Annotated in this window: 57 protein-coding genes (2 of these 57 cut by a window edge); 31 read left to right on the forward strand and 26 right to left on the reverse strand. The window is 68.3% G+C overall.

The features are described from left to right. Positions 1-355, reverse strand: the 5' end (the start) of a protein-coding gene (locus tag AB0F86_RS28370) for an MFS transporter (RefSeq protein WP_356987051.1). It extends 872 nt beyond the left edge of the window; only the first 355 of its 1,227 coding nucleotides appear in the window; the start codon lies at positions 353-355; its stop codon lies beyond the left edge, outside the window. A 482-nt stretch (positions 356-837) separates the two neighbouring features. Between AB0F86_RS28370 and AB0F86_RS28375 the strand changes: the two genes are divergently transcribed. Beyond that, the gene (locus AB0F86_RS28375; protein ID WP_356987053.1) at positions 838-1,269 is read left to right on the forward strand and encodes a MarR family transcriptional regulator; all 432 of its coding nucleotides are present in this window, start codon (positions 838-840) and stop codon (positions 1,267-1,269) included. Between the two features lie 78 nt (positions 1,270-1,347). Continuing rightward, entirely contained in the window at positions 1,348-2,943 is a 1,596-nt protein-coding gene (locus tag AB0F86_RS28380) for a carboxylesterase family protein (RefSeq protein ID WP_356987055.1), read from the forward strand. Here AB0F86_RS28380 and AB0F86_RS28385 read toward each other — a convergent pair whose 3' ends face one another. Together AB0F86_RS28385 and AB0F86_RS28390 are read right to left on the reverse strand one after the other, a co-directional pair. Then, positions 2,944-3,537: a hypothetical protein gene (locus tag AB0F86_RS28385; RefSeq protein ID WP_356987057.1), complete on the reverse strand. Its 594-nt coding sequence runs from the start codon at positions 3,535-3,537 to the stop codon at positions 2,944-2,946. A gap of 102 nt (positions 3,538-3,639) precedes the next feature. Continuing rightward, positions 3,640-3,819: a hypothetical protein gene (locus AB0F86_RS28390; RefSeq protein WP_067497001.1), complete on the reverse strand. Its 180-nt coding sequence runs from the start codon at positions 3,817-3,819 to the stop codon at positions 3,640-3,642. A gap of 106 nt (positions 3,820-3,925) precedes the next feature. Between AB0F86_RS28390 and AB0F86_RS28395 the strand changes: the two genes are divergently transcribed. Then, a complete protein-coding gene (locus tag AB0F86_RS28395; protein WP_225280923.1) occupies positions 3,926-4,195 on the forward strand; it encodes a hypothetical protein in 270 nt (89 codons plus the stop codon). A gap of 10 nt (positions 4,196-4,205) precedes the next feature. Then, the gene (glmS, locus tag AB0F86_RS28400; protein WP_356987059.1) at positions 4,206-6,038 is read left to right on the forward strand and encodes a glutamine--fructose-6-phosphate transaminase (isomerizing); all 1,833 of its coding nucleotides are present in this window, start codon (positions 4,206-4,208) and stop codon (positions 6,036-6,038) included. A 1-nt stretch (position 6,039) separates the two neighbouring features. Here the strand turns inward: glmS and AB0F86_RS28405 are convergent, their stop codons facing one another. Continuing rightward, on the reverse strand, positions 6,040-6,849 hold the full coding sequence (locus tag AB0F86_RS28405; RefSeq protein ID WP_225280920.1) for an ABC transporter permease: 810 nt from the start codon (positions 6,847-6,849) through the stop codon (positions 6,040-6,042). After that, positions 6,846-7,778: an ATP-binding cassette domain-containing protein gene (locus AB0F86_RS28410; RefSeq protein WP_356987060.1), complete on the reverse strand. Its 933-nt coding sequence runs from the start codon at positions 7,776-7,778 to the stop codon at positions 6,846-6,848. The genes AB0F86_RS28405 and AB0F86_RS28410 overlap by 4 nt, the downstream gene beginning before the upstream one ends. A 142-nt stretch (positions 7,779-7,920) precedes the next feature. Between AB0F86_RS28410 and AB0F86_RS28415 the strand changes: the two genes are divergently transcribed. After that, entirely contained in the window at positions 7,921-8,559 is a 639-nt protein-coding gene (locus AB0F86_RS28415) for a PadR family transcriptional regulator (protein ID WP_356987062.1), read from the forward strand. A 71-nt stretch (positions 8,560-8,630) separates the two neighbouring features. Further along, positions 8,631-9,026 (forward strand): Rid family hydrolase, encoded by a 396-nt coding sequence (locus AB0F86_RS28420; protein WP_356987064.1) that lies wholly within the window; start codon positions 8,631-8,633, stop codon positions 9,024-9,026. A gap of 3 nt (positions 9,027-9,029) precedes the next feature. Here the strand turns inward: AB0F86_RS28420 and AB0F86_RS28425 are convergent, their stop codons facing one another. Further along, positions 9,030-9,497 (reverse strand): hypothetical protein, encoded by a 468-nt coding sequence (locus tag AB0F86_RS28425; protein WP_181697803.1) that lies wholly within the window; start codon positions 9,495-9,497, stop codon positions 9,030-9,032. Beyond that, positions 9,494-9,883, reverse strand: coding sequence for a hypothetical protein (locus AB0F86_RS28430; RefSeq protein ID WP_356987066.1), 390 nt, complete (start codon positions 9,881-9,883; stop codon positions 9,494-9,496). Before AB0F86_RS28430 ends, AB0F86_RS28425 begins: the two co-directional genes overlap by 4 nt. A 222-nt stretch (positions 9,884-10,105) precedes the next feature. Between AB0F86_RS28430 and AB0F86_RS28435 the strand changes: the two genes are divergently transcribed. Next, the gene (locus tag AB0F86_RS28435; protein ID WP_181697801.1) at positions 10,106-10,378 is read left to right on the forward strand and encodes a hypothetical protein; all 273 of its coding nucleotides are present in this window, start codon (positions 10,106-10,108) and stop codon (positions 10,376-10,378) included. Here AB0F86_RS28435 and AB0F86_RS28440 read toward each other — a convergent pair. The 4 genes from AB0F86_RS28440 to AB0F86_RS28455 all read right to left on the reverse strand — a co-directional run bounded on the left by AB0F86_RS28440 (position 10,375) and on the right by AB0F86_RS28455 (position 20,452). Continuing rightward, positions 10,375-12,375, reverse strand: coding sequence for a hypothetical protein (locus AB0F86_RS28440; protein ID WP_356987067.1), 2,001 nt, complete (start codon positions 12,373-12,375; stop codon positions 10,375-10,377). The genes AB0F86_RS28435 and AB0F86_RS28440 overlap by 4 nt on opposite strands. A gap of 12 nt (positions 12,376-12,387) precedes the next feature. After that, positions 12,388-13,428 (reverse strand): carboxylate--amine ligase, encoded by a 1,041-nt coding sequence (locus tag AB0F86_RS28445; protein WP_225280910.1) that lies wholly within the window; start codon positions 13,426-13,428, stop codon positions 12,388-12,390. A 331-nt stretch (positions 13,429-13,759) separates the two neighbouring features. Further along, positions 13,760-19,216 carry a carboxyl transferase domain-containing protein gene (locus AB0F86_RS28450; protein ID WP_356987069.1) on the reverse strand — a complete coding sequence of 1,819 codons (5,457 nt, stop codon included), beginning with the start codon at positions 19,214-19,216 and terminating at the stop codon, positions 13,760-13,762. A gap of 291 nt (positions 19,217-19,507) precedes the next feature. Further along, positions 19,508-20,452 (reverse strand): hypothetical protein, encoded by a 945-nt coding sequence (locus AB0F86_RS28455; protein WP_356987071.1) that lies wholly within the window; start codon positions 20,450-20,452, stop codon positions 19,508-19,510. Positions 20,453-20,837: 385 nt separating this feature from the next. On the opposite strand from AB0F86_RS28455, the gene AB0F86_RS28460 reads away from it, so the two are divergent. Next, a complete protein-coding gene (locus AB0F86_RS28460; RefSeq protein WP_356987073.1) occupies positions 20,838-22,355 on the forward strand; it encodes a SulP family inorganic anion transporter in 1,518 nt (505 codons plus the stop codon). A gap of 1 nt (position 22,356) precedes the next feature. Beyond that, complete coding sequence (locus tag AB0F86_RS28465) at positions 22,357-22,725, forward strand: MerR family transcriptional regulator (protein WP_225280904.1); 369 nt, start codon at positions 22,357-22,359, stop codon at positions 22,723-22,725. Here the strand turns inward: AB0F86_RS28465 and AB0F86_RS28470 are convergent, their stop codons facing one another. Then, positions 22,726-23,757 (reverse strand): hypothetical protein, encoded by a 1,032-nt coding sequence (locus AB0F86_RS28470; RefSeq protein WP_356987074.1) that lies wholly within the window; start codon positions 23,755-23,757, stop codon positions 22,726-22,728. Positions 23,758-23,926: 169 nt separating this feature from the next. On the opposite strand from AB0F86_RS28470, the gene AB0F86_RS28475 reads away from it, so the two are divergent. From AB0F86_RS28475 to AB0F86_RS28500, 6 genes are all read left to right on the forward strand, one after another. Continuing rightward, complete coding sequence (locus AB0F86_RS28475) at positions 23,927-25,999, forward strand: acyltransferase family protein (RefSeq protein WP_356987076.1); 2,073 nt, start codon at positions 23,927-23,929, stop codon at positions 25,997-25,999. A gap of 56 nt (positions 26,000-26,055) precedes the next feature. Then, positions 26,056-26,637 carry a TerD family protein gene (locus AB0F86_RS28480; protein WP_067496979.1) on the forward strand — a complete coding sequence of 194 codons (582 nt, stop codon included), beginning with the start codon at positions 26,056-26,058 and terminating at the stop codon, positions 26,635-26,637. A 157-nt stretch (positions 26,638-26,794) separates the two neighbouring features. Next, positions 26,795-28,084 carry a Na+/H+ antiporter NhaA gene (gene nhaA, locus AB0F86_RS28485; protein ID WP_356987143.1) on the forward strand — a complete coding sequence of 430 codons (1,290 nt, stop codon included), beginning with the start codon at positions 26,795-26,797 and terminating at the stop codon, positions 28,082-28,084. A gap of 15 nt (positions 28,085-28,099) precedes the next feature. Beyond that, positions 28,100-28,627 carry a TerD family protein gene (locus AB0F86_RS28490; protein ID WP_356987078.1) on the forward strand — a complete coding sequence of 176 codons (528 nt, stop codon included), beginning with the start codon at positions 28,100-28,102 and terminating at the stop codon, positions 28,625-28,627. Beyond that, positions 28,624-29,325 carry a response regulator transcription factor gene (locus AB0F86_RS28495; RefSeq protein WP_181700143.1) on the forward strand — a complete coding sequence of 234 codons (702 nt, stop codon included), beginning with the start codon at positions 28,624-28,626 and terminating at the stop codon, positions 29,323-29,325. Before AB0F86_RS28490 ends, AB0F86_RS28495 begins: the two co-directional genes overlap by 4 nt. Continuing rightward, positions 29,312-30,694, forward strand: coding sequence for a HAMP domain-containing sensor histidine kinase (locus AB0F86_RS28500; RefSeq protein WP_356987080.1), 1,383 nt, complete (start codon positions 29,312-29,314; stop codon positions 30,692-30,694). Before AB0F86_RS28495 ends, AB0F86_RS28500 begins: the two co-directional genes overlap by 14 nt. A 196-nt stretch (positions 30,695-30,890) precedes the next feature. Here AB0F86_RS28500 and AB0F86_RS28505 read toward each other — a convergent pair whose 3' ends face one another. After that, positions 30,891-31,556 carry an MspA family porin gene (locus AB0F86_RS28505; RefSeq protein WP_067496968.1) on the reverse strand — a complete coding sequence of 222 codons (666 nt, stop codon included), beginning with the start codon at positions 31,554-31,556 and terminating at the stop codon, positions 30,891-30,893. A gap of 34 nt (positions 31,557-31,590) precedes the next feature. After that, a complete protein-coding gene (locus tag AB0F86_RS28510; protein WP_225280896.1) occupies positions 31,591-32,235 on the reverse strand; it encodes an MspA family porin in 645 nt (214 codons plus the stop codon). A gap of 285 nt (positions 32,236-32,520) precedes the next feature. Here AB0F86_RS28510 and AB0F86_RS28515 point away from each other — a divergent pair, with 285 nt between their 5' ends. Both AB0F86_RS28515 and AB0F86_RS28520 read left to right on the forward strand, forming a co-directional pair. Further along, positions 32,521-32,892, forward strand: a complete 372-nt coding sequence (locus tag AB0F86_RS28515) for a hypothetical protein (RefSeq protein ID WP_157105087.1) — start codon at positions 32,521-32,523, stop codon at positions 32,890-32,892. Then, the gene (locus AB0F86_RS28520; RefSeq protein WP_245655491.1) at positions 32,889-33,305 is read left to right on the forward strand and encodes a CinA family protein; all 417 of its coding nucleotides are present in this window, start codon (positions 32,889-32,891) and stop codon (positions 33,303-33,305) included. The genes AB0F86_RS28515 and AB0F86_RS28520 overlap by 4 nt, the downstream gene beginning before the upstream one ends. On the opposite strand, the gene AB0F86_RS28525 is transcribed toward AB0F86_RS28520, so the two are convergent. Further along, entirely contained in the window at positions 33,302-34,339 is a 1,038-nt protein-coding gene (locus AB0F86_RS28525) for a beta-ketoacyl-ACP synthase 3 (RefSeq protein WP_181700137.1), read from the reverse strand. The genes AB0F86_RS28520 and AB0F86_RS28525 overlap by 4 nt on opposite strands. 93 nt (positions 34,340-34,432) lie before the next feature. Here AB0F86_RS28525 and AB0F86_RS28530 point away from each other — a divergent pair, with 93 nt between their 5' ends. Next, complete coding sequence (locus AB0F86_RS28530) at positions 34,433-35,014, forward strand: TetR/AcrR family transcriptional regulator (protein ID WP_067642643.1); 582 nt, start codon at positions 34,433-34,435, stop codon at positions 35,012-35,014. On the opposite strand, the gene AB0F86_RS28535 is transcribed toward AB0F86_RS28530, so the two are convergent. The 7 genes from AB0F86_RS28535 to AB0F86_RS28565 form a co-directional block, all read right to left on the reverse strand. Then, positions 35,005-35,928 carry an alpha/beta hydrolase gene (locus AB0F86_RS28535; RefSeq protein WP_356987083.1) on the reverse strand — a complete coding sequence of 308 codons (924 nt, stop codon included), beginning with the start codon at positions 35,926-35,928 and terminating at the stop codon, positions 35,005-35,007. The two genes, AB0F86_RS28530 and AB0F86_RS28535, sit on opposite strands and share 10 nt — an antisense overlap. A gap of 40 nt (positions 35,929-35,968) precedes the next feature. Then, complete coding sequence (locus tag AB0F86_RS28540) at positions 35,969-36,544, reverse strand: YaeQ family protein (protein WP_356987084.1); 576 nt, start codon at positions 36,542-36,544, stop codon at positions 35,969-35,971. Next, positions 36,525-36,875 (reverse strand): MmcQ/YjbR family DNA-binding protein, encoded by a 351-nt coding sequence (locus tag AB0F86_RS28545; RefSeq protein ID WP_356987086.1) that lies wholly within the window; start codon positions 36,873-36,875, stop codon positions 36,525-36,527. Before AB0F86_RS28545 ends, AB0F86_RS28540 begins: the two co-directional genes overlap by 20 nt. A 31-nt stretch (positions 36,876-36,906) precedes the next feature. Next, complete coding sequence (locus AB0F86_RS28550) at positions 36,907-37,779, reverse strand: metal ABC transporter permease (protein ID WP_181700129.1); 873 nt, start codon at positions 37,777-37,779, stop codon at positions 36,907-36,909. Then, positions 37,776-38,504 carry a metal ABC transporter ATP-binding protein gene (locus AB0F86_RS28555; protein WP_356987088.1) on the reverse strand — a complete coding sequence of 243 codons (729 nt, stop codon included), beginning with the start codon at positions 38,502-38,504 and terminating at the stop codon, positions 37,776-37,778. The genes AB0F86_RS28550 and AB0F86_RS28555 overlap by 4 nt, the downstream gene beginning before the upstream one ends. After that, on the reverse strand, positions 38,501-39,430 hold the full coding sequence (locus AB0F86_RS28560) for a metal ABC transporter substrate-binding protein (protein WP_356987090.1): 930 nt from the start codon (positions 39,428-39,430) through the stop codon (positions 38,501-38,503). The genes AB0F86_RS28555 and AB0F86_RS28560 overlap by 4 nt, the downstream gene beginning before the upstream one ends. Before the next feature lie 67 nt (positions 39,431-39,497). After that, positions 39,498-39,872 carry a cupin domain-containing protein gene (locus tag AB0F86_RS28565; protein WP_356987092.1) on the reverse strand — a complete coding sequence of 125 codons (375 nt, stop codon included), beginning with the start codon at positions 39,870-39,872 and terminating at the stop codon, positions 39,498-39,500. 70 nt (positions 39,873-39,942) lie between these two features. Between AB0F86_RS28565 and AB0F86_RS28570 the strand changes: the two genes are divergently transcribed. Further along, positions 39,943-40,392 (forward strand): MarR family transcriptional regulator, encoded by a 450-nt coding sequence (locus AB0F86_RS28570; protein ID WP_356987094.1) that lies wholly within the window; start codon positions 39,943-39,945, stop codon positions 40,390-40,392. Positions 40,393-40,591: 199 nt separating this feature from the next. Then, positions 40,592-40,816 carry a hypothetical protein gene (locus AB0F86_RS28575; RefSeq protein WP_181700119.1) on the forward strand — a complete coding sequence of 75 codons (225 nt, stop codon included), beginning with the start codon at positions 40,592-40,594 and terminating at the stop codon, positions 40,814-40,816. Positions 40,817-40,820: 4 nt separating this feature from the next. On the opposite strand, the gene AB0F86_RS28580 is transcribed toward AB0F86_RS28575, so the two are convergent. Then, on the reverse strand, positions 40,821-42,245 hold the full coding sequence (locus tag AB0F86_RS28580; protein WP_067642664.1) for an amidase: 1,425 nt from the start codon (positions 42,243-42,245) through the stop codon (positions 40,821-40,823). Between the two features lie 93 nt (positions 42,246-42,338). Continuing rightward, entirely contained in the window at positions 42,339-43,031 is a 693-nt protein-coding gene (locus AB0F86_RS28585; protein ID WP_356987096.1) for a hypothetical protein, read from the reverse strand. A gap of 100 nt (positions 43,032-43,131) precedes the next feature. Here AB0F86_RS28585 and AB0F86_RS28590 point away from each other — a divergent pair, with 100 nt between their 5' ends. The 10 genes from AB0F86_RS28590 (at position 43,132) to AB0F86_RS28635 (ending at position 53,716) form a co-directional block, all read left to right on the forward strand. Next, positions 43,132-44,391, forward strand: a complete 1,260-nt coding sequence (locus AB0F86_RS28590; RefSeq protein ID WP_356987098.1) for an ATP-grasp domain-containing protein — start codon at positions 43,132-43,134, stop codon at positions 44,389-44,391. Continuing rightward, a complete protein-coding gene (locus AB0F86_RS28595; RefSeq protein ID WP_356987100.1) occupies positions 44,388-45,209 on the forward strand; it encodes a hypothetical protein in 822 nt (273 codons plus the stop codon). The genes AB0F86_RS28590 and AB0F86_RS28595 overlap by 4 nt, the downstream gene beginning before the upstream one ends. After that, on the forward strand, positions 45,206-46,288 hold the full coding sequence (locus AB0F86_RS28600; protein ID WP_356987102.1) for a cysteine synthase family protein: 1,083 nt from the start codon (positions 45,206-45,208) through the stop codon (positions 46,286-46,288). The genes AB0F86_RS28595 and AB0F86_RS28600 overlap by 4 nt, the downstream gene beginning before the upstream one ends. Beyond that, on the forward strand, positions 46,285-47,550 hold the full coding sequence (locus AB0F86_RS28605; RefSeq protein WP_356987103.1) for an MFS transporter: 1,266 nt from the start codon (positions 46,285-46,287) through the stop codon (positions 47,548-47,550). Before AB0F86_RS28600 ends, AB0F86_RS28605 begins: the two co-directional genes overlap by 4 nt. Then, the gene (locus AB0F86_RS28610; RefSeq protein ID WP_356987105.1) at positions 47,547-48,524 is read left to right on the forward strand and encodes a hypothetical protein; all 978 of its coding nucleotides are present in this window, start codon (positions 47,547-47,549) and stop codon (positions 48,522-48,524) included. The genes AB0F86_RS28605 and AB0F86_RS28610 overlap by 4 nt, the downstream gene beginning before the upstream one ends. Further along, positions 48,521-49,432, forward strand: coding sequence for an ABC transporter ATP-binding protein (locus tag AB0F86_RS28615; protein ID WP_356987107.1), 912 nt, complete (start codon positions 48,521-48,523; stop codon positions 49,430-49,432). Before AB0F86_RS28610 ends, AB0F86_RS28615 begins: the two co-directional genes overlap by 4 nt. Further along, positions 49,429-50,508: an iron ABC transporter permease gene (locus AB0F86_RS28620; protein WP_356987109.1), complete on the forward strand. Its 1,080-nt coding sequence runs from the start codon at positions 49,429-49,431 to the stop codon at positions 50,506-50,508. Before AB0F86_RS28615 ends, AB0F86_RS28620 begins: the two co-directional genes overlap by 4 nt. Positions 50,509-50,540: 32 nt before the next feature. Then, complete coding sequence (locus tag AB0F86_RS28625; protein WP_356987111.1) at positions 50,541-51,515, forward strand: ABC transporter substrate-binding protein; 975 nt, start codon at positions 50,541-50,543, stop codon at positions 51,513-51,515. Then, complete coding sequence (locus AB0F86_RS28630) at positions 51,512-52,072, forward strand: GNAT family N-acetyltransferase (RefSeq protein WP_356987112.1); 561 nt, start codon at positions 51,512-51,514, stop codon at positions 52,070-52,072. Before AB0F86_RS28625 ends, AB0F86_RS28630 begins: the two co-directional genes overlap by 4 nt. A gap of 66 nt (positions 52,073-52,138) precedes the next feature. Next, entirely contained in the window at positions 52,139-53,716 is a 1,578-nt protein-coding gene (locus AB0F86_RS28635) for an AIM24 family protein (RefSeq protein ID WP_356987114.1), read from the forward strand. Between the two features lie 142 nt (positions 53,717-53,858). On the opposite strand, the gene AB0F86_RS28640 is transcribed toward AB0F86_RS28635, so the two are convergent. After that, on the reverse strand, positions 53,859-55,088 hold the full coding sequence (locus AB0F86_RS28640) for a hypothetical protein (protein ID WP_356987116.1): 1,230 nt from the start codon (positions 55,086-55,088) through the stop codon (positions 53,859-53,861). Positions 55,089-55,280: 192 nt separating this feature from the next. Beyond that, on the reverse strand, positions 55,281-56,567 hold the full coding sequence (locus AB0F86_RS28645; RefSeq protein ID WP_181700093.1) for a hypothetical protein: 1,287 nt from the start codon (positions 56,565-56,567) through the stop codon (positions 55,281-55,283). Between the two features lie 331 nt (positions 56,568-56,898). Between AB0F86_RS28645 and AB0F86_RS28650 the strand changes: the two genes are divergently transcribed. Continuing rightward, positions 56,899-56,922: the 5' end (the start) of an acyl-CoA dehydrogenase family protein gene (locus tag AB0F86_RS28650; RefSeq protein WP_181700091.1), read on the forward strand. The gene runs 1,122 nt beyond the window's last position; only the first 24 of its 1,146 coding nucleotides appear in the window; its start codon is at positions 56,899-56,901; its stop codon lies off the right edge, out of view.

Consider the following 56,922-nt stretch of genomic DNA (forward strand, 5'->3'; position numbering starts at 1 on the left):
ACGCCGGGGTGAAGGTCGCCGACGCCGCCTGCAGCAGAAAGACCAGCGCATAGATCTGCCAGACGGCCCCGACGAACGGCAACGACAGGGCGATCATCGCCCGCATCACGTCCGCGGACACGAGTAGCACGCGCCGCGGTACACGGTCGGCGAGAGTCGAAACGACCGGCGCCACAAAGACATACGCCACCATCTTGATCGCGAGTGCGGTACCGAGCACAGCGCCCGCATCGTCGTCTGCCAGGTCGAAGGCGAGCAGTCCTAATGCGACCGTCGACAAACCGGTTCCGACGAGTGCGACAACCTGCGCGGTGAACAGTCGCCGGAATCGGCGATGCCGCAACACCTCCAGCACGACCGACCTCCTGACTTCCGCTTCGAAATTCAGAATAAGTCTTCATGTGCGCAATTGCGAACCTAATAGAGGGACACAGGGCGTCCAAGGCTCGCAGCAAGATACGAGACTCATGATATCGAAACTAAAAGTTCCGCATGCTGCTTGGCGTGCAAGAGATCTCCAGAGAAGTTGCCTGCGCAGGTGTGGTGTCGACTGCCGCCACCCTGACGCTCATGCCGACCGGGTGGGGGTTACATCTGGCGACGTGGTGTCGCCGACTGGGAATGGAGGTGATCGCCGCGTGCGATCGGGATCCGGCGCGGCGGGCCGAGGCAGCCGAGACGCGTTCCATCCGCATGTGAATCCCATCCGGAAAGCCTGGCGGACGGGAAAATCGGCCGAACCATCCTGATCGAGGCCGACTATCTGCACGCCATGTCACCCGCTGACGTGACGGGCCTGATCGGCGATCCCGCGCACTAGGCCGGGAGAATGGCGGGATGGCAGGTGGCGTCGAAGCTCAGTTGAGTGCGTTACTCGGACCGCTGCGGCGGGCAGTACTGCGGCGGACGCGGGCGCTGGAGGGATTGCCCGATCTGCCGGAGGCGCAGATCGAGCTGCTGAGATTGCTTGTGGCACATGGCGGTCTGGCGCCGGGGCGGGCGGCGGACGAGCTCAAGGTGGCGCAGTCGACGGTGAGCAATCTGGTTCGGACGATGGCCGATCTGGTGGATCGGGTGCCGTCGACCGAGGACGGACGCGGTGCGGTGCTGGTCGCGTCGGCGCGGGCGCGGGAACTGCTGGTCAGGTACGACCGGGCCAGTGCGGCGATGCTGCGGGACTCGCTGGCGAAACTGTCATCGGCGGATCGACGGGCGCTGGAAACCGCCGTGCCCGCCTTGCAGCGGCTGCTGTCCGTGCTGGACGAATAGGTCGCACACTCTTCCCTCTGTGAGGCCGGTCACCTACAGTAGTTTTGTTTCAAAAGTATTTCACTGTGGGAGCGTGCGTTGCGGAGCCCGAACTTCATCCGTCAGTTGCTGGCGGTAGCCGTTGTCCTCGCGAGTGCCGGTGCGGCGGTGGTTTCGCCCGCCGCCGCGGCACCCGACGACACGGTTGTCACCGTCGCAGGCGGGCCGATCAGCGGTCGGCACACCAACGGCATCGTCGAATACCTCGGTGTTCCGTTCGCTGCCGCAACTGCGGGCGAAAACCGTTTCGCCCCTCCGCAACCCGCAGTTCCGTGGACGGATGTGCGTGCGGCGGTCGCGCATGGACCGCAGTGTCCGCAGGCTTCTCCGGCGCCGTTCGGGCTAGCGCTGCAGGAATCCAGCGAAGACTGCCTGAGCATCGATATCTATGTGCCGGAGAACGCCGCAGGCGCGAAACTTCCGGTGATGGTCTGGCTTTACGGTGGCGCCTTCGTACTCGGCTCCAATGCTCAGTACGACTCCCCCGACCGGTTGGTGCGTGAGGGCAAGGTCATCGTCGCCATCCCCAACTACCGGGTCGGCCCGTTCGGTTTCCTCGCTCTGCCCGAACTGGCCGACAGCACAGGCGGCATCACGGGAACGTACGGCACACTCGATCAGCAGGCGGCGCTGCGGTGGGTTCAGGAGAACGCGGCCGCGTTCGGTGGCGACCCCGGAAATGTCACCGTCTTCGGCGAATCGGCCGGTGGGATGAGTGTGTGCACACAGCTCGCTTCGCCGCTGGCACAGGGCCTTTTCCACCGGGCGATCATCCAGAGCGGGTCCTGCGCGCGGAGCCCGCTGTCACCGCCGGACAGGGAACTCGCCTTCCAGCGGTCGGCCGACTACGCGGCGAGCCTCGGTTGCCACGATCCGAACACGCGACTGAACTGCCTGCGCGCGCTTCCGGTCGAGAAACTGCTGGATTCGCCCAGCGCCGAACTGCATTCGATGGCGGTCACCTGGAGTCCCGTACAGGACGGGGTCGTGTTGACCTCCACTCCCGAAGAGGCTCTCGCCGCCGGAGCCGCGCGCGATATACCGCTGGTGGTCGGCAGCAATGCCGACGAGGGTGCCGCTTTCATCGCCCTGCTCGACTACCTGAAGGGCACGATCCCCAATGAATCCGATTACCTGACCTGGGCGCAGGAGCTGTTCGGCGACAACGCCGGCCAGGTTCTGCACCGATACCCGACGGCCGACTTCCCCTCTGCGGCCGAGGCGAAAGAAAAGGTGCTCACCGACGGGTTCTTCGCTTGCCCAGCGCTTTTCACTACCGAGGCCGCGCGCGCCGGTGGCGCCGAGGTCTGGCAATACCGCTTCAACGAAGCACCGCTCGGCCAGAACCCGTTGCTGCCCGGCGCCTTTCACGCGGCCGAACTCCCCTACGTGTTCACCGATCTGCTCGGCATCCCGATCCCGTTGCCACCGGCAGGCGACCAACTCTCCCGCCGCATTCAGCAGAGCTGGGCCCGGTTCGCCCACACCGGCGATCCGGTGACAGCGGACTTCGCCGACTGGCCGACCACCCCCGGCTCCACTCTCGAAATGAGCAGCGCGGGGATCAGCGCCGGCGAATCCTTTGCCGCCCAGCATCATTGCGACCTGTGGTCGGGAATCAGCCGAATCGGTTAGTCAGAATTTGCCGGTGTGGTGCACCGTCCGGTGGCCGAGCTGGGTCGCGAGTTCGCTGACGAAGGTGTCGTGCAGTGGTGGCCAGTGCCAGAATTCGACAGCCAGCGCGCCGAGGGCGAAGTCGTCGGACCAGGTCCAGGCGGTGATCGACGCGGATGTCCGACAGGTTCGACAGGTGACGTCGCCTGCGCCGGTGGTGACCCATTCCTCGATCGCGGTCGAAAAGGGTTGCCAGACATCGGAATCGGCTTCCCATCGATTCGGGTAATCGATGATGACGGTGCGGGTGGCGCAGTGCGGGCAGGTGGCGTACTCGGGTTCGGTTTCGCCCTGGCCGCCGTGATGGGCGTGGCGGCCGACGATGACGGCCACCGGGCCGGGCACCCAATCGGCGCCCCAGTCGTCCGCGACAGCCGCCCACTGCGGCCCGGGGACGTAACCCGCCTCGACCTTCCCGCTGTACATCGACTCGCTGGACATCTCCCGCGTCAGCAAGCCACGCGACACCATCCAGTCCACCACCCGCGCGCCGAGCGCCTCCGCCTCGGCCACACCCACCTCGACATCGACGATCCGCTCGAAATAGTCACCCACCCACGCATGGTGCCACGGCAGCGGCGCCCGAAAGCACCCGCAGATCGCGAACGCTCGGAACTCGCCCGCTGGCGGGACCAGGGGCGCGGGTGAGATCGCAGCTCAGCGGGAGTAGTCGCGGAAGGTCATGACGCCGCCGACCATGATGGCTACGACCATGAAGAGGTAGACGACGACGCGCAGCCAGGTCGGGCCGTAGAACGTCACCGCCATGGTTGCTCCCAGCGCTGCGAGAATCAGCACCACCCCGTAGAAGGGGGTGCGTTGTTCTCTGTCGACCATGGTTCCAGTGTCCGCCGAATACCCGCGCGGTGCCATGAGCAACAATTCTGCCCGAAATCGGGCAGGGAACTTGGCGGAAACAGTCGCGGCGGGCAAGATTGCGGCGGTGAACGACGGATCCTCGGCGGAGCTGGTGCGGCATGTGGCCATGTCCACGGGGCTTCCGGAGCGGGTCGCGGCTCGGGTGGTCGCCGATATCGTCGGATACTTCGACGAGACGGCCGAGGAGTTCGTGCGCCGCAGGCACGGGGAGTTGCAGGCCCGGCAGGTGCGTAATGCCGAGATCTGGCGGTTGCTCGCGGGCGAACTCGCGCAGCGGCCGGTGGCGGCTCCCCGGTTCACCGAACGGCAGTTGCGGCGCATCGTCTACGGGTAAAGGAGCCGGCATGTGTGGAATCGTCGGGTACGTCGGGCATCGGCAAGCGGTTCCGGTGCTGCTGGAAGGGTTGCATCGGCTCGAGTACCGGGGCTACGACTCGGCGGGTCTGGCACTGCCGTACCGGGGCAAACTGCGGGTACGCAAGACGCAGGGCCGGGTCAAGGATCTGCGGGACAAGGGCGACACCGCCACGTTGCCCGGCAATGTCGGCATCGCGCACACCCGATGGGCCACCCACGGCGAGCCGAGTGACGCCAACGCCCACCCGCACACCGACACCAGCGGCCGAATCGCGGTGGTGCACAACGGCATCGTCGAGAACGCCGAACAGCTGCGGTCCGAACTCACCGCACTCGGTGTGCGACTGGTCTCCGATACCGACACCGAGGCCATCGCGCACCTGATCGCGGCCGAACTCGACGCCACCGACTCGCTCGAGGCCGCCGTGCGCACCGCGCTGCACCGCGTGCAGGGCACCTACGGACTGCTGGTGCTCGACGCGCGCCGACCCGACGAACTGGTCGTGGCCCGCAACGGCAGCCCGATCGTGCTCGGTGTCGGCGACGGCGAGATGTTCATCGCCTCCGACGTCGCCGCCCTGGTACACCACACCCAGCGGGTGGTGTTCCTCGACGACGGCGAGATCGCCACCCTGCGCGCCGACGGCTTCCGCACCAGCACCCTCGGCGCCGAACCCGAGCAGACCGACAAGGTGCCGACCACCATCGACATGGCCGCCGAGGACTACGCGCTCGGCGGCTACCCCGACTTCATGCGCAAGGAGATCGCCGAGCAGAGCGAGGCCGTGCGCCGGGCCCTGCGCGGACGCCTCGACGACCGCTTCGCCACCGCGCGCCTCGGCGGCCTGAACATGGACGCGCGCGAACTGCGCGGCATCAGCAAGGTGGTGTTCCTCGGTTGCGGATCGGCCTATTACGCAGGGCAGCTCGGTGCGCAACTGGTGGAGGAGCTCGCCCGCATCCCCGCCACGGCGGAACCGGCCTCGGAGTTCCGCTACCGCAATCCGGTCGTCGACCCCGACGCGCTGTACGTGGCGATCAGCCAATCCGGGGAAACCCTTGACACCCTGGCCGCGGTGCAGGAACTGCAACGCAAGGGTGGCCGGGTGATCGGTGCGGTGAACGCGGTGGGCAGCGCGATCGCCCGCCAGTGCGGTGCCGGTGTGTTCCTGCACGCGGGCCCCGAGATCTCGGTCGCCTCCACCAAAGCGCTCACCAACATGACGGTGTCGTTCACCATGCTCGCCCTGCTGCTCGGGCGGGTGCGTGACCTCTCGGCCGCCGACGGGCAGCGCATCGTCGAGGGTCTTCGCGCCGTGCCCGATGCCATCGATCAGCTGATCGGTGACGAAGCGGCTATCGCCGAGATCGCCCAGCGCTACGCGAAGGCACGCAGCATGTTCTTCATCGGCCGGGTGCGTGCCTGGCCGGTGGCCCGCGAGGGCGCGCAGAAGCTGAAGGAAGTCAGCTACGTGCACGCCGAGGCGTATCAGGCCTCCGAACTCAAGCACGGCCCACTCGCGCTGATCGACCCGGAGATGCCGAGCGTGGTGATCGTCCCCGACGACGAACTGCTCGCCAAGAACATCAACACCATCGAGCAGATCAAGGCCCGCGGTGGCCCGGTCATCGCCGTCACCAACGCGGACCTTCCCGACAGCATCGCCGACGACGTGATCCGGGTACCGAAGGTCGCCCCCGAACTCGACCCGATGTTGCTCACCGTCCCGCTGCAACTGCTGGCCTACCACTGCGCCCTCGCCCTCGGCCGCGACGTGGACAAGCCGCGCAATCTGGCCAAGAGCGTCACCGTCGAATAGGTCAGCGGCTCAGGTCGCGGAACCGCCGCACCGCGAGCGGGAAGAACACCGCGATCAACGCCACCGGCCACGCCACCGCCAGCAGTTCCGCGTGCTCGGCTGCCCAGGAGTCGCCCGCGGCGACCGGGTTGCCGAACAGGCCGCGCACGGCGGTGGCCGTGGCCGACATCGGGTTCCATTCGATGACCGCGCCCAGCCAGGACGGCATCGACTCGGGCGAGGCGATGGCGTTGGACAGGAAGCTCAGCGGCCAGATCAGCAGCTGCACGGTCTGCACCAGCTCAGGTTTGCCCGCGACCATCGCCAGATAGATCCCGATCCACAGCATCGCGAAACGCAACAGCAGCAACAGCGCGACGCCGGCCAGGAACGCGGCGGGTCCGTCGTGCCAGCGCCAGCCGATGGCGTATCCGGCCGCGATCATCACGGCCAGGCCGAGCACCGACGAGAGCATGTCGGCGACGCTGCGCCCGACCAGCACCGCCGCCGAGTTCATCGGCATCGAACGGAAGCGGTCGATCACGCCCTTGCCGAGGTCCTGGGTCACCGCGACCATGGTGGCGTCGAGGCCGAAAACCATTGTCATGGTGAGCATTCCGGGGACCAGGTAGTCGGTGAAGTCGCCGTCGATGCCGCGTCCGCCGCCGATCAGGTAGCCGAACATCAGCAGCATCATCACCGGGAACACCAGGCCGACGCCAACCTGGACGGGTTGGCGCGCCCAGTGCGCGAGTTCGCGCCGGGTCATGGTCCAGGAGTCGGTCAGCGCCGCGCTCAGTGTCGAGGCCGGGTGGGGGTGGGTGACGCTCATGCCGCGTTCTCCTTGGTCAGATGCAGGAACACTTCGTCGAGGGTGGGGCGGCGGATCGCGATGTCCTCCGGTTCGATGCCGTTGTCGCTCAACGCCCGGACGGTTTCGGTGAGGGCGACGATCCGGTCGCCGACGGTGGCGCTGACCATCCGGCGGTCCTCATCGATCACCGGATCGCCGGGGATGAGCGCGGCCGCGCGGGTCAGGTGGGCCGGGTCGCGCAGCACCACGTCGATGCGGTCGCCGCCGGTGTCGGCCTTCAGTTCGTCGGCCGTGCCGTCGGCGATGACCCTGCCGTGGTCGATCACCGAGATGTGGTCGGCCAGCTGATCGGCTTCCTCGAGGTACTGGGTGGTGAGCAGGACGGTGGCGCCACCGTCGACCAGGGAGCGCACCGAGTTCCACACCTCGGTGCGCCCGCGCGGGTCGAGTCCGGTCGTCGGCTCGTCCAGGAACAGCACCCGCGGCGCGGAGATGAGCGAGGCGGCCAGGTCGAGCCGGCGGCGCATACCGCCGCTGTACTGCTTGACCGCCTTCTTGCCGGTGTCGGCCAGCCCGAAACGGGCCAGCAGTTCCTGCGCGCGTGCGCTCGCACCGCGTGCACCCAACCGGTAGAGCCGACCGAACATCTCGAGGTTCTGGCGGCCGCTGAGTTCCTCGTCGACGGCGGCGTGCTGGCCGAGCAATCCGATGCGGGCGCGGACCTCGTCGGCCCTGGTACGCACGTCGAGACCGGCCACCTCCACCCGGCCCTCGTCGGGACGAAGCAGCGTGGCGAGGATACGCACGGCGGTGGTCTTGCCCGCGCCGTTCGGGCCGAGTACGGCGTGCACGGTTCCGGTGCGCACAGCCAGGTCGAGTCCGTCGAGTGCCTGTTTCGCGCCGTATTTCTTGCGCAGACCTTCGACGACTATCTCGTGGTCGCTCACTTCACCCTTCCATTAATCAAACTTGACTAAGTGGGTGAACGTACGCTCGTGAGCTCAATTAGTCAAACTTGATTACTGGCCTGAGTAGTCAAACTTGATCCGCTGCTACCTTTGGTTGCCACCACACGGAAGGGAGACGGCCATGTCAGCGATCCGGCTGCTGGTTCTCGGCGCGGTCCGTCAGCACGGGCGCGCACACGGCTACCAGGTGCGCAACGACCTGGAGTTCTGGGGCGCCCACGAATGGTCCAACGCCAAACCCGGGTCGATCTACCACGCGCTCAAGCAGTCGGCCAAGCAGGGACTGCTACTCGCCCACGAAGTCGCGCAGAGCACCGTCGGCGGACCTCCGCGCGTCGAGTACGAACTGACCGAGGCGGGCACCGAGGAGTACTTCACCCTGCTGCGCGAGGCCCTCACCTCCTACGACCAGAAGGTGGACATGCTCTCGGCGGGCATCGGGTTCATGGTCGACCTCCCCCGCGACGAGGTGGTGACCCTGCTCGAACAGCGCATCGGCAAGCTCGAGCAGTGGCGCACCTCGGTGACCGAGTACTACACCCCGGAGCAGGGACCGGGGCAGCTCGGGCACATCGGCGAGATCATGCACATGTGGGTCGACTCGGCCGACAGCGAAGCAAGGTGGACGCGTGGCCTCATCGAGCGCATCGCCGACGGCGCGTACGTGTTCGCCGGTGAGGGCGAGCCCTTCGTGGGCGTTCTCGCCGACGAAGAGCCCAACCCCTTCAGTACCGGACCCCACCCCTTGGACGCACGCTAGCGGTTTGTCACACTCGCCGGCGGTGCGTCGTCTCCTCTGTGCCGACCATTCGCGCACACAGGAGAGACGCCATGCCTTTGGATATCAGCAACCCCGCCGACCTGCACGATCCCACCGGATTCGGCTACAGCCATGTCGCGAAGGTGAGCGGTGAGCTCGTGCTGATCGCGGGTCAGTACGACTCGGACGCACAGGGTCACACCACCACCGACGACTTCGCCGGACAGGTCGAGCGGGCCTTCGCCAACCTCGGAACCGCGCTGCGCTCCGCGGGGCTCGACTACGGTGACGTCGCTCAGCTGCGGACGTTCATCGTCGAGCACGACCTCGACAAGCTGACCGTGCTCGGCAAGCAGATCGCGCAGATCTGGGGCGAGCGACCGCCCACCCAGACGCTGCTCGGCGTCGCCGCGCTCGCCCTGCCGGGAATGCTGTTCGAGGTGGACGCGCTCGCGGTCCGCGGCTGAAGGTCAGCGGGCGGCGACGGGAACGGTCCAGCTGGTCCGGTCGACGACGCGCAGGGAATGGTCGAGCTCGAAGACCTGGACGAGGGTTTCGGCGAGACCCAGATCGTCGTCGGCCAGGCCGTACAGGGACAGCAGGAAACACGGCTGCCCCGCGACCGGCTCGACCACGACGGGACAGCCCGACAACAGCATGAGAACGGTGGCCAGGTCCTCGGCCTGGTCGCCGCAGCCGCAACCGGCCGCGGCCGCCTCGACCAGGTCGCCCGGGCAGCGGACAGCATCGTCGAGGGTGATGCCGTCCCAGTGGTTCCGAGGACCGAACACGGCGCGATCGCTGTGGCTGATCCAGTGCTGCCTGGCGCGAGCGAGGAGCTGGGCGAGCCGCGTCCCGCACCGGTCCCGGTCGAGAACCTCGACGAACAACCGGCACCGATGACACTCGACGACGCCGACCCGCTCTGCCGCCGTCATGGCGCACCCCGCACAGCGACGCCGCTCATGCCCAGCCGGGGACGGAGGCCGTGGGACACCGGGGTTCGCACGGTCGTGGTCTCGAGGACCGGGCGCGGTGTGCGACGACGCCACGCGGTGGCCAGCAGCCAGAGCCCGGTGACCAGACACACCGCCACCGCCGCGATCGCCACGACCAGTGAGGCCGTGACGGCGGTGCCGACCTGCGGCCCACCCGCCCGATATACCAGTACGGCCGCGATGACCGGCCCCGCCATTCCGCCACCCGCGGCGAGCAACACCATCGCCCCGGTGACCAGTTCCGTCACCCGCAACGGCCGCCGCGCACGCACCCGAACCGCCCGATGGCTTCCTCTCAGCGAACCCTTCTCTGCCCCGACCACCATGTCGACAACCCCATTTCATCCTGAGCATCAGCACATTCGAACAGGGAATTGCACGATATAACGCGGAGTAACTTCCGAACGAAAATGAAATAGAAGAGATGCGTGGCGTTCACCAGCAACCGGTCAGCGACGTTCCGATTCCGACGATGAGCGAGCGCTCATGTGCGCCGTCACAGCCGACAGCGCAGTGCCCGCCGACGCCCCTCCCGCTACGCTCGGGGAATGCCAGGACCCCAGGTGCCGCCACCGCGCAACGGTGCGGGACTGCTCTCGCTGGTACTCGGCATCTTCGCGTGCGGATTCTCCGTGATCCCGTTCGCGAGTGAGTTTCTCGCGGTGCCCGCCGCCGTGATCGCGGTCGGCGCGGCGTTCGTCGGCTGGGACCGGATCGAACGCGGGATCGCGACCAATCGCGCCGACACCATCGCCGGCGGCATTCTCGGCGCGCTCGCGCTCGGCGTGGCCACGCTGGTCTACCTTGCGACGCACAGTTAATCCTGTTCGGCCACAACATCTTCCGGTGGCAGGCGGTCCGCACCCCAGCTGCGCCGGATGTATCCGGTGACCCGATCCAGTTCCGCGCGGTCCACGGCCGCCGATTCGCCGGGCTCGAGCGGGTCGAAATGGAAGATGTAGAGCCGCGATGCGAACTGCTCGAAGGGCAGCGACGCTTCGCCGAAGCGTTCGCCGTGGCCCGCGGTACCGACGACCACTCCGTCGCCCCAGTCCTGGCCGCTGTCGTTGTTGGGGTTGTAGAAGTAGACGCGCATCTTGCCCTGCGGGTCGAGGCTCACGCGCAGGATGGTGATCGCGTGCCAGCCGACGAAGCGGGCGGCGCTGTCGGTGACCGCGATACCGGCGGGCTGCGGGTGGATCACCGGCTGATTGCCGTTGTAGAAGGGGTGGTAGCCGGCGTAGAAGTGGCGCTGGAAATCGTCGAGGTCGATGAGGTCGCCGGTGGCGACGTCGACATTGATGCGGAAACCCCGCCCGGACCACCACCCGTGGAATTCGGGGTTGATCCAGCGATGCGGGTCGCCCTCACGGCCCGCGCACCGGCGGCCCATTTCGGCGTAGATGCGGTCCAGATGCGGCACGACCAGTAGCGATACCGGATCGAGGTCGTGGTGCAGCAGAGCGTTCACCTGGTCGCCGTGCTCGCGTGAGGACAGCGGCTGACCTTCGAAGTGCATGACGATCTCGTCGTCGCGCGCGGCCCACACCACCGATTGCAGCAGGTAGTCGGGATCGTTGTAGGCCCACATCGACAGGGCCCGCGCCGATTGACAGGTGGGGTTGTCGCCCTGGCCGATGCCGAGCGGCTGACCGAGCACCGACAGCACCCCCGCGAGCAACCGCGCGCGCGGGTCGGGCACGGCACCGAACACCTGCGTCAACCGCTGCTGTGAATGCGGTGAGAGGCGCAGCGACAGTTGCCGCCACAGCGCGGGCGCCACCGGCGGCTGATAGAGGATGCCGCGCTCGAGCAGCAATGCCAAACCGTAGACACACTGCGCGGTTTCGACAAAGACGGCCTGCTCGATCAAGGTGCGGACGAGTTCGTGGTAGCAGAGCAGGCTGTCGCGGCCGGTGCTCGACAGGCCCATCGCCTCGCCGAGCAGATATTCGCCCTTGCCGAGCAGAAAGCGAAGCAGCACAGCGTGATACGGCGACACCAGGCCGGTGTCGTGCATGGAGCGCGCGAAACCTGTCGCCTCGTACTGCAACGCGCTGTCGTCCATGGATTCGAGCCGGGCGCGGTAGATCTCGACGCCGGGATCCTCCCGGCACCCCTCGGTGGTGCCGTAGAGGCTACTGATGAGCCGATCCGCTCCGAGACCGCTTGCACCCAGATCGACATCGGGATTGGCTCTGGCCACCGCGATCTGGGTGATCATCCGCTTCACCGCGTCCACCTGGATGGGCCGCTGTCGCAGAATGCGCCAGATCTCGTCCACCAGATTCTCGAGCACCTTCTCGTACCCGACCTCGGCGACCAGGTAGTGCAGCAGCTCGCGCGACACCTGCGCCATCCGTCCCTGCTGCTCCCGCTCGGCCTCCGTGGGCGGCGAGAACAGCAGCGACAGATTCACCGCGAGCACCTGCGACAGGTGCTCAGTGGCCGCCGCGGCCGAGATCAGCGGATGCTCGTAATCACCCTTGGCCACGGCGAGCAACCGCAGATCGCTCACCGCCTCCACCACAACGGTGTCGGCGTTTGCGCTGCGCAGCGAACCGGTGCTCAGCGCGGGAATGAGAATCTGCGGCTGCGCCCAATCGGTGCCGAGGAACAGGCCTGCCGCCTCGAGGCGCTGCGCTCGCTCGCGCACCGCCGCACACCCGCCCGGCACCAGCAGTACCCGGCGCAGCGCGTCGAGCACTCTCGGCAGCTTCACCTGCTTGCCGAATTCACCGGTGTCGTGCAGGGCCCCGGTGGCGTGGTCGAGGGTGGCGAGACGCTTGTCGAGCGTCGCCTGGTCGCTTGGACTCAATCGCCGATCCGATCAGATGTAGAAGTCGAGCTCTTCTTGTCGCTTCAGCAGATCCCGCAGAGTGTACGGGTCGTCACCGAAGAAATAGAGCAGGCCCCAATGGTTGCCGAAAGCCGTTCGCTTGGTGACTTTCTCGGCCAACGGCTCGGTGAGCTCGTGGGACTCGAAGTAGTCGTGGTCCTCGGTCTCCGGCGGAATCGACAGCTGGCTGACCACCCGCCTGCGCGGATACACCCCGAAGCACCCGGCGTGCCCGGTGGCGTCGACGACTTCCTTCGGGAAGAAGGCGTCGATCTCCTCGTCGGTGGTCTTCGGGTCGAAGGCCAGCACCAGCGCGTGATAGGCGTTGAAACCGTAGGTGCGTTCGAGCAGTTCGAACACCTTGAAGCCCGGCGGCCGATAGGCGACCTCGCCGAAATACATCTCACCATCGCTGGTGACGAAGTACTCGGGATGGATGAAACCGAACTCGATATCGAAAGTCTTGATGAGCTTTTCGACCTGACGGGTGATCTCCGGCCGGTATTTCTCGAGCTCCGGAGTGGCCGGGACGAACACCGAATACCCGAGGGTGACGTATTCGGAGATGTTGAGAAAGCAGATGCGGCCCTTGTGTACCCAGGCCTCCACCGCGAACTCCCAGCCGTCGAGATGCGATTCCATCAGCATCGGGAACTCGTCGTCGGGGATGGTGTCGATCTCGTCGGGCGTGCGGATCACGCGGTGACCCAGGCAGCCCGCCTTGTCGAACGCCTTGAGGTGGATCGGGTCGTTGGGGTCGCCGTCGAGCTTGAGCAGGGTCTGATTGACCCGCTTGAGGAAACGGGCCACGTCGTCGCGGTCGTGCGCCTCCTCGAAGATGCCGACCCGGATGCCGCCGAGCTGGGCGCGCCGCTTCATCAGCGACTTGTCGCGCAGCAGCATGGCCTGCCCGAGCAGGCGGGGGTTGTCGAGCAGCACCGAATTGATCGCGCCCGCCCATTCGACGGTTTCCTCGAAGATCGGAATGGCGACGTCGACGCCCAGATCCTTCAGCGTTTCCGCGATCTCCATCGAACGATCGTTGAGACGTTCGAAATCCCATGGAATATAGGGAATGTCGTGTTCTGTGCAATAATCTTGCGCCCATGCGGGGGCTACCACGATGTAGCGCCGATCGAAACGATCGACAGCCGCTACGGCGTTCAAACTCCAGCCCAAAAGGGCGATATAGCCTTTGTTCGGATTTCGACTCTGGGATTCGTCAGCGGAAATCGACAAACCTTATCCCTTCTCGATCGACAGCCGACAGGCTGCCAACCGAGAATTACCCAGTTCGGGCGAGCGGAATCATGACGAAGCTGTGACCGGCCGCCCGAGCGGGCGGCCGGTCACCCGAAATCGCCTAGCCCAGGCGGGTTTCGATCGCTTCGATGATGCGCGGGCGCAGGTCGGCGACGCTGACGATCGCGTCGACCGAACCGACCTCCACCGCGCGCTGGATGTTGTGCACGCGGTCGAATTCGGCGGCCACGTCGCCCAGCTTCTCCGCGCGGACCGACGACCGGAGTTCGTCGAGTTCGGCGGCCAGGGTCGCCCGGTCGGTGCCCGAGGCGTTGGCCACGCGCGCCTCCAGTTCGCCGATCCGGGGGTCGGCGGCGGTGCGGGCGTTGACCTCACCCGCGAACACCACGGCGGCGGCGGGCGCGCCACCGAGCACCGAGGCGAACGAGCCTTCCAGGGCGAGCACGGTCATGTTCGGGTTCAGCGCCTTCGAGAAGACGACGAACGCGCCGCCGTGGTAGCGCGAGATCACGCAGAACACGATGGGGCCGTCGAAATTGACGATGGCACGGCCGATTTCGGCACCGTACTCGAGCTGCAGCTTGCGCATCGACTCCGGCGAACCGTCGAAGCCCGACAGATTCGCCAGCACGACAAGCGGACGGTTACCGCTGGCCGCGTTGATCGCGCGTGCGGCCTTCTTCGACGAGCGCGGGAACAGGGTGCCCGCGGTGTAGGTGTCGGGACCGTCGGTCGGCACCAGGCCGCGACGCGGCACATTGCGCGACTCGATACCCAGCAGGCACACCGGGATTCCGCCGAGGTGCGCGTCCTGCACCACGGCGGTCTCGGCGTCGGCCATGCCCGCCCAGCGTTCCAGCACCGGGTGGTCCTGGTCGGCCAACGCGCGCATCACCGTGCGAATGTCAAAGGGCTTCTTGCGATCCGGGTTCGCGGACGCCGAGAAGATCTCGCCGACGGTGGCGAAGGTGCTGTCCGCCAACACATGCGGGAAGCTCGAGATGTCCCGGTCGACGGGGTCGGTGCTGGTGGCCCGGCGCGGTGCGGACTCACCGGGGACGACGTAGGTGTGCTCGTAGTGCGACATCAGCACATCGCGCGCCGCGCCGAGGTTCGGCGCCCAGTACTGCGCCTGACCGTTGGGGCCCATCACCCGGTCGTAACCGCCGATGCCGAAGTTGTCCTCGGCCGACACACCACCGGAGAAATCGAGCGACTGCTTGCCGGTGAGCACCATCGCCGAATCCGGGGTCATCACCAGCACGCCCTTGGTGTGCATGAGCATGGTGGCCTCGGCGTTCCAGTACGGCTGGGCGCCGACATTGATGCCGGCCACGACGATGTTGATCTCGCCGCCGTCCTGGGTGAATTCGACGATCCGCTTGAGCGCGGCCGCGACCCAGTCCATGTTCTCGGTGCCCGAGCTCATCGAAATACGAGCACCCGAGGACAGGGCGTACCACTCCAGCGGCAAACGCATCTGCTCGGCCAGATCCAGTGCCGCGATCACCCGGCGGCACTCCGGCTCCGACAGTGCGCCGAGGGATTTGGTCGGGTCACCGAGCAGCAGCACCCGGGTGACGCCCTCGGGGTGACGCGGGGTCGGCGTGGTGACCACACCGGCCACGAGCGCCGCCTTGTTGTGGCCCTTCGGCCGGTCGACGGGGACGAGCGCGTGGTTCTCGTCGAGGTCGTACTCGGTGAATTCGCCGAGCAGCCCGGTCAATTCGTAGGGGTAGACCGTGTTGCGGGCCGCCGCGCGCAGCACCTTCTGGCGGTACTCGTCGAGCGGTTCGACGGCTTCGTCGGTCCGCTCGCCGACCGTCACCTCGGTGCCGCCGGTGGCGTCGAAGGAGATGCGCACAACGATCTTGTTCAGCTCGCCGGTCTGCGGATCGCGCTGGCGGGCGATGAGCAGGATCTCCTCGAGGCCGACACCCGCCGCCGACGGCAGCACGTGACCACCGATGGTCTCGAGTTCGGCCCGGGTGACGTCCATCGGCGGCCAGATGTACATCACGATGCGGTTGGTGTTGAGCCGCTTGGCCGACGGGCGCCGCGACTGGGCCCGGCGGATCGAATCGACACAGGTGGCGATGGCGCTCTCGGCCGTCGGCAACGCGACCAGCCTGCCGTCCTGCTCACGCAGCGCCGCCAGGTCACGCACCTGGGCGAAGGCGATCAGGCGGTCATCGGAGGGGTTCTCCTTGGCCACGGCACGGAACAGGTACACCTCTTCGTCCGAGGACGACAGGCGGGTGAGGTCGAACTTGCGCAACCGCTCCATCTGCATGCGCTGCGCGATGTAGGGGTGCAGGCCACGGATCAGCCGCTCCTCGGCCATGCCGGTGACCGAGGGACGGAAAGTGAAGTGGTGGTGCATGACCGAGCCGCCGCTGCCCGCGACCGTCGCGGTGATGCGGTGCACCTGGTTCGGCTGCGGGTGCGCGCCAAGCACTTCCTGCAGGGCCACCGCCATGGCGTCGAAGTCCTCGGGCTGATCCTCCCAGCTGAGGTAGATGTCGGCGTCGATGGACACCGCGCCGCGGGCCAGCTCGGCCAGCCCGTCCAGGGCGGTACCGAGCGCGGCGAAGCTCACCGCGGTCGAGACGAGGCTCGACCCGGCGCGTTCGGCGACGACGAAGGTGGTCGAACCGACCTGCTCGGTGCGAACCCCGGTGATGCCCTTGTTGCCGTAGTAGCGGCGGGTGAGCACCTCGAGCATGGCGGTGTGGTCGGGCTTGCCGCGCTGCAACCGCTGACCGAGCAACCGGACGAGCGGTTCGGTGCTGCGCACCATCTCCGCGATCCGCTCGGTGCGGTCGGAGGCCTGCGGGTTGGCGTCGAGGTAGCTCAGGTGCCTGCGGACATTGGTGTAGACGCGGGCGCGGTTGCGGCGCAGCAGCGGCTGGCCGTACCAGGCGTACACCAGACCGCGGGCGAGGTCGGCGACCACGGGGAAACGGACCTGGGTGGCGGCGACGAGCCGTTCGAGGGCCAGACCCACCGGCTCGCGCAGCACCTGATCGGGCATGGGCTCGGTGAGCCATTCGCGCAGCAGGGTAGTGATCACCGCGCCGGTCTCGGCGGGCCGCTGCTGGGCCAGGAAGATCCGGAAGACGGCGGCCTCGAGATCGGGCGTGCGATCCAGTTCGGTGATGCCGTAGTGGCCGAGCGCGGCCGACAGCTTGGCCTGGTAGGACTCGGGCAGCCCGGCCCGCTCCACGTCCAGGCTCTGCAGGTAGGTGTGGAAGTACTCGCGGGCGCTGTGCACGTGGCTGTGGGCGCCGTCGTCGTCGGCGGGCCGGTTGTGGCTCAGTTCGGCGAGGTCGGCGAAGACCTGCACCAGTTCGAGTTCCTCGCCGAGCGGGCGGATGTTGTCGGCGACGGTTTCCTTGCGCGCGGTGACGTAGTCGTCGAGCACGCGGCTGTTGTCGTGCGGGTCGACGTCGAAGCCGAGCAGCAGGCTGCGCAGGTCCTGGAGCCCGCGCGACATCCGCTCGTGCGGGCTGCGCGGGGTCGGCTCGGCGGGCAGGTCGAGGACGACCGTGCCGGTGGCGGCGGTCTCCTCGGCGTCGTCGTCGGCCAGCGGTTCCAGGCGCAGCAGCGGCGCACCCGTCTCCACCTGGGTGCCGACCGAGACCGCGCATTCCTTGAGGCGGGCGCGGAACGGCGCGCGCAGCACGGTTTCCATCTTCATCGACTCGAGCACGAGCACCGGCGCACCGGCCTCGACCTCGGCGCCGACTTCCAGCGGGGTGCCGACGACGAGCGCGGGCGCGGGCGACCGGACCACGCCGCCCTCGTCGCGGCTGATGCGGTGGGTGATGCCGTCGACATCGACCACGTGGGTGGGGCCGTGGGTGCCGGTGATCAGGCGGTACCGGGTGCCGTTGACGACGATCTGGCCGGTGTGGCGATCGAAACGATCGAGGTCCACGTCGGCGGTGCGCAGGTCGGCACCGGCCTCGATGCCGACGCGGAAACGGTGCGCGCCGATGCGGGCCACCCGCACGCGGTAGCTCGCGCCGCGCAGTTTCAGGTCGAGCGGGCGACCGCTCTGATGCTGCACCTGCGGACGGCCACCGGACGCGGTCGACAGCAGCCGATGCTGTTCGGCGCGTTCGTCTTCCTCGTAGGCGTCGATCGCGGCGACGGCCAGCGCGACGGTGGAGTGGCGGTGGGTGACCAGGCGGCCCTCGCCGCGCACGCGGTCGATCCAGCCGGTGTCGGCGCTGGCGTCGATCACCTCGGGCTGGTCGAGCAGGTCGAGCACGAAGCTCTTGTTGGTGGCACCGCCCTCGATGACGACGCGGGTCTCGGCCATGGCCCGACGCAAACGGCCGAGCGCCTCGTCGCGGTCGCGGCCGTAGGCGATGATCTTGGCGATCATCGAGTCGAAGTCGGCGGGGATGGTGTCGCCTTCGCTGACACCGGTGTCGACGCGGATGCCGGGGCCCGCGGGCAGGTCGAGGCGGACGATGCGGCCCGGGGCGGGCGCGAAATCGCGGTCCGGGTCCTCGGCGTTGAGGCGGGCCTCGATCGCGTGGCCGCGCTCGGCGGGCGCGGCGCCCTCGAGCTTGATCCCCGAGGCGACGCGGATCTGGGCGTGCACGAGGTCGAAACCGGTGGTGATCTCGGTGATCGGGTGCTCGACCTGCAGGCGGGTGTTGACCTCGAGGAACGCGAACAGCTGATCGCCGGGGTGGTAGAGGAATTCGACGGTGGCCGCGCCGCAGTAGCCGACGGCGATCGCGAGCCGCTCGGCCGAGGCCTTCAGATCGGCGGTCTGCTCGGCGCTCAGCACCGGCGACGCCGACTCCTCGATGACCTTCTGGTTGCGCCGCTGCACCGAGCAGTCGCGCACGCCAAGTGCCCACGCGCTGCCCTGACCGTCGGCGATCACCTGGACCTCGACGTGGCGGGCGCCGGTGACCAGGCGCTCGAGGAACACCACGCCGCTGCCGAAGGCGCGGGCGGCTTCCTGCTTGGTGCGCTCGTAGGCGTCGACGAGTTCTGCTTCGTTGGTGATGACGCGGATACCGCGCCCACCACCACCGGCGGTGGCCTTCAACATCAGCGGGTATCCGATGCGGCCCGCGGCCTCGATGGCGTCGTCGATGGTGTCGACCGGGCCGCGGCTCCACGGCGCCACCGGGACGCCGACTTCCTCGGCGATCAGCTTGGCGCCGATCTTGTCACCCAGCTTGCGCATGGCATCGGCGCTCGGGCCGATGAAGGTGACACCGATGTGGTCGCACAGCTCGGCGAAGGCCGGGTCCTCGGCGACGAAGCCCCAGCCGACCCACGCGGCGTCGGCCTTGGTGGCGACCAGTGCCTTCTCGAGGGCCTTGAGATCGAGGTACGGGCGGGCCGCGGCGGGCCCGAGGTCGTAGGCGATGTCGGCCTCGCGCACGAAGGTCGCGGTGCGGTCGACGTCGGTGTGCAGGGCTACCGTTTCGATCGGTAGTCCTGTCGCCGCCGCCAGATCACGCACGGCATGGATGAGGCGCATGGCGGCCTCTCCCCTATTCACGATGGCGATACGGCTGAACACTCGCCGACTCCTTCCACAATTCTCCAAGGACCTGGCCCGGACGGGTGAGGTTGCGAAACTCGCGATTGCTGGCAGTCTGCCCTCTTCTGCCACGTATGTGTACCGCGAGGCAGGGTTACCCGCACGTATCGTTGTCCGAAGCGGCAGTACGCGTCTGGCGATACAGTCGTATATCGCCGCGTGGCAGAGATGATTACGGATGGCGAGCCGATTTCGTTCGAGCCCGAACGCACGTCAGCGCCGCACACCCGGATCGGGCGGCGGCGCTGACGGGAAATGCCGGGCGGCGAACTAGGCCATGGCGAACACGGTCTCGTCGTACTCGATGACGTCGTCCACGAGGCGGCGAGGAGTGGATTCCAGGGGTGCGGCGGCGTGGGGCATGACGCCGAGCCGGACCATCACATGCGGGAAGGCGCATTCCTGCAGGACCGTGGTGCGGATCTGGTCGCGCAGATCGAGCATGCCGAGGGGTTCGGACTGCAGACTGGTGGCGAGACCGAGCCGGGTGGCTTCGAGCAGGATGGCGCTCGTCGCCTCGCCCGCGCGCAGCTGGGAGAGCCGGGTGTCGCGCGGGGTGCACACCACCAGCCAGTGCGCGGCGTCGGGTTCGTCGGTGTACTCCGACAGCTGCGCGTCGGCGAAGACCCGCACCGGTAGTTCGTCGGGGCGGCGGGGTGCGGGGGCGTTGTGGGCGGGCACACCGGTGAGCTCACCGTGGCAACCGCTCCATTCGCTCAGTTCCGCGAGGTAGTCACCGTCGACGGCGTGCCGGGCGGCGGCCGAGCGCATGGGTTCGGCCAGCTCGGGCAGCAGCATGTCCGGGACGTGGCGGGCCGCGGCGCCGAACCGTGCGGCACAGCGCGACACCGTACGCAGGTCGCGCGCCGGGATGGGCAGGTCGGGAAAGCGGCGGCGATCCGAGCGTCGCACATGGATGGCGGCGGCCAGTCGGATGTCGTGGTCGCTCGGCGAGCGCGGGGTGAGTTCGACCCGCGCGAGGTGGTCGGTCCGCGCGGGGTCGGGCAGTCGTTCGACGACCGCGTGCCAGCCCAGCATCGCGAACGCGACGGTCAGATGGTGCAGCGCGGCACCGCAGCTCACCGTCAGCGCACGGGCGCGCGGATCGGTCGCGCTGACCTGTCGGCCGAAATCGGCGAACAGGTCGACGCGGCCGTGGCCGATGCGCCACCGCCACGGTTGGGTGTTGTGCACCGACGGTGCTCGCACGGCCATCTCCACCGCGTCACGGCACGTCTGTGTACTGGGTCTTTTGCGAAGCAATGTCCGCCCCCGACTTCCTTTTGGCGAATACTCCATTTCTAAAGCTCGGTAACCGACCCTAGGTGCGCCACCTGGCACTTTCCATGTGATCTGGGCCGTTGACCAGTTCGTGACCTGAGCGCCGATCGGCGAGAACCCCCGTCGATCGCCGAATCCTGCGCCCACTCCCCCAGTACGAGGACGGGCGACAGTGGCGAAGCTCGCACCTGCGGTTATCTCGTCGTGACCACCGCCGACCAACTCTACCCTTACGGGAGGGTAGGGTTGGTCGATCGTACGAGCGTCCGCTCGTGCCGGCCGAGCGCCGTGAGGGCGAAACTTTCGTTGGGAGCAGCCGATGGGGACAGCCGTGTCCGCCGGTAGACAGACCGAAGGGTCGGTGATGGCCGCCCTGCGCAGCCCGCGCCGACTCCGCACCGAATCGCTGGCCGGGCTGGTGGTCGCGCTCGCCCTGATCCCCGAGGCCATCTCGTTCTCGATCATCGCCGGGGTCGACCCACGGGTCGGCTTGTTCGCGTCGTTCACCATGGCCGTCACCATCGCGTTCGTCGGTGGTCGCCCGGCGATGATCTCGGCCGCGACCGGCGCGGTCGCCCTGGTGATCGCGCCCGTCATGCGGCAGTACGGACTGGACTACCTGATCGCCACGGTCATCCTCGCCGGCGTGCTGCAGATCGTGCTCAGCGTGATCGGGGTCGCGCGGCTGATGCGATTCATCCCGCGCAGCGTGATGGTCGGGTTCGTCAACGCGCTGGCGATCCTGATCTTCACCGCGCAGATTCCGCACCTGCTCGGGGTGCCGTGGCTGGTGTATCCGATGGTCGCCATCGGTATCGCGATCATGGTCTTGCTGCCCAAGCTGTCCGACGTCGTTCCTGCCCCGCTGGTGGCGATCGTGCTGCTCACCGCCGCGACCCTCGTGTTCTCGCTCGACGTCCCGAACGTGGGCGACGAGGGCGAGCTGCCGTCGAGCCTGCCCTCCTGGCTGATCCCCGATGTGCCGTTCACGCTGGAAACGCTGAAGATCATCGCCCCGTACGCGTTGGCGACGGCGTTGGTCGGCCTGCTCGAATCGCTGATGACCGCCAAGCTCGTCGACGACATCACCGACACCCACTCCGACAAGACCCGCGAGGGCTGGGGCCAGGGTGTGGCCAACGTGGTGACCGGCTTCTTCGGCGGTATGGGCGGTTGCGCCATGATCGGCCAGACGATGATCAATGTGAAGTCCTCCGGTGCGCGCACCAGGATTTCGACGTTCCTGGCCGGGTTGTTCCTGCTCATCCTGGTCGTCGGGCTCGGTGACATCGTCGCCCTGATCCCGATGGCAGCCCTCGTCGCCGTGATGATCATGGTGTCGGTGGGCACCATGGACTGGCACTCGATCGCCCCGAAGACCTTGCGCCGCATGCCTGTCGCCGAGACCTCCGTCATGCTGGTCACCGTCGCCGTCACGGTGGCCACGCACAACCTCGCCTACGGCGTGATCGCCGGTGTGCTCACCGCGATGGTGGCCTTCGCCCACCGCGTCGCTCACTTCACCGAGGTCGAGAAGATCGGCGAGGCCGATATCGACCACGACGGTGACATCGACACCCGGGTCTACAAGGTGCGCGGCGAACTGTTCTTCGCCTCGAGCAACGACCTGGTGTACCAATTCGACTACGTCGACGACCCACGCAATATCGTGATCGACATGTCCGACGCGCACATCTGGGACGCCTCGACGGTCGCCACCTTGGACGCGATCACCACCAAGTACGAGTCCAAGGGCAAGAACGTCGAGATCGTCGGGCTCGACGCGGCCTCCGAACAGCGCCACGGCAGGCTCTCCGGGCACCTGGCAGGGCACTGAGATGCCCGCCCGCGCGCACTTGCAGATCGGTCAGGTCGCCGAACGAACCGAGTTGTCGGTCAAGACGATTCGGCACTACGACGAGGTCGGCCTGGTGCGGCCCTCGGCACGCAGCGCGGGCGGGTTCCGCCTCTACACCGAGGACGATATCGACCGGCTGCTGGTGATCCGCCGGATGAAACCGCTCGGCTTCACCCTGGCCGAGATGGGCGAATTGCTGTCCGCCCTCGACGATCTCGGCAACCCGGCGGCCCGCGAACTGCTCGCCGCGTTGCATGCCAAAGCCGAGGACAGCGTCGCGAAACTGCGCCGCCAGCTCGGTTACGCCGAGGAGTTCACCACGTTGCTCGCCGAACGACGCGCGCGCTGATCACTTCTGCCAGTAGTTCTTCGGGCCGACGGTGGTGGCCGCCGCGTTGGCGCCCGCCTTGCACCATTCCTCGAGGCTGCTGTTGTCGGACAGGTCGATGTAGATGCCGGTGGCCTGGGTGAAGTAGCGGTGACTGTAGGCCGACCACTGCACCCGGGTGGCGGACATGATGTCACCGTGGCAGGTGTCGCTGGCCAGACCCGTTGTGGGACACCAGATTCCCCAGTCCTGCGTCTGGCCGTCGAGGGTGTCGTAGGCGGAGCGGGCGGCGGAGTTCGTGGGGAACACCAGCACGTTCACCGACACCAGGATGTGGTCGTCCTTGTCGATGTAGGAGCCGGTGATATTGGTGGTGCACCCGTTGGATGTGATCGCGGACGACACGTTGTCGGAGTTGCCCGGCTGATCGCACCCGTGTTCGCCGCTGGCACGCAGGGTGTAGAGCACGCCCTTGGAGTCGGTGAAGCTTTGCGGCAGCAGGGCTTTCACGGTGAGCGGGGTGTCGTCGGTGGAGGCGCTGTCGAGGGTGTTCCAGTCGAACGGCTTCGAAGTCGGTGCGGCCGAGGTGGTGGAGTAGGTGGACGGCACCGTCGAGGACGTGGTGGTCGGTGCGGCGACGACGGGCGAATCGGAATCGGAGTTGCCGCCGATCACCACCGCGATCACGATGAGCACGAGGAACGCGCAGACCACCGCACCGCCGATCAGCCACGGTGTCGACGAGGACCCCGACCGCGCGTACGGCGGACGCGGCTGCTGCCACTGCGGCTGCCCCATCATCGGCTGACCCTGCATCGGCTGACCCGGCACCGGCTGCTGCCACGGCTGACTCACCGGCGGCTGCTGCCACGGCTGACTCTGCTGACCGACCGGCCACTGCGGCTGACTCATCGGCGGCTGCTGCCCGAAACCGGGCGTATCCGCGCGCACCGTCGGCGGGGCGGCATCGGCCTGTTGCCCGTCGGCACGCGGTGTCATCCACCACGAACCCTGATCTTCGGCACCCCCGGCGGGCGGATCTTCGCGTGTCACAGGTCTCTCCCAGCCCCGCGCGGCATCGATCGGTGATGTCCGCGTCCCTTCCCGAAATTTTGGCGCCTGTTCGGGTGGAAGGCAAACCCGTCGCGCCATATTCGCTGCGGCGCACGGTTTTCGATGCCTCGATGTGACATCCACGCGGGCCGCGTGATAGTCACATGACATGGCGTGGTCACCCTCGGTTCTCTCGCCGGAGACCTCGGCAGGTTCGGGCTCGACGGCCGAACGACGCAGCGGCACAGTGCAATACCGCTCCGACCTCGACGGTCTGCGTGGCCTCGCGATCGGCCTGGTCGTGGTTTTCCACATCTGGTTCGGCCGGGTGTCGGGTGGCGTAGACGTCTTTTTGGTGCTGTCCGGATTCTTCTTCACCGGGATGCTGCTGCGCCGCGCCGAGCACGGTCCACGCGGGTGGGTGTGGCCGGTGGTGCGGCGGACCGCGCGGCGGCTGCTGCCTGCCATGGCGGTGGTGCTGGCCGGGGTGTTGGTTGCCTCGACGCTGCTGCTGCCCTACACGCAGTGGTCGGCGGTCGCGGCGCAGACGCTCGCCTCGCTGCTGTTCGCGCAGAACTGGGAATTGGCGCTCACCTGGGCCGACTATCTGGCCGCCGACCCGTCGGTGAGCCCACTGCAACACCTCTGGTCGATGTCGGTGCAGGGCCAGTTCTATCTGGCCGCGCTGATCCTGGTCGCGGTGTGCGCACGGCTGCGACAGGCCCGAGCCGTTGTCGGTGTGATCGTGATCGCCGCTGCCGCGGCATCGTTCGTGTACGCGACCCGGGGCACCGCGACCCATCAGGGCTGGAACTACTACGACACCTTCGCGCGCGGCTGGGAACTGCTGATCGGCGCGGCACTCGCGGTCGCCGCACCGTACCTGGTGCTGCCACGCTGGTGCCGAGCGCCGCTGGCCGCCCTCGGAATCGCGGGAGTCGTGCTGTGCGGCTGGCTGATCGGCGACGCCGCCAACCGTTTCCCCGGCCCGGCCGCCCTGCTTCCGGTGCTCGCCGCCGCGGCGGTGATCGTGTCGGTCGCGAACGTGCCGCGCCACGAATGGGACGGCCCCAACCGGCTGCTCGCGCACCGGCACATGCGGTTGCTCGGTGAGCTCGCCTACCCGCTGTACCTGTGGCACTGGCCGATTCTCATCTTCTTCCTCACCGAACGCGACAGCCCCGACGTCGACCTTCTCGGTGGCACCGGCGTGATCGCGGTGTCGCTGGCACTGGCCTGGCTCACCAACCAGCTGATCGAGAAACCACTGCGCGCCAAGACGCGCCGGCCCGGCAGGCGCCTGGTCACCGCGGGCGTCGCCGCACTGCTCGCGGCCGTGGTGGCGACCGCGTCGGCCTGGGAGTTCGCCGTCGTGCGGGCGGCGCCACCGGCCGCGACCACCGACGTCGAGGCGACCAGATACCCCGGTGCGCGAGCACTCACCGCGAACACACCCGTCGCCCCCGAACCGTTGCGGCCCAACCTCTTCGAGGCCCGCAACGACCAGCCACCGCCGACGCTCGACGGCTGCATCGCCGACTGGAACACCCGCTCCGTCATCACCTGCACCTACGGCGACCCCGACGCCGAACGAACCATCGCCATGGCGGGCAGCTCCCACGTCGAACACTGGTTGCCCGCGCTGCAGGTACTGGCCGAGGAGCATTCCTTCCGCATCCAGGTGTATCTGAAGATGGGCTGCCCCCTCACGCTTGCCGAGGACGCCACCTACAACGGCGAACCCATCCCCGACTGCCGGGACTGGTCGCGTGAGGTGATCGACCGGCTCGGCACCGACCGCCCCGACTGGGTGTTCACCATCGGTACCCGGCCGCGCGACGCGGGCGGCGACGAGACCCCGCAGGAATTCGTCGATGTGTGGACGGCCCTGTCCGAGCGCGGCCTCGCGGTGCTCACCCTGCGCGACACACCGTGGCTGCGCCGCGACGGCGTGCGCTACCGCGCCACCGACTGCTTGGCCTCGGGCGGCGACCGCATCAGCTGCGGCATGCGCCGTAGCGACGCACTCGACCCGATCGACCCGCAGCGTGAAGCGGCGGCGCCCTTCCCGCACGTCTTCCCCGTCGACCTCACCGACGCCGTGTGCGGCCCGACCGTCTGTGCCGTCGCCGAGGGCAATGTGCTGATCTACCACGACGAGCACCACCTCACCGCCACCTACTCGCGCACCCTCGCCGACGCGCTCGGCCGCGCCATCGGTCCCGTGCTCGGATGGTGGTGAGGTAGCGAAATCGCTTGGGCATGCGGGCAACTCGGGAAGTCCGTAGCCTCGGAGCTGTGATTACTCTGAAGAAGGAAGACGGCGCGGCCGATCTCGCCGGTATCACCAAGATGAGCGTGGGGGTGAGCTGGGACCCGTCGGCCGGTTCCAGCGGTGGACTGCTCGGCATCGCCCGCCGCAAGCGCGGCGTCGACCTCGACCTCGTCGCCGTCCTGATGCAGGGTGGCGAGCCGGTGCGTTTCGCCGGTCTCGATTCGCTCGACCCGCTCGGCAACGGCGCGGTACTGCACACCGGTGACGAGCAGACCGGCGCGGCCGCGGGCGACGACGAAACCGTGCACGTCACCTTCGCGAATGTGCCCACCGCGATCGACGCCATCGTGTTCGTCGCCGCCGCGTTCAAGAAGGGGTCCTCGTTCGACAAGGCCAACAACGTCTCGTTCAAGATCTACGACGCCACCGGCGCCGACAGCCAGCCGGTGGCCGATATCTGGCCGTCGCTGCTCGGCGCCGAGAACGCCAACGCCATCGCGCGGGCCTTCCGCAACGGGCCGGTGTGGCAGCTCGAGGTGCTCGATCGCAAGGGCAAGATCAAGCAGGGTGACAAGCAGGCGCTGCTGCGTTTCGCCCTCGGCTAGCGACGCGCACGGTTTGCACGGGGTGCGGTCGGTGCGGCAAAGTTAGGCTCGGTGCGCCGGGAAGTCTGGTCGGCAGCCCGGCTCGAATTCGGTCGAGCGGGGTTCGAGCGAAGACGGGAACCCACATGTCCGCACCTACCTCTCCCCGGCACGGATGATCCGCGCGGCACGTCGCACCGTTCTCACCCGGGGCAGCTGGCCCGAGGCCCGTCGCGTCAGCGAGGTGCTGCGCCGCGAAACGGTCGGCGGTGTCCTGCTGATCGTCGCGGCGATCGTCGCCCTGGTCTGGGCCAATACGCCATGGGCGGATGCCTATGTGGCACTGCGCGACTACCGCGTCGGCCCCGAATCGCTGCACCTGAACCTGACGCTGAGTCAGTGGGCCGCCGACGGGCTGCTCGCCATCTTCTTCTTCGTCGTCGGCCTCGAACTCAAACGCGAGTTCGTGGCGGGCGATCTGCGGGATCCGCGCCGCGCCGCGCTGCCGGTGGTGGCGGCCGTCGGCGGGATGGCCGTGCCCGCGCTCATCTACTTCGCGATCAACCGGGGCGGCGCGGTCGACGGCTGGGCGATCCCCACCGCCACCGACATCGCCTTCGCGCTCGCCGTGCTCGCGGTGATCAACACCCACCTGCCCACCGCGCTGCGCACCTTCCTGCTCACCCTCGCCGTGGTCGACGACCTGCTCGCCGTCACCGTGATCGCCGTCTTCTACACCAGCGAACTGCACCTGCCCTACCTGGCGCTTGCCCTGATCCCGATCGCCCTGTTCGCTGTCGCCGTGCAGCGCCGGATCAGTTCGCCGTTCCTGCTGGTGCCGCTGGCCCTGGTGACGTGGTGGCTGGTGCATTCCTCCGGCGTGCACGCCACGGTGGCGGGCGTGCTGCTCGGTTTCACCGTTCCGGTGCTGGCCGGGCGCGGCGAGACCGACACCGAACACGGCCTGGCCGAGCGGTTCGAACACACCATCCGCCCGCTCTCGGCCGGGGTGGCGGTGCCGGTATTCGCGTTCTTCGCGGCCGGTGTCACCATCGGCGGTCTCAGCGGGTTCACCGATTCCCTCGCCGACCGGGTGACGCTCGGCATCATCGCGGGCCTGGTCGTCGGCAAGCTCGTCGGCATCACCGCGACCACCTACCTCACCGCCAAACTCACCCGCGCCGAACTCGACGCCGACCTGGCCTGGGTGGACGTGGCGGGTGTCGCGCTGCTCGGCGGCATCGGTTTCACGGTGTCGCTGCTGGTCGGCGAACTGGCCTTCGCGGGCGACCACACCCGCGCCGACCACGTCCGCATCGGCGTGCTGTGCGGCACGCTGGCCGCGGCCCTGCTGGCGACCATCGTGCTGCGCGCCCGCAACCGCGTCTACCGCCGCCTCGACGAGGCCGAACACGTCGACGCCGACGGCGACGGCATCCCGGACGTCTATCAGCAGACCCCACCCTGATCCAGGAGCTCCACCATGTCTCTCACCCACGTGACCGTCGGCCTCGGCTGGGACCCCGCGCCACCGAGCGGCCCCTTCGGCAATACCCGCAAGGACATCGACCTCAATGTGACGGCCCTGGCGTTCGCGGGTCAGGACTTCGTCGACGCGGCGTTCCACGAACAGCTCACCTCCCGGGACGGTGCCCTGCGCCATCTCGGCGACAGCGTCACCGGCGACGGTGACGGCGACAACGAGATCATCACCGTCGACCTCACCCGCGTCGACGCCGCGATCAGCACCATCGTCTTCCTCGTCACCTGCTACACCGGACAGACCTTCCAGCAGGTCGTCAACGGCTTCTGCCGCGTCGCCGACAGCGTCGCCGGGGTGGAACTCGTGCGCGTCGATCTGCGCAGCGCCACCTCGCACACCGGCTTCGTGCTCGGCAAACTGCACCGCACCGGATCGGGCTGGGAGTTCGCGATGATCGGTGACCCGATCTTCGCCGATCACCCGACCGTCGCCCTGCCCCAGCTGACCGTATATTTGGGCCCGGTATGAGCGCGCAGTTGATGATCGTGGAGGACGACACCCGGGTACGGGAGTCGTTGCGGCTGGCGATGGAGGACGAGGGGTATGTCGTCGCCGAGGCCGAAAGCGCCGAACACGCGCTGGAACACGTGCACAACGTCGGCGTGCCGGACGTCCTGATCGTCGACCTCATGCTCGGCGGCATGGACGGTTTCACCTGCATCCGCGAGGTGCGCCGCGAACACGACGTGCCGATCATCGTGGTGAGCGCCCGTGACGACACCCACGACGTGGTCGCCGCCCTGGAAGCAGGCGCCGACGACTTCGTCACCAAACCGTTCGAGGTCAAGGAGCTGACCGCGCGGATCCGGGCTGTGGGCAGGCGTACGCGCAACAGCACCGAACGCGAGGTGGTCGAACTCGTCCTCGACGCCGACCGGCAGCTGATCCTTTGCCCGGAGCGCGGTTCGGTGCGGCTGGCGGGCGAAGACGTGCACCTGACGCTCACCGAATTCCGGTTGCTGTGCGAACTGGCGCAGAACGACGGGCTCGTGCTGAGCAGGCAGGTGCTGCTCGACAAGATCTGGGACCGCGGCTTCTTCGGCGACGACCGCATCGTCGACGTGCACATCCGCCGCCTGCGCACCAAGATCGAACGCGATCCCGCCGAACCGCGCCTGATCGTCACCGTGCGCGGGCTCGGCTATCGCCTCGATGCCGGGTCCTGAATTGCCCACCCGGTTACGCGGCCTGCGTGGTCGCGTGACAGCGGCGTTCGTCCTCAGCGCCAGTCTCGTCGCGGTGCTGCTGTCGGGCTCGGTGTATGCCATCAGCACCAATTACATGGAGTCCCAACGGGTTCGGACGGTCGAACGCGCGGTAGGAGTGCACGCCGAGATCCTGCGGTTGCGGATGGAATCGCTGGCCACGGGACAGGAGGCCCTCGAATCGTTGCGGCTGCCCGCCGGCACCATCGCCCTCCTCGACACCACCGCGGGCACCGGTGTGCTCGGCGCCGACCAGGCCACCGTCGCCACGCTCGAACGGGCCGCCCAGGTGCCGACGTCCGCCACCCGTGTCCGGATCGCGGGCGAGCCCTATCTGCGCACCGCGACCTACGTCGAAAACGGCGCCGTCCTCCAGGAATTCGCGCCGCTGCGCGAGCTGGAGGACACCCTGAAGATGCTGCGCACCATCCTCTTCGCCTGCGCGGTGCTCGCCGTCGCGGTGGCCGCCGCGCTCGGCGCCTGGGCCGCGCACCTCGCGCTGCGCCCACTGCGCCAGGTGGCAGGCACCGCGTCGCGCATCGCCGCGGGCGACCTCGACCTGCGCTTGTCGCGACCCGAAGATGTCGACCTGTCGCCGACCGTCGAGGCCTTCAACGCCATGGTCGACTCCCTGCAGCGGCGCATCGAACGCGAACGCAGGCTCGTCTCCGACCTCAGTCACGAGTTGCGCACCCCGCTCACCACCCTGACCACCACCGCGACCGTGCTGGCCGGGCACCGCGACGAACTGTCCGAAAGACCGCGCGCCGCACTGGGACTGCTCGTGGAAGAGACCACCTACCTGCGCGGTCTGCTCGACGACATGCTCGCCCTCGCGCGCGCCGAGGCGGGCATCCACCGCTCCGACCCGGCGCCGCTGTCGCTGGCCGAACTGCTTGCCCACCTACTCGCGAGCCGTCGCATCGAGGCCGAGGTACTCACGACCACCGACCCGGGACTGGTGCGCGGGCGGCGGATGGAACTCGAACGCGCCCTGCTGAACCTGCTCGTCAATGCCGAACGCCACGGTGGCGGTGTGGCCGCGGTGCGCGTCGAGCGCGACGGCGAGGACGTGCGGGTCACCGTCGACGATGCCGGACCCGGCGTCGAGGCGGCCGATCGCGAGCGCATCTTCGAACGCTTCGTCACCGCGTCGCGCCGGACCGGCGGCACCGGCATCGGCCTGGCGCTCGTCGCTGAAACCGTTGCGGGACACCAGGGCCGGATCCGCTGCTCGGAGCGGCCGGGCGGCGGTGCGCGCTTCGAGTTGACGCTGCCCGCGCTGGATCGTCACGTGATCGCAAAGAAAACGTCCGAGCCGCCGCAATGAATGTGGTCCATTCTCGTCACGGTCACCGGGTCGGGTGATCGCCACGGCCTCGGGCTGGAGGAGGACAAGTCGCGCTGCCACGGCACGCGGCCGATTCCCGAAGCCGTCGCGCGACACCGACACCGGTGACTTCTCGTCATGACACAGCGGGGCCCGGCGCCACTCGGACGCCGGGCCCCGCTGGGGTCGATCGGGATCAGCCGATGCTGAAGGGCTGGCCCCACAGGGTGACGACCGAGCTCACGTTCTCGGTCTCCACCTTGACCTTCACGAAGGCACGCGCCTGGGCGTACCCGGCGCAGCCGCTCAGGCCGATGGTCGAGTCGGCCCAGGTCACCGAGCCGCTCTTGCCCTTGAACTTGTTGTTGGTGCCGTGGTCCTCGTTGCCGTAGTCGTCGGCCTTCTCGATGTCGAGAATGTAGAACGACTTGGCCTGGCCGGGGCCGAGGCTCAGTTCGGCACCGGACTCGGCGCCGACGCTCACGTCCTCGCCGTCCCAGCTGCTCTCGCCCTCGACGCCACCCTCGACGCCGCCGCCGTCGATGTTGACCTGGCAGCCCACCACGTAACCGGGGTAGATCTTGCCGCCCTTGGCGTTACCGGAGACCTCGACCTGCGCGGAGCCGGACACCCACGCGTTGCGGTGCACCGGGGTCGAGCCCATCGACGGGCTGATGAGGGCCGACTCGCCGACCAGGCGGACGGTGACGGTCGAACCGTCGGACAGGGTCTTGACGATCTCGCCGCCGGGCAGCGGAACGAAGGTGTCGGCGTTGGCGGCACCGGCGGACAGCAGGCCGAAGGTCACGGCGGCCGCGCCGACCAGACCGGCCATGCGGGCCGAATTCTTACGGTCGATCATGTGTGTCATTCCTTGCGATCGAAGTCGGATGCGCTCAGCCGATGCTGAACGGGGCACCGTAGAGGGTGGTCTTGGAGTAGTGGTCGCCGATGATCTCCACGACCGAGTAGGCGCGGGCCTGTGCGTAACCGGCGCAGCCCTGGATCTCGATCTCGACGTCCTGGTACTCGACCGAGTAGACGCCCGCCTTCAGGATGTCCTTCTTCTCGATCTGGACGAACTTCACCTCGCCGGGGCCCAGGTCGAGGCCGACCGAGCCGCCGATGCTGCCGCCGGACAGGTCGATGCCGCCGGAGACGCCCGCGGAGATGGCGTCGTCACCGATGGCCACCTGGCAACCGACGATGTAGCCGGTGTTGAGCTGCGAGGCGCCGTGGGTGGAGGAGTTGTTGGAGCCGTCCTTGCCCGCCGGACCGTTGAACGGGCCGACCTCGCCCTCCGGCGTCGCGGTGACGTCGGCGGTGACGGTGCCCGAGACCCAGGCGACGCGGCCCGCGCCGTTGGCCGCAAGCGACGGCGAAACGGTGGCGCGCTCGGCGGTGCGGGTGATCGTCACGCCCGGGCCTGCCTTCTGGCCGTCGGGCAGCGGGACGAAAGCGTCGGCGCCGGCGGAACCGGCGGCGAAACCACCGAGTGCGACCGCGGCGGCCGTGGCCACGTAGAAGCGTTTGATTGTCATTCTTCCCCTCATCAGGTTCGAGCGGTATCGCCTCGACGTCGGCACCTGGCAGGGCGCGTCGAGGGCCGGATCGAAGCATTCACGCGCCCCATGGCGGGGTGAGAACCAGTCGAGGACCCGGCGATGAAGCTCATGGAACGAGAAGATTTCCGGTTCTTTGCGATGGTGTTGCGATGGGCGCAGACCGTTCGTCACACCTGCGGCGGTCAGCCAATGTTGCGAAGTTCGGTATAGGGGGCGTGATTTCGATGTTCCCTGGATAGTTGCTGCGTTACGGTTTCCCACATGGACGACATCGAGTTGGATTTGCCGAGCGTCGCTTCTCCCCACAACTCCGGGCGAATTCTCGACATCGGCGCAGTCGGATTGCGCAATCCGCTTCCGGTCGACGGTGAACAGACCCACGCCTATGTTTCCTGCGTAGACGGCACCACCCTGCGACTGCCGGATTCTTTGCAGAACTGGGCCATGCAGACCCTCGCCGCGAACTACGACCTGCGCGCCACCGGCCTACCGTCGCTGTTCCCGTGCCGGTTCGAGTTCGGCATCCGCGACGGGGCGGCCTACGCTGTTCCGGTCAGCGATCAGGCGCGTCAAAGGAGGCCATCATCACCACCGCAGCAGATGTCGGCGACTTCGCCAAGCGTCACGGGCTGACAGTCGCCGTAGCCGAATCCCTCACCGGCGGTAACCTCGCCGCCGCCCTCGCGGCGGCACCCGACTCCGCGCAATGGTTCCGCGGCGGGGTCGTCGCCTACTCCGTGACGGTGAAACAGTCCGTTCTCGGTGTGCCCGACGTGCCGGTGGTGTCGGAGACGGCCGCACTGGCCATGGCCGAAGGCGTGCGGGCGCTGACCGACGCCGATATCGCCGCCGCGACCACCGGTGTCGGTGGGCCGGGCGATCAGGACGGCGAACCGGCGGGGTCGGTGTGGTGCGCTGTCGCCACCCGCGACACCTCCTGGGCCGTGCACCGCAATTTCGACGGCGAACCCGAGCAGGTGCTCGAGCAGTCGGTGCGGTGCGCGCTGGAGATGTTGGGCGAGAGCGAGAAACGCTTCACCGGCTAGACGATCGGTGGCAGGTGCACCACCTGGCCCGCGTACGCCAGACCCGCACCGAAGCCGAGCAGCAACGCGGTCTGGCCGGGTTCGGCGCCGCCGCTGCGCAGCAACTGTTCCATGGCCATCGGGATCGAGGCGGCACTGGTGTTACCGGTGTCGACGATGTCGCGCGCCACGGCGACGGTGTCGGGCAGGTCGAGGGTGCGGACCAGCGCGTCGGTGATGCGGATATTGGCCTGGTGCGGCACGAAGGCGTCCAGGTCGGCGGCGGTGACACCGGCCAGCTTCAAGGCCTCCCGGCACGCCTGCTCCAAAAAGGTGACGGCCCAGCGGAATACCTCCGTGCCGTTCATCCGGATGTAGGGCCGCACCGTCGTGCCGCCACTGGCCTCGGCGGCCGCCACTTCGGCGAAGTACTCCTGGAAGTCCTTGTCCTGCTTGATCGCCGAGGTACGTGACCCGTCCGAGCCCCACGCCACCGGGCCGATCCCCTCCTGCTCGGCGGCGCCGACGACCACCGCGCCCGCGCCGTCGGCGAAGATGAACGCCGTACCGCGATCGGTGCGGTCGAGCAGGTCCGAGAGCCGTTCCACACCGATCACCAGCACGTGGCGCGCCTGACCGGACCGGACCAGGTTGGCGGCATCGGCCAGCGCGTAGCAGAAGCCCGCGCACCCGGCGGAGATGTCGTAGGCGGCGGTGTCGTGCATGCCGAGTTCGGTGGCGACCACCGCGCCCGCCGAGGGGCCGAGCACCATCTGCGACGAGGTCGCCAGCAGCACGGCGTCGACCTGATCGGCGGTGATGCCTGCCGCGGTGAGGGCGTCGCGCGCGGCAGCGGTGCTCATCGACACGATGGTCTCGTCGTCTTCGGCCCAGTGCCTGGCGGCGATGCCGGATCGGGTCTTGATCCATTCGTCGGAGGAGTCGATGGCCTCGACGATCTCCGAGTTGGGCACGACGCGGCGCGGCCGGTACACGCCGAGGCCGAGAATTCCCGTGTGGGTGGTCGGAATCGAGGTGGCGATGGGGGTTGGCATGACATCCTCTCCATGTGAACCGATCGGTTCATCCGTCATAAGGTCTAACATGAACCGATCGGTTCAATCAAGCGTTTCGGGGAGGAGAGTCGGATGCCGGCCGGACCACGCGCCCGACTGATCGAGCACACCATCGCGACCGTGCAGGAGCACGGTGTGCACGCGGCGGCGTTGAGCGAGCTGCTCAAGCGGAGCAATACCTCACGTAACTCGCTCTACCAGCATTTTCCCTCCGGCAAGAGCGAACTGGTGCAGACCGCGGCCCGCATCGTGTCGCGGCTGGTGTACTCGCACGTCAGCGCCGTGGCCGACGCCCTGCAGACCGCGCCGTCGGCGCAGCAGTGGCTGACCGACCTGTTCGCCTTCTGGCGGGTGCCGCTCGAACAGAGCGAGTTCCGGGCCGGATCGTTCATGATGGCCGCCGCGCTGGACGAAAGCGATCCGGTGGTGCAGTCGATCGCCGGGCAGGCCTTCGCCGAATGGACCGCGCGCCTGGCCGACGGCATAGTCGCGGCCGGGATCGAACGCGCGACGGCGGTGTCACTGGCCGGGTTCCTGCTCACCACCATCGAGGGCACCATCGTGCACAGCCGGGCGCTCAAGTCGGCGCATCCGTTCGATCAGGCGGTCACCCAGCTGACCATCCTGTTCAACTATCACCTGTCTCAGCGTTGAGGTGAAACATCCTGTGCGCCATCGAGATCCGCGCACAGCGTGGTGGCGATGTGGCGGCGGGCCGTTGCGCCTTCGGGACTCGGGGTCAGCGGATACACGTGCACCAGGCCCGGTTTCTCGATGTAGTCCAGGTCGACACCGGCCGCGCGGGCCTTGTCCCGCAGCAGGCGGGCGTCGGGGTTGAGGATGTCGTCGGTGCCGGTGAACAGGGTGATCGGGCCGAGGCCGGTGAGATCGCCGAACAGGGGGCTCACCATGGGGTCCTTCATCGGCAGCTCGCCGCTCCACCGGCGGCCGTAGACGAGGCCGCCGTCACGACCGAGCCACGGGTCGCGCTGCTGCACGACGTCGATCTCCGGGTTCTCGAGGGTGAGGTCGAGAGCCGGGGAGATGAGGACGGTGCGCGGCAGTGTGGTGCCGAGGTCGCGTAGGTGCAGTGCGGTGGACAGGGCGATCTGGCCGCCCGCCGAATCGCCGGCGAGGAAGGTGGGGCCGTGTTCGTCGGCGCTGGTGCGGACGAGGTCGGCTACGCGGGGAATCACGTCCGCTGCCGTGCCGAACGGAATGAGGGGGTAGATCGGCACCGTCACCGTGAGCCGGGCACGGATCGCGAGCATGGCGGCCAGGCGCCAGTGCTGCACCGCGATCTCACCGACCCAGCCACCACCGTGCGCGTACACCAGGCCGCCGCGTGATTTTCCGGTGCGCGGGGTGAGGGTGTACACGGGCCAGCCACGATCGCGCACCACGGCGATGTCGACTCCGCGCAGGGTGCGTGGCGGGCCGTAGGGCAGTGGGCGAAGGGCCAGCTCGCGGATGTGGGCCTCGGCGCGTTCGGCATCGATGTAGTTGCGGTTGCGGCGGGCTACTCGCAGGAACCCCGGAATCACGAACCGGCTCATCACTGTGGGCACCGCAACCTCCACTCGTACAGGTGCCCGCCAAATTACCCGTTCAGGCCAACGGTTGTTCGATGATGTCGGTCCGTAGACTCGAGCCGTTGAGATCGAGGTACACCATGCCCTCGGTGATCGACAGGCTCGCGGTATTGCGCCGATCCACCAGCCGCGCGGCCTCGTCGATGAACGCCCGATCGAAACTGTAGAGCGGAATCGCGGCCGCGTTGTGAATCTTCTTGCCCGCGTACTGCGCGAGCACCTTCACCGGATCCCGATGCGTGTACACCGCCGCCCGCCCCGCCAGCTTGCTCCCCCGATGAATCCGCTCCGAGTCCGGCGCCCCCACCTCGATCCACGCCGTCGTCCGCCCCGTCAGATCCCGCACCTGCACCGCGGGCTCGTCGGTAGCCGAGATCCCACCCTCACTGAACACGATCCCCTCCTCGTACTGCAGGCAGTACGCCAGAATCCGCGTCACCATGTACTCGAGCGTCTCGGAAGGATGCCGAGCCACCCGCAACTCCAACTCCTCATAAACCCCCCGATCCACATCGGCGAGCTGAATAGCAAAAGTGTGCACAGTAGCGCTGATTCCCATAAGACCCGCCACCCTAGTTGGTAGCGGACTCATGAGACTCCAGCAATGCTCGGGGGGCGGCCTGGGTCCAGGAGTCGGTGATGATGGCGGTGAGTTCGTCGTGGTCGTCGAGGGCGGAGAGGTGGACGCGGACCCAGGCGTTGTTCGCTTCGTGGGAGGCGATCCAGAACTTGGCGGGTTCGGCTTGGACGAGTTCGTCGCGGTCGATGATGGGGCAGCGGACGGCCATCGAGGTCTCGTTCTCGGGGAGGGTGAGGAACAGCCGGCCCGAGACCTTGAAAATCGGCATGCCCCAGGCGAATTCCTCCGCCGTGCCGGGCAGGGACAGGGCGAAGGTGCGGACGTCTTCCCCGGTGACTGTCATGACCCGATCATCTCAAAACGCACCGACAGGTTCAGACGGCGAGCTTGGCCGAACGGGCCCGGCTCGCGGTGATGCGGCGGCCGATGATGCCGTGACGCGGCGCGAACAAGTAGACCAGGGTGAAGGCGACACCCTGGGTGACCACCACCATCCCGCCCGCGGCGGTGTCGAGGTGGTAGCTGATGTACAGACCGGTGACCGCGCACAGCACCGACACGGTCGGCGCGATCAGCAGCATCCGCGAGAAACGGTCGGTGAGCAGGTAGGCCGTGGCACCCGGAATGATGAGCATGGCCACCACCAGCACCACACCCACCGCCTGCAACGCCACCACCGAGGTGAGGGCGAGCAGGGCGAGCAGCGCGGTGCCGAGCACACGCGGATTGAGGCCGATGGCGTGGGCGTGGGTGGCGTCGAAGGCATACAAAGTGAAGTCGCGACGCTTGAGCACCAACGCCACGAGCACGATCGCCGCGAGGATCATGATCTGGATCATCTCCCCGCGGCTCACCCCGAGCAGATTGCCGAAAACGATGTGGTTCAAGTCGGTTTGGCTCGGTGTCACCGACACCAGCACCAACCCGAACGCGAACAGCGTCGTGAAGACGATCCCGATGGCCGCGTCCTCCTTCACCCGGCTGGTATCGCGCACCACCCCGATCAACGCGACCGCGAGGAACCCGAAGATCACCGCACCCACCGCGAACGGCCAGCCGACGATGTAGGCGAGCACCACCCCGGGCAGCACCGCGTGCGACACCGCGTCACCCATCAGCGACCAGCCGATGAGCACCAGCCAGCACGACAGCACCGCGCACACCACGGCCGCGGTGACCGTGGTCGCCAGCGCCCGGACCATGAATTCGTAACGCAGCGGATCGAGGAAGAATTCTTCGAGGGTCACCGGTCTGTGTCCAATCCGAATGCCTTGGCCAGGTTCTCGGGCCGCAACACCACCTCGGGGTCGCCGTGTTCGAGCACCCGGCGGTTCAAAAGCACTGCCTCGTCGGCCAGTTGGGGCAGGGCGTGCAGGTCGTGGGTGGACACGAGGATCGTCGCGCCACCGGCGGCCAGCTCACGCAGCAGCGCGGTGATGGTGGCCTCGGAGCGCTTGTCCACACCGGCGAACGGTTCGTCCAGCAGCAGGATGGTCGCCTCCTGCGCGATGCCGCGGGCCACGAAGGTCCGTTTCTTCTGTCCACCGGAGAGCTGACCGATCTGCCGGTCGGCGAAGTCGGTGAGTTCGACCCGCGCCAGCGCCTCCTCCACGGCGGCCTTGTCGGCCTTGCTCGCGCGCCGGGTGAAGCCCATTTTCCCGTAGCGCCCGGTCATCACCACATCACGCACCGACAGCGGGAACGTCCAATCCACGTCCTCGGATTGCGGCACGTACCCGAGGGCGCCCGCCTTGCGCGCGGCGGCGGGTGCGCCACCGTTGACCAGCACCCGGCCACGATCGGGCGTCACCAGCCCCATGACGGTCTTGAACAGTGTCGACTTCCCCGACCCGTTCATCCCGATGAGCCCGCACACCCGACCCGATTTCAAGGTGAGTTCCACGTTGTCGAGGGCGAGCACATCGCCGTAATGAACTGTCACGTCCTGGATTTCGACAACCGGCGCGGTCATTTCGGCGCTCCCGCCAGTGCCGCCGCGATGGTGTCGGCGTCGTGCCGGATCAGGTCGAGGTAGGTCGGCACGGGACCGTCCGCCTCCGACAGCGAGTCGACATACAGCGTGCCGCCGAAGCGCGAACCGGTCGCCTCGACCACGCGCTGCATCGGCGCGTCCGACACCGTCGACTCGCAGAACACGGCGGGCACCCCACGCTGGCGGACGAAGTCGATCACCGACCCGATCTGCTGCGGTGTGGCCTGCTGTTCGGCGTTGACCGGCCAGATGTACTTCTCCGTCAGCCCCGCGTCGCGGGCCAGGTAGGAGAACGCCCCCTCGCAGGTGACCAGCGCTTTCTGGTCGGCGGGCAACGTGCTGACGGCGGCCACCAGCTCGTCACGGACCGCGCCGAGCTCGGTTTTGTACGCCTCGCCGTTGGCGCGGTAGGCGTCGGCGTGGTCGGGGTCGAGGTCGGTGAACGCGCGAACCATGTTGTCCACATAGATCTGCGCGTTCACCGGCGACATCCACGCGTGCGGATTCGGCTTGCCCGCGTAGGCGTCCTCGCTGATGTTCATCGGTGTCACGCCCTCGCTCACCACGGCGTGCGGCACCTCGAGGTCGGCGACGAACTGGGCGAACCAGGCTTCGAGATTGAGGCCGTTGTCGAGGATGAGATCGGCCTTGGCGGCCTTCTTGATATCCCCCGGCGTCGGCTCGTACCCGTGGATCTCGGCGCCGACCTTGGTGATCGACTCGACCCGCAGATGCTCACCGGCCACATTGCGCGCCATATCGGCGAGCACGGTGAAGGTGGTGAGGACGACCTTCCGGTCGTCGTCGGACGCGGCGACGCCACCGCAAGCGGTGAGCGCGAACACCATGACACTCAGCACGCACGCCGCGAGTACTCGCGGCGAACGGTGGAACCCAACCTTCATCCCGGAATTATATTGTTCGGCTGACCGAACTTTCAAGTTCAGCCACCGAAACAGCCGTGGTGACCGGTCACGATGCCCAGGGCGGGACGAAGGTCGACCCGTCCGGCAACTCCGCGGCGAACCCGGCGCGGACGGTGACCAGCAGTCGCGCACCCGCCCCGGCTTCGTCGGTGAGCGCGATGAGCGAACCGGCGGGCGCCACGGCGGCATCACCGGGTCGCAGGGTGGCCGACTCACCGTCGATGGTGAGGACGATTTCGCCCGTGAGCAGTACGAATGCCTCTTCCCCGAGGATCCGGTGAGCGACGCCGACCGTGCCGGGCGCGACCTCGGTCTGCCAGACGCACAGGTCGGTACTGCCGGTGCCGGGGCGGATCAACGAGGTGAAGCGGGCGTTGTGCACTTCGTGCACCTGGGCGTCGGCGGAACGGACTACCGGCATTGCGTCTCCCTAATGGTCAATTTCCTTGTCTATATAGTCAAGTAGCTTTCCTATCCTGTCAAGTGCCAGAATGTCGAGCATGCCCCCTGCCGGTGACCTCCCCTTGTTGCTGCTCGCGGCAGCCGCCCAGGTGACCGACGCAGTCCAGGCCGGGGTCGCCGCAGCCGGCTTCCCCGATGTACGGCCCGCACACGGATTCGCCTTCGTGCGAATGGCACCCGAAGGGGCGACCGTCGGTGAGATCGCCGAGCATCTCGGCGTCACCAAGCAGGCGGCGAGTCAACTGGTCGACGAGCTGGTCACCAAGGGCTACGTCGAACGCAATCCGCACCCACGCGACGCACGCGCCCGGCTCATCACGCTCACCGATCGCGGCTGGGCGTGCACTCGCGCCGCCGACGCGGCCTTGGGCGAACTCACCAAAAACTGGTCCAGAACCCTTGGCACGGGCGACCTCATGCAGGTCAGGGACGCGTTGGCCCGGGTGGTCGCCCCCGGCCGGGTCCGCCCGAGCTGGTGAGGGCGTAACCCTTCGCGGCGGACGAACGATCTTGTGTCGGGTATCCGTTAATCCGAACAACAGGATTTTCGAAACCTGCGCGCGGCATCGCGACGAGCGGCATACTCGGCTGCGAGCGGTGACGCGCCACCGCAGCACCCCGGGCCGCCGGTCCGGGCCGTGCCTCGTCACGCACCGTTCCCGCTATCCCGGAGTTCGAATGTCTGCTCTTGCCACCGTCACCTCGGTCGACACCATCACCCGCCACAAGTACGAGCGGCTGCAGTACACCGGTTCGGCCGGTGTCGTCGCCTCCCTCGAAGACCCTCGGCTGGTCGACCGCTGGCGCACCGAGCACCCCACCTGGCGGGGCGAGCACTGGGCGTTCGAGGCGGGCACCACCGGCAGCCTCCGCCCGATCAACGTGGCGACCCGCCACAACTGAGCCCTCAGGCCGCGCCCGCGTCGGCGCGACGGTCGGTGATCCGGGGGAACGGGCTGGCCGCTTCCAGCTGGTAGGCCAGGTCGAGCAGGGTTCGCTCCGCGCCGCGCGGGGCAGCCAGCTGCACCGAGCCGGGCAGACCCGTCGGCAGCAGTCCGTGCGGAAGCGAGATGCCCGGTCCCCCACCGACATTGTTGAGCGGCGTGAAGCCGACATAGTCGACGAGCTTGGCGAACAGGTCGTCGAACGGCTGATCCGGCGCGAGTTCACCGATGCGCGGCGCCGGATGCGACAGCACCGGGCTGAGCATCACATCGATGTCGGCGAAGTGCCGGTCGTAGGCGGCGGTTCCGGCGCGCAGCCGCCACGCGGCCGCCGCGGAACCCAGTGGATTGCGTTTGGCCATTCCGATCAGGCCGGTGGTGAACGGGTCGAGTTTGCGCGCATCGAATCGTCCGCGATGACCGAGCCGGAACGACAGCGTCATCGCCGCGGCCATCACCGCCCAGTACTGCTTGAAGTCGTCGACGAAACGCGGGTCGACCTCCAGCCGCTTCGCGACGATCTCGTGCCCGAGGCCCGCGAAGACATGGACGGCCGAATCGAGGACGGCCCGGTTGTCGGGATGCACCGGTCTGCCGAATACATCGGCGGTGACCACGCCGATGCGTAGTCGTCGCGCACTCGGCCCTTCCACCAGCCCCACCGGCGCCAGTTTCGGGTGGGCACCGAAACTCTCGACCGCGGCCAGGTAATGCGCCGTATCGCGCACCGACCGGGTGAGCACACCCTCGGCCACCAGATGCACCGGCAGTTTGCGCGCGCCCGGCTGGTCGAGCAGCCGGTACCGGGTGGGCTTCAGTCCCACCAGACCCGTCGCGGCGGCGGGAATGCGAATCGAACCACCGCCGTCGTTGGCATGGGCGATCGGCACCGCCCCGGCCGCGACCAGCGCCGCCGACCCACCCGAGGACGCGCCCGCCGAGAACTCCGGATTCCACGGGTTGCGCGTCGGTGGGCGGTGGACGAACTCGGTGCTCGCGGTGAGCCCGAACTCCGGCAGCGTCGACTTGCCGAGCACGACCACACCCGAGTGCAGGAATTGCGCGGCGGGTCCGCTGGTCGCCGTCACCGGGTGCGGCGTGAACGCGGCCGACCCGTGACAGCTCGGCAGCCCGGCGACATCGGTGTTGTCTTTGACGAAGGCGGGCACCCCGGCGAACACGCCGGCGGTTTCGGGTGCCGAGGCGGCCCGTTCGAAGCTGCGCACCTGCACGGCGTCGAGGCGCGGGTCGACGGCCTGGGTCCGGGCGATCGCGGCCTCGATCACCTCGGCTCGGCTCACCTCCCCGGCGCGCAGTGCGGCGGCGAGGCCGACGGCGTCGTGGTCGCCGAGGGCGTCGTCGGTGAATCCGTGGACGGCAGAGCTCATGACCGCAGCCTAATCGCGACCGTACGCGCGGGTAACGAACTTCGCTCAGACAGTGCGGCCCGCCCGGCAGTGGGCGAGCCGCACGAGCGGGCCCTACTTGGCAGGCGCCGTGAACGGCTGGTTGATCGTGGTGACGTACTGGATCACCGCGCCGATGGCGACCGGCGCGGTGACGAAGATCTGACCCGCGAGGACACCGAGGAAACCGACGGCGGCCGCACCCGCGACACAACCGGCCAGCGGTCCCGCACCGAACAGCGTGAGCAGGGCACCGGTGAGCACGACGCCCGCGGCGGCACCGGCGAGGCAACCGAGGGCCGCGCCGCCGATGCCACCGACGAGGGTGCCGATGGTGGCGCCCATGGAGATGGTGCTCGTCATCCGGGACCAGGCGGCCTGTTCACGGTCGTATTCGGACTTCCAGGGCGCCTTGTCCTCGAACGGCAGCGCGACCGGCTTGTATACGGCCTTGTCCATGTTCAGCGTGGGGGTGAGGGTCGCCGTTCGACCGTCGACCCGGGCGTCGATGGGGAACTGGAAGTCGTCGATGGCGAAGGTCAGTGGTGTCGCGCCGACGACGGCGCCTGCGGAGTCGCGCACCTGCAGGGTGCCGTTGTCGACCCCCAGCGAACCGTGCTCGATCTCGATGACCGAGGTGGTGCCGTCGGTGTGCGCGGTGTATTCGACCGGCCGCGGTGCGGCGGGTTCCGCCTGGGCTCCGGCTGCGGTCACGGCCAGAGCGGAGAGCGAAAGCGCCACGGGCACAGCGATTTTCTTCAAGAACATGGGTGATTCCTCATCGATTTCAGCCGATCGCGGTGACCGGCGGTGGCAATCGTAGCGATAATGGTTATCATTATCATCTCGATGAGGCTGGGAGGTCGTAGTGGGACATCTTCTGATGGTGGAGAGCTGGGTCGGCTCGATGAGCACCCTGCTGCCGCAGGGAATCAAGGACGGCGGACACCGATTCAGCTTCCTGACCAGGGATCTCGGGCATTACCTCCGCCCGGGCACACCGTCGCCGCACCCGCTGCTGGCCGCTGACAATGTGTTCACCGCCGAGACCAACGACGAGGCCGCGCTGGTGCCGTATGTGCGAAAGCTGCACGAGCTCTTCGGTTTCGACGGCGTACTCACCTCGTGTGACTACTACCTGCCGACGGTGGCCGCGATCGCCACCGATCTCGGCCTGCCCGGCCCCGGCCGGGCGGCGGTGGTGGCAGCGTGCGACAAGTACCTGACCCGCGAGATCTGTCGCGCTGCCGGAGTTCCCGGGCCGGACTTCGCGGTCGCCGAGACGATGGACGAGATCCTCGGCGCCGCAGATCGATTGGGCTATCCGCTGGTGGTGAAGCCGATCGATCTGTGTGGCGGGATGTTCGTGTGCCGGGTCGACGACGACGCCGAGTTGCGCGCCGCAGTCGAGCGTATCGCTGGATTCCCGGTGAACGCGCGTGGGCAGCGCAGGTCACCGCAGGTGCTGGTCGAAAGATGCGTGCAGGGGCCGGAATTCAGTGTGGAGACGGTGACTGTCGCCGGGCAGACGACTGTCGTCGGGGTCACCGACAAGCAGCTCACCGGCGCACCCGCCTTCATCGAGTCGGGCCATATGTTCCCGGCCGACCTGTCGGCTGTCGATCACCGTGCCGTCGCCGAGACCGCCGTTGCGGCAGTCGAAGCGCTCGGCCTCGACGCGACCGTCGCCCATACCGAGGTCAAGCTCACGACGGACGGGCCGTGCCTGATCGAGGTGAACCCACGGCCCGCGGGCAACCGGATCACCGAGCTGGTCCGCCGGGTCACCGGCATCGACCTCACCAGGGCCCATGTCGAGGCAGTCCTGGGCGGGACACCTGAGCTCACCCCACGGCAGACCGATGCCGGGAGCGCCGCCGTCGCCTTCGCCGTCCCCGACCGGGCAGGCGTGGTTACCCGTGTCGCTGGGGCGGCCGGCTGGGCCGACGATCCGCGCATCGTGGAACACAAACTCCCGGAACCCGGCGCCGAGGTCCGACCGGCCACCGACAACAACACCTACCTCGGCCACGTCCTCGTGACGTCCGAAAATCCGGGCGAGGCAGGCAAACTCGCCGATGCCCTGATCGCCGAGCTGCGCGTCGAGCTCGACGGCGGTGCCGCGTGATCCAGACGCACCCTGCCTCGGTGGCCGAGCTCACCACGTGGGCACGGTCCGGACGACTCGGCCCCGACCCCGACACTCTGAAAGCATCGACCGCCTTTCTCACGACCTACGGCACCAGGCACGCAGGACGCACCCGCGCCTACCGCAACGAGGTGCTCAGCATCCGGGTCGGTGCGGCAGTCGGCTCGTGTGGGCTCGAACCCGGTTCGGCCACCGGCGATCTGATCGACGACTGTGTCGCGGCGACCGTCGGTGACCTGCTCGAACACCGGGTCGGGGCGGTGCGTGTCGCGGCGCTCGATGCCTATCTGATGCATGTGCACCCGCATCCGGAGGCAGCGGGTCTGCACGGTAGCGCCGTGGTTGTGGCGGGACCGACCTCGTTGACGAAATCACGGCGCCGCGCCGACACCGTCATCGATCTGCTCCCCTCCGGGGTCACCAAGGTACTGGTGGTCGGGGTGGTCGGTTCGCTGCTGGCCGAGTTGCGCGACCGTGGCATCGCCTATGTGCCCTGCGATCTCGCGGGCGGTGTCACCGAGTGGGGCGAACCGATCTTCGAGTCCGTGGCATCGGCTCCGTCCGACTACGACGCACTGCTCGTCACCGGAATGACCCTGGGCAACGGCACATTCGACGATTTCCGCGCCATCGCGCGCGAGCGGGGACTACCCCTGGTTCTCTTCGCGCAGACGGGCAGCGCGGTGCTGCCCTGGTTCCTCGGCGCCGGAGTGCACGCCATCTCGGCCGAGCCGTATCCGTTCTTCTCTCTCGACGGTGCCGCGAGCACCCTGGTCACCTACCGGGAGCTCTCATGACCGCACCGCAACCCGGCCTGCTGCAGCTGATCGGCGGCACCCCGGTCATCCGGATCCCTACCGGAAACAGCTGGTACACAGCCAAACTCGAATCGGCGAGCATCGCCGGGATGAAGGCTCGTGCGGCCGTCTCGATGATGCGGGCGGCGGCCGCGCGCGGCGACCTCGCACCGGGTGCGACGATCATCGAATCGACCAGCGGCACACTTGGATTGGGTCTTGCCCTGGCAGGCAAGGCGCTCGGGCACCCGATCGTGCTGGTGGTCGACGACGAACTGGAACCGGACCTGCGCGCCCTCTTCTCGGCGTTCGGCATCACCCTCGAGGTGGTCACCACCCCGCACCCGACCGGCGGCTGGCAGCAGGCCAGACTCGACCGGCTGGCCGAACTGCTGGCCGCGACACCCGGCGCGTACTGGCCCGACCAGTACGACAACCCCGACAATGCCGGTGGCTACCAGGCCATGGGCGCCGAGATCCTCGCGCAGGTCGACGACGTCGACGTGCTCGTCGCCTCGATCGGTTCCGGCGGCCACTGTGCGGGACTCACCCGCGTGCTGCGTACCCGCTGGCCTCGGCTGCGGGTGATCGGCGTCGACGCCGTGGGCTCACGCATCTTCGGTCAGCCCGACCGCCGCAGGCTCATGCGCGGCCTCGGCAGCAGCATCCTGCCCCGCAACGTGGCCTACGCCGACTTCGACGAGGTGCACTGGGTCGGTGCCGCCGAAGCCGTCGCGTCCTGCCGCGCACTCGCGGCACGCACCGGAATCGCGGGCGGCTGGAGCACCGGTGCCGCCGCCCTCGTCGCCGCCTGGATCGCCGTCCGCGAACCGGATTCCCGCGTACTCACCGTCTTCCCCGACGGCCCCCACCGCTACCTCCGCACCATCTACAACGACACCTGGTGCTGCGCGAACGGCCTGTTCGCCCCTCCCGCAACAGAACCCACAACCATCCCGACCCCCGACAGCGCCGAGGTCAGCGGCTGGGGCCGTTGCACAGTGGTCCGCGACCCTGCCCCCGCGTCGACCGATCCCGCCACCGCAGTGCACGACGACGCTGCCGAGGTGCTCGGGTGAGGACGACGTTTCTCGCGCTGCCCGAGGGCGTGCGGTTGCTGCTGGTCAATCATCTGGTCGGGCATATCGGTTTCTATCTGCTGATCCCGTTTCTCGCCGACTATCTGCTGCACGACCTCGCGCTGTCGGCCGCGGTGGTCGGTGTCGTGCTCGGGGTGCGCAATCTGAGCCAGCAGGGCCTGTTCCTCGTCGGGGGTTCGGCGGCGGACCGGCTGGGGGCGCGGGGCGTGATCATGGTGGGGCTGGCCGTGCGGGCGCTCGGGTTCGCGTTGTTCGCACTCGGTGGTTCACTGCCGGTGGTGCTCGCGGCGGCGATCCTCACGGGTTTCGCGGGCGCGCTGTTCAATCCGGCCGTGCGCGCGTATATCGCCACCGACAGTGGTTCGCGGTCGGCGGAGGCGTTCGCGCTGTTCAACGTGTTCGGCAATGCGGGATCGGCGATCGGGCCGGTGCTGGGGACCGTGCTGATCGCGGCGGGCTTCCGGATATCCGCCCTGGTCGCGGCCGTGATTTTCGTGGTGCTTGCGGTGGTTCAGTGGATACTGCTGCCCGCGCGACCGGTGCCCGCGCACGAGAGCGGGATCGGCGCCGACTTCACGACCGTGTTCACCGATCGCCGTTTCTGGGCGTTCACCTTCGCCCTGATGCCGATGTTCGCATTGCAGAGCCAGATCTATTTTCTGCTCACGTTGCAGGCACAGGACAGCGCCGAGCCCCGGTACCGCGCCGCGGCGGTGGCCGCGCTGTTCGTGGTGGAGACCATAGCCGTTGTGGCCCTGCAGGTTCGGGTCACCACGGCGCTCGTCCGTCGGCCTCGGCGAGGGCCCGCGATGGCGGCCGGAATGGCGATCATGGGCGTGTCGTTCCTGATCGCCCCGGCCGCCGCGGGTGTCGTCACCGGCGTGGGCAGTGGACTCGCGGGGACCGTACTGCGGGTGACTCCCGTGGTGGCAGGCGCGGTAGTGCTGGCCGTCGGGGTGACGGCGGTACAGCCGTTCGTGAACGAGTCGATCGGCCGCTTCGCCGGAAACCGGCTCACCGGCACCTATTTCGGGGCCTTTTACCTGGCATCGGGACTGTTCACCGTCGTCGCGACCTCGCTCAGCGGCGCGGTGCTCGACCGGGCGGGCGGGTCGCTCACCTGGCCGCCCGCACTGCTGTGCGCCGGGACCGGCGTGCTGTCCGCAGTCACGATCCTCGGCTTGCATCGGCGGGCCGTGCTGCCCGATGCCGACATCGCTCACTCGGGAGACCGCACATGACTGATTCCCGCCATCCGGTGCGCGAGTGGCGCACGCCTTTCGTCGAGCACCGGACGGCCGACACTCCGGGTATCGGCGTCGGCCGCGCCAACGGCAGTTGCGGGGAACTGCTGCAAGGCGTCCTCGACGGGGACCGCCATTTCCTCGTCACGTTGCCCATCCAGCGCGGCTCCGTCGCCGTCTTCGAACCAGGCGGTGACGACATCACCGTCGTCCCCGGCCACAAGTCGAAGGCTCGGCGCCTGGCGAGCGCGATGGTCGCGCGCTCACGGGTGCTGCGCGGCGGACGACTCACCGTGCGCAGCGAATTGCCCGAGGGCAAAGGCCTGGCCAGCTCCACCGCCGACCTGGTGGCGACGGCTCGCGCGGTCGCCGATGCCGAAGGCCGCACGGTCGGCCTCACCGAACTCGAAGCCGACCTGCGTGCCATCGAGCCCTCCGACGGGGTGATGTATTCCGGCACGGTCGCCTATTTCCATCGGGAAGTGCGTCTGCACACCCGGCTGGGCGCCCTGCCGCCGCTGACCATCGTCACCGGCGACGAGGGCGGCATGGTCGACACCGTCGAATTCAACCGCACCGAACCGTCTTTCGGCCCCGGGCACCAGCGCGAATACGCCGGATTGCTCGACGAACTCGGTGTCGCGATCGTGCGCGGGGACGTGACGGCGATCGGCGCGGTGGCCACCCGCAGCGCTGTGCTCAGTGCCGCGTTCCGCCACCGCCCGCATCTGGACTCGACCATCCGGGAAGCACGCGCGCTCGGCGCGGTGGGTGTCGTCGTCGCGCACAGCGGCACGACCACCGGAATCCTGCTGAGCGAGAACGACCGCGACTATCGCACCAAACTCGCTGCCGCAGAGCAGCTCTGCGCTTCCTTCGGCTGCGCGGTGAGCGTGCATCACACCCGCCGACCGGCCCGGGGACACCGGCTTCCGCACGAGCGCCTCCCGAGCAGAGAGCTACCCGCATGATCACCATCGAACAGGTCCGCTTCGGCTACGGCGGACGAATCACCTTGGACGACATCAGTTTCCGCGCCGAGCCGGGCAGCACGGTCGGGCTGATCGGCCCGAACGGGTCGGGCAAGTCGACGCTGCTGCGCCTGCTGTACCGCGCCCTGCGCCCGGCTGGTGGGACCATCACGATCGATGCCACCCCGGTCGGCACACTGCGCGGACGGGACCTCGCCACCCGCTTGGCCGTCGTCGCTCAGGAATCACCACCGGACACGCCGATCACGGTCGCCGAGACGGTTCTGCTCGGCCGGGCGCCCTGGGTCGGTGCCTTCCAAGGGTATTCACGCGCCGACCGCATCACCGCGGCCGCCGCCCTGGCCCGCGTCGGCGCCCGCGACCTGGCCGACCGCCCCTTCGCGACCCTCTCCGGCGGCGAGCGTCAGCGCGTCCTCATCGCCCGCGCCCTGGCCCAGCAGGCCGACCACCTGCTCCTCGACGAACCGACCAACCACCTCGACATCCGCTACCAGCACGAACTGCTCTCCCTGGTCCGAGGCCTCGACAAGACGACGACCATCGTCGTCCTGCACGACCTGAACCTGGCCGCCCGCTACTGCGACCACCTGGTCCTGCTCGACAACGGCCGCGTCGCCGCCGCAGGCGAGGTCGACGAGGTCCTCACCCCCGAAACCCTCGAGCCCGTCTACCGCATCCCCGTCCGCCGCACCACCGCCTTCGGCGCCACCCAACTCCTCTTCGGGCCGTCGGACGATGCGGAAGAACACAACCCGGTTGTCGCGGAGGCCGCCGAGATCCACCCCACGCCGGCTGACCACACTCCCGACGGCGCAGCAGAACTCACCGATGACGGCCCCGACGGGTCACCGTCGATGACCGAGACCCGAGAGGCGGTGACGCGATGACCGCGACACTGGAGGTCGAGCAGATCGTCGACGATCTCGATCACGCACGGCACCGCACGCGCGCAGTGCTGCTGATCGGTGGGCTGCTCATCGCACTCGCCGGCACTGTGTTGGTGGCGGCCGGGCTCGGGCCGGTGGCCGTTCCGCCGGGCACCGTTGCCCGGATCATCGGCCACCACACGTTCGGTCGACCGGTGGCTCCCGATTGGACCACCGCGCAGGACTCGATCGTCTGGCTCGTCCGGGTGCCGCGTGTGCTACTCGGCGCGCTCGTCGGCGCCGCCCTGGCGATCACCGGCGCCGTTCTGCAGACCATCGTGCGCAATGTGCTCGCCGATCCGCACATCCTCGGCGTCACCTCGGGCGCCTCGACCGGTGCCGCCGTCTACCTGCTGTTCGGCGTGAGCGCGGCGGCCACCTCCGCCGCACTCGCGGCGAGTGCGTTCATCGGGGCACTGATCGCCACGGTGCTGCTGTTCGCCATCTCCCGGATCAACGGGCAGCTCACCTCGCTGCGACTGTTGCTCGGCGGGGTGACCATCGGCTACATCTTCTCGGCCGCCACGAGCTTTCTGATCTTCGCCTCCGACCGCCCCGAAGGCGCGCGGACCGTGCTGTTCTGGCTGCTCGGCTCGCTCGCCCCGGCGGCGTGGTCCTCGGTGGCGACCACCGTCGCCGTAGTCGCGGGCGCCCTGCTCGCGGTGCTGCTGATGGCGCCACGCCTGGACGCGCTCGCCGCGGGTGACGACACCGCGCGCACGCTCGGCTTCGCCCCGAATCGAATCCGGTTGTGGGCGTTGCTGATCGTGGCACTGGCCGTCGGCGCAGTGGTGGCCGTCGCGGGGGCGATCGGCTTCGTCGGGCTCATCGTTCCGCATGTGGCGCGGCTGTGTGTCGGCGGAACCCACCGGCACCTGCTGGTGGTGAGCGCCCTGCTCGGCGCGCTGTTCCTGGTGCTCGCCGATGTGGGTGCGCGCACCGTTTTCGCGCCACGCGAACTGCCCATCGGCATCGTCACGGCCGCCGTCGGCGCTCCACTGCTCCTGCTGCTGATCCGGCGCTCCCGCGCCTCCTGATTTCTGCTCCATCGAAAGGAATACCGATCACCGTGTTCACAGGTGTCTCCTCCACACGTCACCGTGCGATCCCCGCCCTCGCGCTGCTCACCGCCGTGGTCACCGGCTGCGGTGCGCCCGCACCGGCCACCACCACGACGGAAGACGGCTTCCCCCTCACTGTTTCGAGTTGTGGGCGTGATGTCACGTTCACCGCGCCACCGCAGCGGGTCGTCACCGTCGGCTCCATCGCCGCGCCCACGATCGCCGCCGCCGGTGCCGCCGACCGGATCGTCACCCGCACCTTCGAAGCCGCCGCCTTCCCGGGCCAGTACGGCGATGCCCTCAAAGACATCGAAATCACCGCCCCGACAGCGGAACTCGCTCGTGAGGAGATCATCGCCCGCTCCCCCGACCTGGTGGTGAGCGTCGAGGGACTGTCGGTGACCCCCGACGACCTGGCCCAGGTGAACATCCCGCTGATCGTCACCCGTGGCTACTGCCGCGACGCGGCGGGCACCTTCGAGGACGTCTTCGCCGACATCTCGCTCTACGGCAAGCTCTTCGGCACCGCGGGTGCCGCCGACGCCGAAGTCGCCACGCTGCGGCAGCGGGTGCGAGCGGTCACCGAAAAGCACAGCGGCACAACTGCTCCTCGACGCGCCGCGGCACTGATCCTTTCGCGCGACGGGGCCCAGCTCAAGGCCTACGGTTCCCAGAGCACCGTCCACGAACAGATGCGCATCCTCGGCCTGTCCAACATCTACGGCGACATCGCCAAACGCAATTTCGAAGCCAACACCGAAACGCTCATCGCCCAGGATCCCGAGGTGATCATCCTGCTCACCCAGGGCGACCAGACCCCCGAATCGGTGCGAACCACCCTTCGCCAGCGCCCCGAGCTGGCCGGCTTGCGCGCCATCCGCGAGAACCGGATCATCGTCGCACCCTTCGGCTACACCGGTCCGGGACCGGTCGCCGTCGAGGGTCTGGAAGTGCTCGACCGCGAACTGGCGGGCCTGCGATGACCTCGACCACCACCGACTATCTCGTCCGCCCGGCCGGTCCCGCCGACCTGACCGGCGCACGCAGCGTCATGCTCGACACCTTCTACCAGGTGTTCGGCATCGGCTACCTGCCCGAACACCACCACGACGTGATCGACCTCGACGCCACGTACCTGCGTCACCCGCGCAATCGCCTGTGGGTGGCCGAGCACGAGGGAGTCGTCGTCGGTACCACCGCGATCCGCGCGCAGGGGCCTGCGCACCCACCCCATCCGGCCGAGCTGGCACGCCGCTATCCCGACGGCACCACCGCCCAGCTGTTTCGGGTCTACGTCCGGCCCGAGCACCACCGGCGTGGGCTGGCCACCCGGCTCGTCACCGCCGCCGTCGAAACTGTCCAGGACACACCGGAATTCGACCGGCTGTACCTGCACACCGACGCGCGGACACCGGGCGCCCTGGAGTTCTGGCTCACCTTCGGCCACATCGTGCACGACGCGCGCGGTCCGCACGACGGATTCCAGACCGTGCACCTCGAGATACCCCTCGACCGGCCGGATCGGGAACTGGCGCGGTGACGGCTCACACGGCACTATCGAACTCGTGGAACAGCAGCGAAACCGCCCGCGTCCGGGTGCCGTGTCGTGACCGTGCTCGCACCGGGAGAGAACCGGCCCGCGCCGGGCGATGAGCTGACCGTCACCGTGGCCTGTTCGGCCCCGGTCGACGTGTCGGCCCTGTTGCTCGACACCGCGGGCAAGGTGCGCTCCGACGCCGACTTCGTCTTCTTCAACCAGCCGACCGGGCCGGGTGTGGTGTACCGGCACGGTAACGGTGGGCCCGACATCGTGCAGGTGAAGACCTCCGCGCTGCCCGCCGATGTGGACAAGGTGGTGGTGACCGCAAGTCTCGACGGACGCGGGCCCGCCACCTTCGCCGCCGTCGGCGATCTCACCGCCACCATCCAGTCCGGGCCGACCGCCCTGACGTTCCCCGTCTCCGGGCTCACCACCGAGAGCGGTGTGGTGTGCGTGGAGATCTACCGACGCGGCGGGGCGTGGAAGGTGCGCGCCATCGGCCAGGGATACGACGACGGACTCGCGGGCATCGCGTCGGCCTACGGGGTGAACCTCGACGACGAACCGGAACCCGCTGCGCACCAAGGGAATACGACGCTTCCCACGCACCCGCCACAGCATCCCGGCGCCCCGATGCCTCCCGGGCAGCCCCCGGCGGGCGGGGGCCACCCCCTTCCTGGTCACGGCGTTCCCAGGCAGTTCGCACCTCCCGGACCACCTGGCGCGTACCCACCACCTGGGCAGGCCCCGGCCCCCGGACAAGGCGCCTACGCCCCTGCGCCCGGACATGCACCAACCCCCGGACCGGCGGCCTACCCGCCGCCCGGGCAGTTCCCCCCGCCTGGTCAACCGGGTTCCCCACCACCCGCTCACCCTGGTGCGCAATCTTCGTACGCCTCTCAGCAAGGAGTCCCACCCGTGCACAGCGACCTGTTCGACCCCTCGCATGCCGAGGTCAACGGCCTCGGTATCCAGAAGCAGGGCGGCAAGATGGTCAAGGTCGGGTTGAACGGGGAGGTGATGGCGCGGTCCGGCTCGATGGTGGCCTACCAGGGTGACCTGAAATTCGAAGCGCTCGGCTCCGGTGGCATCGGCCGCGCGATCCGGCAGCACCTCACCGGCGAGGGTGTGCCGTTGATGAAGGTGAGCGGGCGCGGCGACCTGTTCCTGGCCAACAGCGCCGCCGACGTGCACATCATCGACCTCGACGGCTCCGACGGTCTCACCATCAACGGCGCCAACGTGCTCGCCTTCGACTCCACCCTGCGTTACGACATCGGCCGGGTACAGGGCGCGGCCGGAATCGCCTCCAACGCGGGTCTTTTCAACTGCGTCTTCACCGGCCGCGGCCGCATCGCCATCACCACCCACGGCACCCCGGTCGTCCTCACCGTCGACCAGGCCACCTATGCCGACCCCAACGCCGCCGTTGCCTGGTCCTCCAGCCTGCAGACCGGCATCAAACGCAACGACTCCTTCGGCCTGGGCCGCCTCATCGGCCGCAGCACCGGCGAAGCGAGCACCCTGTCCTTCTCCGGCCGCGGCTTCGTCATCGTCCAGCCCTCCGAACTCCCACCCGGCGGCCTCCTCGGCGGCACCGGCGGCGGCCAGCAAGCAGGCACCGGCGGCAGCCTCTTCGGCTGAACGGCGTCCACACCGGGTCGGGCCGTCGGCCACGCAATCGACCGCCCATTGCCCGAAACGTCAGCGACGAAGCACCCCCGGCGCCCATACAGTCGAGGGCGGCGGCGCTGCTCGCGCAGACGGTAGCCACTGAAAGACCCGGTCAGCGGTGCGGCGTGCCCTGCTCATCGGGAGCGTGACGCCGCCACACCAGCAGCGCACAGCCGACGATGACGGCCGTCGCGATCACGACGGGCGTCTTGCTGTCCAGCGCCGGGGAGTACGTGTCGGGAACGTACGCGGTCCACCCGGACTCGCTGCCTCCGGTGAACCGGGTGTCTCCGAGCAACGTCGCGACGAACAGCACGGCGAATGCTGTGACGGCGGTAGTCGGTGCGGCGGGAAAACACGTGCCGATCGCGAATCCGGCCACGGCGGGCAGCACGAAGCGGAAGGTGAGGTCTGTGAGGGTCGTGGAGTCGACGACGGCCGGGAGCAGCCCACTGACGGTGACCACCCCGCACCCGAGAATTCCTGTCAGCGGCCGCCGACGAGCTACGCCGATCAGCACACCGACCACCACCAGCCCGATCTGCGCCGACGCACCGAGCCGATCCGGCCCGGAGACCGCCGACGAGTCCACGGCGAGCATCGCCGCCACCGCCAGCACCGTCAGCACGGCCGTTCCGTCCTGCCGCGGCAACCGAAAGCTCAGCGCGACAAGGGCGATCACGGCGACCGTCGCTACCGCGACAGCAGGATCTCCACCGGCCTGGGCGGTCACCGCGACCGACACCGCCAGGCTGAGCGGGACAGCGATGCCCGTCAGCACTCCCCGGCCGGTGGCCTCTGCATCCACCGCCGGCCCGCGAAACCCGTAGACGACCAGCGCTGCCACCAGTGCGACGAGTACAGCCCAACTCACCGCAGGCCCGGAAGTCGACGGTGCCTCCAGGTAGTCCGCGTACCGCTCCGGCATCCCGGTATCGACCTCGAGTCGCTCGCCGTACAGCACCGCGATCAGCGAGCCGGCCACGAACCACACCCGCGCGCCCACCGGAAGCACGGCTGCCCCGATAACCAGCCCGGCACCGACCGCGACCACCACGCGCTGTTCCACAGCCGTACCGGCGCCTGCCACAAGCAACACGATCCCGACCGACCCGGCGACCGCGACAACGATCCGACGGGGCGCGAACCGACTGATCAGAGCGATGGTCAGCACCGCGACGACGGCAGCCCCGGTCGCCTCGTACACCGGCTCCGGCGGAAACAACCATCCCGATCCGGACGCGACAACAGCGAACGCACGGTCGGCACACGCGATCGCACATCCACTGACATACCCGCCGATCAAGCCGACCGCCGCAGCGACCACCACACGCATGTTCATTCACACCCCTGCCGTCCGAAACAGCACCCACGCCGCCGACGAATCGCCCGCGATGGTGAAACGGTTCGGTGCCGTCGGCATCGCCGGTCGTGGAGGCTACGACGGTAGCTTCCGTTTCAGCGTTCGGTGTGGCTCCGTGACCGAGCGGCGCTCGGCACGTCGGGCCGCGAGTGCGAGGTGACGAGGCCCCGTCTACGACCCCGCGCGCTCCTTGCGGGCCTGCCGCCGAGCCTCGCGCATCTCGTTGAGTTCCTGCTCCAGGCTCTCGGCGATACGGAACTGGCCGGTGTCGTAGATGCTGGTCGGCTCGATGGCCTCGTAGCCGAAGTTGGCTTCGGCGAAGGCCTTTTCGACTCGGGCCTCGATGTCGGAGATCGTGCTCTTGCGGGCGGCGGGGACCGAGTCGGTGGTCTTCACCTGCTCGACCGGCTTGGGCGCTTCCTTCACCGGCTCGGCCGCGGCGACGACCGTCTTCTTCGCTGTGGCCTTGTCACCCGAGGACGGCTTGCCGATGCCGAAACGCTTGCGCTTCTCGGCCGGCCTGCCGTTGGAGACCGGCTCGGACGGGGTCCAGGCGGGTTCGCGGGTGATCGGGGCGGTCACCGACGGCGCGGGCGGTGCCGACTCGATGCGGGTGCTTCCGGTCATCGGCGGGGTGTAGGTGAGGCGCACGCCGTCGACGGCCTGGCGGTTGAGGATGCTCTCGGCGGGGTCGGGCAGGTCCCTGACCTGGCTGGTCGCCCGGGTGATCGCCAGGCCGTACCTGGCACTCACCGCGTCGTGGATCAGCAGCGCGACGCCGATCATCACGGGCGCGACGGCGTGCACGGCGGCGTCGTACCAGCGGCCGTCACGCACATAGGGATAGGTGTTGAGCGTGACGGTGAGCGAGAGCAGCGCCATTTCGGCCAGCGCGACCTGGCGCCGGTTGTCGATGACTCCCCACTCGGCCACCTTGTTGGTGCCGACCATGATGATGATCAGACACACGCTGATCATGGCCTCGAGCAGGTAACTGAACCAGAACAGCGGGTCGGTCGGCCCGCCGGGCGCGATGTTCTGCTGCACGTTCACCGCCGACCACAGCATGCCGGCGGCGACCACGCCCGCAAGGGCTTTCAGTGACCAGGACCGGTGCCGATACAGCGAGGCGAGTTTGGCGTGCGGGCTCGATTCGCGCCGCTGGGCGGCCATCGCCTTCCTGGCGAGCAGCAGATCTCGCATGTCGGCCTTCTCGATAGCTTCGGTGGTCTGCCTTGCACGGTCCGAGGCCTGCGCCATCGCCTGGGTGTGTTTCCAGCGCTGCTCGCGATCCTGTTCGCGGATGCGTTCGGCGAGTTCACGTTCGGCGCGCAGTTCGTCCTCGGACAGGGCGTCGGTGAGCGCCGGGTCGAACTGGTAGGCGAGTCGTCCGCGCGCCCGTTCGACGCGCTGGGCGAGCTGGCTGACGTCGTCCTCGAGGGGCGATTCGCTGGTCATGCCAGACCACCGCCCCGGGATCGCGATGGCAGACAGGTGAGCACACGTGTGAACGGCACACGCCATTCTTAATGCATTCACCCTCCGGCGCGAAACCGATGCTCCCACACCACTGCCCAAATGCGGCGCGCCGCGAGCGACACGCGCATTTCACACCTGCGGCCGAAACAGCCCACTTTTCACTTCACTGCGGCTCAAATGTTGTCGAACACCGTTCGCCACCCCGATCGAAGCCGCTATTGTCACTCCGCCAATATTGGTACACACTGTATCCGTAACCACCGGTCACGCCTGAGGCCGGTGCTGTGCCGAGCCGTAATAAGGAGACTCGATGGCCGCCAATCGGTCCAGCTGG

Source organism: Nocardia sp. NPDC023733, from assembly GCF_040639775.1.
Lineage (GTDB): Bacteria > Actinomycetota > Actinomycetes > Mycobacteriales > Mycobacteriaceae > Nocardia > Nocardia rosealba.

Coding starts and splice junctions, on each gene's coding strand:
- AB0F86_RS28435 (WP_181697801.1), top strand. CDS start 10,106: ATGCCAGGACCCCAGGTGCCGCCACCGCGCAACGGTGCGGGACTGCTC.
- AB0F86_RS28375 (WP_356987053.1), top strand. CDS start 838: ATGGCAGGTGGCGTCGAAGCTCAGTTGAGTGCGTTACTCGGACCGCTG.
- AB0F86_RS28460 (WP_356987073.1), top strand. CDS start 20,838: ATGGGGACAGCCGTGTCCGCCGGTAGACAGACCGAAGGGTCGGTGATG.
- AB0F86_RS28570 (WP_356987094.1), top strand. CDS start 39,943: ATGTCGAGCATGCCCCCTGCCGGTGACCTCCCCTTGTTGCTGCTCGCG.
- AB0F86_RS28645 (WP_181700093.1), bottom strand. CDS start 56,567: ATGACCAGCGAATCGCCCCTCGAGGACGACGTCAGCCAGCTCGCCCAG.
- AB0F86_RS28555 (WP_356987088.1), bottom strand. CDS start 38,504: ATGACCGCGCCGGTTGTCGAAATCCAGGACGTGACAGTTCATTACGGC.
- glmS (WP_356987059.1), top strand. CDS start 4,206: ATGTGTGGAATCGTCGGGTACGTCGGGCATCGGCAAGCGGTTCCGGTG.
- AB0F86_RS28530 (WP_067642643.1), top strand. CDS start 34,433: ATGCCGGCCGGACCACGCGCCCGACTGATCGAGCACACCATCGCGACC.
- AB0F86_RS28540 (WP_356987084.1), bottom strand. CDS start 36,544: ATGAGTCCGCTACCAACTAGGGTGGCGGGTCTTATGGGAATCAGCGCT.
- AB0F86_RS28630 (WP_356987112.1), top strand. CDS start 51,512: ATGACCTCGACCACCACCGACTATCTCGTCCGCCCGGCCGGTCCCGCC.
- AB0F86_RS28545 (WP_356987086.1), bottom strand. CDS start 36,875: ATGACAGTCACCGGGGAAGACGTCCGCACCTTCGCCCTGTCCCTGCCC.
- AB0F86_RS28575 (WP_181700119.1), top strand. CDS start 40,592: ATGTCTGCTCTTGCCACCGTCACCTCGGTCGACACCATCACCCGCCAC.
- AB0F86_RS28615 (WP_356987107.1), top strand. CDS start 48,521: ATGATCACCATCGAACAGGTCCGCTTCGGCTACGGCGGACGAATCACC.
- AB0F86_RS28445 (WP_225280910.1), bottom strand. CDS start 13,428: ATGGAGATCGCGGAAACGCTGAAGGATCTGGGCGTCGACGTCGCCATT.
- AB0F86_RS28610 (WP_356987105.1), top strand. CDS start 47,547: ATGACTGATTCCCGCCATCCGGTGCGCGAGTGGCGCACGCCTTTCGTC.
- AB0F86_RS28560 (WP_356987090.1), bottom strand. CDS start 39,430: ATGAAGGTTGGGTTCCACCGTTCGCCGCGAGTACTCGCGGCGTGCGTG.
- AB0F86_RS28620 (WP_356987109.1), top strand. CDS start 49,429: ATGACCGCGACACTGGAGGTCGAGCAGATCGTCGACGATCTCGATCAC.
- AB0F86_RS28565 (WP_356987092.1), bottom strand. CDS start 39,872: ATGCCGGTAGTCCGTTCCGCCGACGCCCAGGTGCACGAAGTGCACAAC.
- AB0F86_RS28430 (WP_356987066.1), bottom strand. CDS start 9,883: ATGGTGGTCGGGGCAGAGAAGGGTTCGCTGAGAGGAAGCCATCGGGCG.
- AB0F86_RS28390 (WP_067497001.1), bottom strand. CDS start 3,819: ATGGTCGACAGAGAACAACGCACCCCCTTCTACGGGGTGGTGCTGATT.
- AB0F86_RS28415 (WP_356987062.1), top strand. CDS start 7,921: ATGTCAGCGATCCGGCTGCTGGTTCTCGGCGCGGTCCGTCAGCACGGG.
- AB0F86_RS28475 (WP_356987076.1), top strand. CDS start 23,927: ATGGCGTGGTCACCCTCGGTTCTCTCGCCGGAGACCTCGGCAGGTTCG.
- AB0F86_RS28405 (WP_225280920.1), bottom strand. CDS start 6,849: ATGAGCGTCACCCACCCCCACCCGGCCTCGACACTGAGCGCGGCGCTG.
- AB0F86_RS28465 (WP_225280904.1), top strand. CDS start 22,357: ATGCCCGCCCGCGCGCACTTGCAGATCGGTCAGGTCGCCGAACGAACC.
- AB0F86_RS28515 (WP_157105087.1), top strand. CDS start 32,521: ATGGACGACATCGAGTTGGATTTGCCGAGCGTCGCTTCTCCCCACAAC.
- AB0F86_RS28495 (WP_181700143.1), top strand. CDS start 28,624: ATGAGCGCGCAGTTGATGATCGTGGAGGACGACACCCGGGTACGGGAG.
- AB0F86_RS28505 (WP_067496968.1), bottom strand. CDS start 31,556: ATGATCGACCGTAAGAATTCGGCCCGCATGGCCGGTCTGGTCGGCGCG.
- AB0F86_RS28525 (WP_181700137.1), bottom strand. CDS start 34,339: ATGCCAACCCCCATCGCCACCTCGATTCCGACCACCCACACGGGAATT.
- AB0F86_RS28455 (WP_356987071.1), bottom strand. CDS start 20,452: ATGGCCGTGCGAGCACCGTCGGTGCACAACACCCAACCGTGGCGGTGG.
- AB0F86_RS28500 (WP_356987080.1), top strand. CDS start 29,312: ATGCCGGGTCCTGAATTGCCCACCCGGTTACGCGGCCTGCGTGGTCGC.
- AB0F86_RS28420 (WP_356987064.1), top strand. CDS start 8,631: ATGCCTTTGGATATCAGCAACCCCGCCGACCTGCACGATCCCACCGGA.
- AB0F86_RS28580 (WP_067642664.1), bottom strand. CDS start 42,245: ATGAGCTCTGCCGTCCACGGATTCACCGACGACGCCCTCGGCGACCAC.
- AB0F86_RS28640 (WP_356987116.1), bottom strand. CDS start 55,088: ATGAACATGCGTGTGGTGGTCGCTGCGGCGGTCGGCTTGATCGGCGGG.
- AB0F86_RS28585 (WP_356987096.1), bottom strand. CDS start 43,031: ATGTTCTTGAAGAAAATCGCTGTGCCCGTGGCGCTTTCGCTCTCCGCT.
- AB0F86_RS28600 (WP_356987102.1), top strand. CDS start 45,206: ATGACCGCACCGCAACCCGGCCTGCTGCAGCTGATCGGCGGCACCCCG.
- AB0F86_RS28510 (WP_225280896.1), bottom strand. CDS start 32,235: ATGACAATCAAACGCTTCTACGTGGCCACGGCCGCCGCGGTCGCACTC.
- AB0F86_RS28490 (WP_356987078.1), top strand. CDS start 28,100: ATGTCTCTCACCCACGTGACCGTCGGCCTCGGCTGGGACCCCGCGCCA.
- AB0F86_RS28425 (WP_181697803.1), bottom strand. CDS start 9,497: ATGACGGCGGCAGAGCGGGTCGGCGTCGTCGAGTGTCATCGGTGCCGG.